At 53.6% G+C, this 44,554-nt stretch carries 37 protein-coding genes and 2 pseudogenes; 25 read left to right on the top strand and 14 right to left on the bottom strand.

Annotated features, from left to right (window positions below; all coding sequences use genetic code 11):
• Nucleotides 1-302 precede the first annotated feature (302 nt).
• The 4 genes and pseudogenes from KO497_RS19540 (at nt 303) to KO497_RS19285 (ending at nt 4,388) form a co-directional block, all read left to right on the top strand.
• A pseudogene (locus KO497_RS19540) lies at nt 303-1,420 on the top strand (DDE-type integrase/transposase/recombinase).
• Nucleotides 1,421-1,714: 294 nt separating this feature from the next.
• Entirely contained in the window at nt 1,715-2,662 is a 948-nt protein-coding gene (locus KO497_RS09930; protein ID WP_215943809.1) for a hypothetical protein, read from the top strand.
• Nucleotides 2,662-4,161, top strand: coding sequence for a hypothetical protein (locus tag KO497_RS09925; RefSeq protein ID WP_215943808.1), 1,500 nt, complete (start codon nt 2,662-2,664; stop codon nt 4,159-4,161). Before KO497_RS09930 ends, KO497_RS09925 begins: the two co-directional genes overlap by 1 nt.
• A gap of 104 nt (nt 4,162-4,265) precedes the next feature.
• The gene (locus KO497_RS19285; protein ID WP_289846668.1) at nt 4,266-4,388 is read left to right on the top strand and encodes a hypothetical protein; all 123 of its coding nucleotides are present in this window, start codon (nt 4,266-4,268) and stop codon (nt 4,386-4,388) included.
• A gap of 43 nt (nt 4,389-4,431) precedes the next feature.
• Here the strand turns inward: KO497_RS19285 and KO497_RS09920 are convergent, their stop codons facing one another.
• On the bottom strand, nt 4,432-5,337 hold the full coding sequence (locus tag KO497_RS09920) for a LysR family transcriptional regulator (protein WP_215943807.1): 906 nt from the start codon (nt 5,335-5,337) through the stop codon (nt 4,432-4,434).
• A gap of 120 nt (nt 5,338-5,457) precedes the next feature.
• On the opposite strand from KO497_RS09920, the gene KO497_RS09915 reads away from it, so the two are divergent.
• The 8 genes and pseudogenes from KO497_RS09915 to KO497_RS09880 all read left to right on the top strand — a co-directional run bounded on the left by KO497_RS09915 (nt 5,458) and on the right by KO497_RS09880 (nt 15,093).
• Nucleotides 5,458-6,942, top strand: coding sequence for a sulfatase-like hydrolase/transferase (locus KO497_RS09915; RefSeq protein ID WP_215943806.1), 1,485 nt, complete (start codon nt 5,458-5,460; stop codon nt 6,940-6,942).
• The gene (locus tag KO497_RS09910) at nt 6,936-7,799 is read left to right on the top strand and encodes an SUMF1/EgtB/PvdO family nonheme iron enzyme (RefSeq protein WP_215943805.1); all 864 of its coding nucleotides are present in this window, start codon (nt 6,936-6,938) and stop codon (nt 7,797-7,799) included. The genes KO497_RS09915 and KO497_RS09910 overlap by 7 nt, the downstream gene beginning before the upstream one ends.
• Nucleotides 7,793-8,752 carry an ABC transporter permease gene (locus KO497_RS09905; RefSeq protein ID WP_215943804.1) on the top strand — a complete coding sequence of 320 codons (960 nt, stop codon included), beginning with the start codon at nt 7,793-7,795 and terminating at the stop codon, nt 8,750-8,752. The genes KO497_RS09910 and KO497_RS09905 overlap by 7 nt, the downstream gene beginning before the upstream one ends.
• Complete coding sequence (locus KO497_RS09900; protein ID WP_215943803.1) at nt 8,752-9,591, top strand: ABC transporter permease; 840 nt, start codon at nt 8,752-8,754, stop codon at nt 9,589-9,591. The genes KO497_RS09905 and KO497_RS09900 overlap by 1 nt, the downstream gene beginning before the upstream one ends.
• Nucleotides 9,591-11,636: a dipeptide ABC transporter ATP-binding protein gene (locus KO497_RS09895; RefSeq protein ID WP_215943802.1), complete on the top strand. Its 2,046-nt coding sequence runs from the start codon at nt 9,591-9,593 to the stop codon at nt 11,634-11,636. Before KO497_RS09900 ends, KO497_RS09895 begins: the two co-directional genes overlap by 1 nt.
• Before the next feature lie 23 nt (nt 11,637-11,659).
• The gene (locus tag KO497_RS09890) at nt 11,660-13,156 is read left to right on the top strand and encodes an ABC transporter substrate-binding protein (RefSeq protein WP_215943801.1); all 1,497 of its coding nucleotides are present in this window, start codon (nt 11,660-11,662) and stop codon (nt 13,154-13,156) included.
• A gap of 204 nt (nt 13,157-13,360) precedes the next feature.
• Nucleotides 13,361-13,720: pseudogene (locus KO497_RS09885) on the top strand (transposase); the annotation flags it as partial.
• A 329-nt stretch (nt 13,721-14,049) separates the two neighbouring features.
• On the top strand, nt 14,050-15,093 hold the full coding sequence (locus tag KO497_RS09880; RefSeq protein ID WP_215943800.1) for a BspA family leucine-rich repeat surface protein: 1,044 nt from the start codon (nt 14,050-14,052) through the stop codon (nt 15,091-15,093).
• A gap of 529 nt (nt 15,094-15,622) precedes the next feature.
• On the opposite strand, the gene KO497_RS09875 is transcribed toward KO497_RS09880, so the two are convergent.
• The 4 genes from KO497_RS09875 to KO497_RS09860 are packed head-to-tail and all read right to left on the bottom strand — an operon-like array spanning nt 15,623 to nt 19,840.
• A complete protein-coding gene (locus KO497_RS09875; protein ID WP_215943799.1) occupies nt 15,623-16,273 on the bottom strand; it encodes an ATP-binding cassette domain-containing protein in 651 nt (216 codons plus the stop codon).
• Entirely contained in the window at nt 16,270-17,976 is a 1,707-nt protein-coding gene (locus tag KO497_RS09870) for an ABC transporter permease (RefSeq protein ID WP_215943798.1), read from the bottom strand. Before KO497_RS09870 ends, KO497_RS09875 begins: the two co-directional genes overlap by 4 nt.
• Nucleotides 17,973-19,157 carry an ABC transporter substrate-binding protein gene (locus KO497_RS09865; protein ID WP_215943797.1) on the bottom strand — a complete coding sequence of 395 codons (1,185 nt, stop codon included), beginning with the start codon at nt 19,155-19,157 and terminating at the stop codon, nt 17,973-17,975. The genes KO497_RS09870 and KO497_RS09865 overlap by 4 nt, the downstream gene beginning before the upstream one ends.
• Nucleotides 19,154-19,840, bottom strand: coding sequence for a CDP-alcohol phosphatidyltransferase family protein (locus KO497_RS09860; protein ID WP_215943796.1), 687 nt, complete (start codon nt 19,838-19,840; stop codon nt 19,154-19,156). Before KO497_RS09860 ends, KO497_RS09865 begins: the two co-directional genes overlap by 4 nt.
• Before the next feature lie 594 nt (nt 19,841-20,434).
• On the opposite strand from KO497_RS09860, the gene KO497_RS09855 reads away from it, so the two are divergent.
• A complete protein-coding gene (locus tag KO497_RS09855; protein WP_215943795.1) occupies nt 20,435-21,112 on the top strand; it encodes a hypothetical protein in 678 nt (225 codons plus the stop codon).
• A gap of 6 nt (nt 21,113-21,118) precedes the next feature.
• Here KO497_RS09855 and KO497_RS09850 read toward each other — a convergent pair whose 3' ends face one another.
• From KO497_RS09850 to KO497_RS09820, 7 genes are all read right to left on the bottom strand, one after another.
• Complete coding sequence (locus KO497_RS09850) at nt 21,119-21,433, bottom strand: 2Fe-2S iron-sulfur cluster-binding protein (protein WP_215943794.1); 315 nt, start codon at nt 21,431-21,433, stop codon at nt 21,119-21,121.
• A gap of 90 nt (nt 21,434-21,523) precedes the next feature.
• Nucleotides 21,524-22,924 carry an FAD-binding oxidoreductase gene (locus tag KO497_RS09845; RefSeq protein WP_215943793.1) on the bottom strand — a complete coding sequence of 467 codons (1,401 nt, stop codon included), beginning with the start codon at nt 22,922-22,924 and terminating at the stop codon, nt 21,524-21,526.
• The gene (locus tag KO497_RS09840; protein WP_354668105.1) at nt 22,921-24,222 is read right to left on the bottom strand and encodes a cytosine deaminase; all 1,302 of its coding nucleotides are present in this window, start codon (nt 24,220-24,222) and stop codon (nt 22,921-22,923) included. The genes KO497_RS09845 and KO497_RS09840 overlap by 4 nt, the downstream gene beginning before the upstream one ends.
• The gene (locus KO497_RS09835) at nt 24,219-25,034 is read right to left on the bottom strand and encodes a creatininase family protein (protein ID WP_215943792.1); all 816 of its coding nucleotides are present in this window, start codon (nt 25,032-25,034) and stop codon (nt 24,219-24,221) included. The genes KO497_RS09840 and KO497_RS09835 overlap by 4 nt, the downstream gene beginning before the upstream one ends.
• Nucleotides 25,031-25,426, bottom strand: coding sequence for a RidA family protein (locus tag KO497_RS09830; RefSeq protein ID WP_215943791.1), 396 nt, complete (start codon nt 25,424-25,426; stop codon nt 25,031-25,033). Before KO497_RS09830 ends, KO497_RS09835 begins: the two co-directional genes overlap by 4 nt.
• Nucleotides 25,427-25,517: 91 nt before the next feature.
• Complete coding sequence (locus tag KO497_RS09825; RefSeq protein WP_215943790.1) at nt 25,518-26,444, bottom strand: LysR family transcriptional regulator; 927 nt, start codon at nt 26,442-26,444, stop codon at nt 25,518-25,520.
• On the bottom strand, nt 26,434-27,378 hold the full coding sequence (locus KO497_RS09820) for a LysR family transcriptional regulator (RefSeq protein ID WP_215943789.1): 945 nt from the start codon (nt 27,376-27,378) through the stop codon (nt 26,434-26,436). Before KO497_RS09820 ends, KO497_RS09825 begins: the two co-directional genes overlap by 11 nt.
• Before the next feature lie 582 nt (nt 27,379-27,960).
• On the opposite strand from KO497_RS09820, the gene KO497_RS09815 reads away from it, so the two are divergent.
• Genes KO497_RS09815 through KO497_RS09785 form a run of 7 tightly spaced genes read left to right on the top strand, consistent with a single transcriptional unit; the run spans nt 27,961 to nt 34,884 of the window.
• Complete coding sequence (locus KO497_RS09815) at nt 27,961-28,956, top strand: ABC transporter substrate-binding protein (RefSeq protein WP_215943788.1); 996 nt, start codon at nt 27,961-27,963, stop codon at nt 28,954-28,956.
• 4 nt (nt 28,957-28,960) lie between these two features.
• Entirely contained in the window at nt 28,961-29,803 is an 843-nt protein-coding gene (locus tag KO497_RS09810; protein WP_215943787.1) for an ABC transporter ATP-binding protein, read from the top strand.
• Nucleotides 29,800-31,383: an ABC transporter permease gene (locus KO497_RS09805; protein WP_252729602.1), complete on the top strand. Its 1,584-nt coding sequence runs from the start codon at nt 29,800-29,802 to the stop codon at nt 31,381-31,383. The genes KO497_RS09810 and KO497_RS09805 overlap by 4 nt, the downstream gene beginning before the upstream one ends.
• On the top strand, nt 31,383-31,955 hold the full coding sequence (locus tag KO497_RS09800) for an aromatic-ring-hydroxylating dioxygenase subunit beta (protein ID WP_215943786.1): 573 nt from the start codon (nt 31,383-31,385) through the stop codon (nt 31,953-31,955). The genes KO497_RS09805 and KO497_RS09800 overlap by 1 nt, the downstream gene beginning before the upstream one ends.
• A gap of 36 nt (nt 31,956-31,991) precedes the next feature.
• Complete coding sequence (locus KO497_RS09795; RefSeq protein WP_215943785.1) at nt 31,992-33,431, top strand: aromatic ring-hydroxylating oxygenase subunit alpha; 1,440 nt, start codon at nt 31,992-31,994, stop codon at nt 33,429-33,431.
• An 11-nt stretch (nt 33,432-33,442) separates the two neighbouring features.
• Entirely contained in the window at nt 33,443-33,859 is a 417-nt protein-coding gene (locus KO497_RS09790) for an ester cyclase (protein ID WP_215943784.1), read from the top strand.
• 53 nt (nt 33,860-33,912) lie between these two features.
• Nucleotides 33,913-34,884, top strand: a complete 972-nt coding sequence (locus tag KO497_RS09785; RefSeq protein ID WP_215943783.1) for an isopenicillin N synthase family dioxygenase — start codon at nt 33,913-33,915, stop codon at nt 34,882-34,884.
• 582 nt (nt 34,885-35,466) lie between these two features.
• On the opposite strand, the gene KO497_RS09780 is transcribed toward KO497_RS09785, so the two are convergent.
• Nucleotides 35,467-36,489: a LacI family DNA-binding transcriptional regulator gene (locus KO497_RS09780; RefSeq protein WP_215943782.1), complete on the bottom strand. Its 1,023-nt coding sequence runs from the start codon at nt 36,487-36,489 to the stop codon at nt 35,467-35,469.
• Between the two features lie 93 nt (nt 36,490-36,582).
• A complete protein-coding gene (locus KO497_RS09775; RefSeq protein ID WP_215943781.1) occupies nt 36,583-37,773 on the bottom strand; it encodes a glycoside hydrolase family 88 protein in 1,191 nt (396 codons plus the stop codon).
• 211 nt (nt 37,774-37,984) lie between these two features.
• On the opposite strand from KO497_RS09775, the gene dctP reads away from it, so the two are divergent.
• The 5 genes from dctP to KO497_RS09750 all read left to right on the top strand — a co-directional run.
• Nucleotides 37,985-38,974 carry a TRAP transporter substrate-binding protein DctP gene (gene dctP / locus KO497_RS09770; protein ID WP_215943780.1) on the top strand — a complete coding sequence of 330 codons (990 nt, stop codon included), beginning with the start codon at nt 37,985-37,987 and terminating at the stop codon, nt 38,972-38,974.
• A gap of 56 nt (nt 38,975-39,030) precedes the next feature.
• Entirely contained in the window at nt 39,031-40,986 is a 1,956-nt protein-coding gene (locus tag KO497_RS09765; protein WP_215943779.1) for a TRAP transporter large permease, read from the top strand.
• A gap of 7 nt (nt 40,987-40,993) precedes the next feature.
• Nucleotides 40,994-42,763: a DUF2264 domain-containing protein gene (locus tag KO497_RS09760; protein WP_215943778.1), complete on the top strand. Its 1,770-nt coding sequence runs from the start codon at nt 40,994-40,996 to the stop codon at nt 42,761-42,763.
• Nucleotides 42,760-44,001 (top strand): AGE family epimerase/isomerase, encoded by a 1,242-nt coding sequence (locus tag KO497_RS09755; protein ID WP_215943777.1) that lies wholly within the window; start codon nt 42,760-42,762, stop codon nt 43,999-44,001. The genes KO497_RS09760 and KO497_RS09755 overlap by 4 nt, the downstream gene beginning before the upstream one ends.
• A 39-nt stretch (nt 44,002-44,040) precedes the next feature.
• Nucleotides 44,041-44,554: 5-deoxy-glucuronate isomerase (locus KO497_RS09750; protein ID WP_215943776.1), on the top strand; the 514-nt coding region annotated here is incomplete at its 3' end.

Below are 44,554 nucleotides of genomic sequence, written 5' to 3'. Positions count from 1 at the left end.
GCTGAATGTCGGAATGTTGTGGATAACTGTCGTGTCGAAAAACTTTATCAAAAATTTTGCTTCACTGTTGATGCATAAAAATAGCTATAAAAAATCAAATATTAAAAAGCTGGAAAAAATCCGGATTTTATCTGTCTGCTCTAAAACTTAAAAAACCAAAAAATCTCTCATCTGCCTGTTTGTAAAAAACCGAAAAAAATTATTTGTTCTTTTTAAGACGAAACCCAAAAACTAAAAAAACCTTCAAAAACCGAGAAACTGAAAAAACAAACAAACCTGAAGCGTTTTAAAACTGAGATGCGCTGACGGATTATCCGGCTTTATATGAAGGGGCGCTTGAGGCGCTTCGTGGAGACAAGACGGCGCAAGTGATTGTAGCCAAGCACAAGGTTCATCTATTACCGGCAACACGGGTGACGACGTGGAAACGACAGGCGATCGACGGGCTGGCCGGTGTATTTTCCGATAAAGTTCGGCGGGCCGAAGATAACGAGGCTGAGGTCAGAGAGCTTCATGCCAAGATCGGAAAGCTGGCGGTCGAAAACGATTTTTTGTCACAAGGGCTGAAGTATTACCGGCAGGGTATTGCGCAGCAATGTCCCGAGAGGCGATGAGCCCGACCGAACGCAAGGCGTTGATCAACGCTGACCGCACAGACCTGAGCTTGACGAAACAGTGCAAGTTGCTGAAGATCAGCCGGTCGTCGCTGTATTATACGCCGGTTGGTGTGAATGCTGAGACGCTGGAACTTATGAATGAGATTGATCAGGTCTTCACCAAATACCCGTTCTTCCCCTCTCGCACATGTAAACATGTGCTGCTGGGCAGCGGGTGCAGCGACATCACCTACATTCCAGTGCGCCGTGGGTTCTTGTATCTGGTCGCGATCATGGATTGGGTCACGCGCAAGGTGTTGGCATGGCGGCTCTCGAACAACGAGACCTTGTCCGCCATTGGTCCGAGGACAATGGTCGAGTGGACGCCAGCTTCTGTGTTGACGCCTTAAACGAGGCCATCGCAAAATACCCTTCTCGTGCATGCTTCGCATACCCTGCCAGGCAATGGGCAAGCCGAAGATTGTGAATACGGATCAAGGATCGCGGTTCACAGGTTCAGCCTGGATCACCACTTTGGCTGACGCGGATGTCAAAATATCGATGCCTCTCGTGACATTGGCTTTGCCAATGCACTGCCGGTAATAGATGGGCGGGGGCGATACAACATCTTCATCGAACGGCTGTGGCGTTCATTGAAGCAAGAGGCCGTCTACCTGCACGAATTACAGGATGGCTTCCAAGCCAAACGGGTGATTAAAGACTGGATCAGCTTCTACAACTCTGAGCGACCGCACACGGCTCTCGACAAGCGAACCCCAGACAACGCAATCTTTGGCACAGAACGATCCCAGAAGGCGGCATGAAACTGAACTGATTACATCTTAGCTGAGCCGCAAAACTGGCCAGAAATGTAGGACCACTTTAGGCGCCTAGGAAATGCGCGACTAATCAACATGTCCTTAATTATCCATAGGTCGGAACATCTGCGTCTTGATTTCGACGTCGAGCTCCCCTACCGTTTGCCTCAGTATTTTTGCCATCAGCATTTCAAAGGATAAGTGAATTCTTTGAAAGAGTATTGCGAGAGACTTAAGTGTCTATGAATTTTAATGGATAGAACTCTCATAAATTCACCTGCCAATGCGGACTTGTATCCGATGCAGATTCTCGAAATTCTCATTGGTCCTGAGGATGTTCTCAGGCCCGGTGTTGCCGTCGTTCTCCTGCAAGACAAGTCCGGCAATCGTCTGGGGATCGGGCCACCGACTACTGGGACGTTTTTCAGACAGCTGTTGAATGAAGGGGATGTTTTGCATGAACAGACGGGACTGTTCGACTATTTGGAAACGGTGCCCGAAGACGCCCCGCGCGCGCCAGATAACAAGATATTGGTCAGGTCGCCACCCGTTGCGGAGCTCTATCCGATGCGTGTCACAAGGTATTTGGTCGACGTTGGGGACGGGATTGGACCGGATGACAGCATCGTCTACCTCGAGGATGCGAACGGCAAACGTAGTGCCATCAGCGTGCCGACATCAGGCAAGGTTCTTGCTCTGTTGCTGAACCCCGGCGATATTTTGAAGAAGCCGGAGCTGTTGTTCCAATATGAGGAGGGGCATTTCCCCTCAGCGCCACGCTCCACGATCACGCCCGCCCCGAAAAGGACAACGCCGCCCAAGGCTGCGCGGGCGCGTCGAAAACAACCGGCTGTGCGCGCCGCCAAATCCAATGCGCAAGTGCAGGCAAAAGCCGCCAAAACAGCGGCAGCCGCGCCGGACGGGCTATGGCAACTGACCCCGACGAAACGGGTCAAACCCTATAAGGTCGTCTTGCTATTCATGTCCGGCATTATCTTGCCATTCGTGATCTCATTCGCCGTCTTAGCCAAAGATTTTCAAAGGGGTATCACCGAAGGGGTCGAGGGGCTTGCGGCAACTGTGGCGGGTCTTATCGGCGGCGCAGACGAGGCGCAGCGATATGGTGCCACATTAAGCGTCCGGCTTCAGGTCCTTCAGCAAGATCTTGCTGTTGTTGATAATGGCCGCACGCCAACGCCGACTGACCTCTCTCGTCAGGACTTTAATGATTGGATAGGGACCGACTGATGCGGAAGATTCAATACCTTGTTGGCTGCCTGTCACTTCTATTTCTGGCATATGGTGACATGGCGATGGCACAGCAAATCCTGCGCCACGACGAAGATGGCGCGCAGACGGCCTTCTACAGCGGCGGGGATGATAACGTACGACTGGTAAGCACGTGGTCTACAGAACTGCGCACTGGCATCCTGATGGGCGAGCCGGTGATTTCTACGCGTTTTAAGTACGAAATTGTCCCTGGCCTTAGCTTTGTGTCGGTTCCAGTGTTCAATACCGGCGTGTACAGCAAAAAACTGCTGTCGCAATTGCCCGTTGCGGGGCAGCTCAAACCTCGCCTCTACAATATGGAGATCGTCTACAGGCTGTCTTCGCCGCTTTTCTACCGTGACATCTATCTGCGCAGTGATATCGGCATTCCCGCGGTCGGCGATGGCAACACATGGTCTTTCAATGTGCCCGGTTCGCCGGATTGGAATAGGGTGTTTTCGTACACGGAAAACATGTCGGAATATCTATCTGAGCAGGACGCGAAGGAACGGTTAGCCAACCCGATGACGTTGGTAGATGCAAAGATCGTCAATCACGACGTTACCCAGTTCGATCTGCATGAATGGTACAAGAAGTACGACAAGTCTCCGCAGATCTATGGGCTGCTTGCCGCGAATAAGCATCTAGCCGAAGGTATCCGGCGTAGCACTGGCCATGAGTTCAAGGCCACAACCCAATCGACTGTCACTGTAATTGCGGGGGTCAACTGGATTGGGCCCGATGCCGATCGTGCGATAGACGTGCTGGAACGGGAATTTGAAAAGCTGAGCAATCTCCCACAGCGGTTCATCCCTCAGGACAACCCAGAGCCCTATCGCGTTGCGGTCCGCGACGCTCATCGAATGCGGGAGTTTGCCCAGAACGAAGCTGCTAATTTTAAATCACGCGGGATCGATCCTGCCAGTTTGCCCCAAGGATATGAACCAAATTTCCGCGGCCCTTATACGGCCAAATGGGACGGCAGCCGTTTCAAGGTATTTGCAGAAGGATCGGACATACCCGTAAACGAGTTCCGAGAAAAATACTCGGTATTTTACAAAGGTTTTGGGGTCATCAGTACTAAGTTGGTGATGTGCGAGGGTGGTTTTGCAGTGTTCGACGTGCTTGACCCTACCGGCCCGTCTTCGGATCTCATAGAAACAGACGTTGTCAGTCAATTTGCTTTGCCCTGCAAGCAAGGAGGGGCCAGGATAGAAAACGTCACCTACCGCGACAAAGTACGGAACGAATACAAGGGCATGCCGCTACTAATTTCAATCTACGATGGCGAGCAGGAACGGCTGAACCCGGCACCATATTCCGGTTGTTATAAGTTCATCGTTGAGGAAAATTGGCATGGTACGACATATTTGTCGGACGAGAATTTCGAACTCGGTGAAATCGTACGCAATGGATTTTACCCCATAGGTAACACGCAAGGCCATTTCTGTTCGGGCTGGGGGTTAACGGGCAAGTAATAAGGTGACCAATTTAGGAATCGATAAGAAGCTGTCGATCATGGTCTAGCCCCGTTTTAGTTCCGGTCTCTTTCGAGCAATGTTTGCTATGAAGGAGATTAAGAATGGCAACGAGATACACACTCGAGTTTCGGCGTGATGCGGTACGGATGGCACAAAAAGCTGCAATTTCGGGTGTCAGCGTGGTTCGCTTTATGTTGATGGCACAGATGTTGGAAACATCCTGATTTCGGAAACCCTAGCGGAGCGGTATGTCTGCGGGCAAACCCATTATTGCACGGGGTTCTTTTTGCAATCTGCGCGTAGCATTTCGATGAGATCTGTTACCACGGGACTTTCCCAAGCCGCCTTGCGCTTCACAATCCCCGCATGACGAATAGGCATCGGGCGATCAAGATCGACCGTGGCTATACGGTCTGGGGCTATCTCACCAAGCGAGGACCGGACTACAAAGGCAAGTGCATCTGACGTGCTAAGAAGTTTAAGAATAAAGCTAAGCGATGTAGAGCGAATACGCGGCGAGGGGGCGCGTAGGCTTTCGGCCAAGTAGATACCTTCCAGCCGCTCTAGTGCGTTAACAGCTTGATCAGGCATCGCCCAAGGAAAACGCAAAAGATCATTCAAGGGAACTTTTTTGCGCGCAACAAGCGGATGATCATGGCGGCAAGCCACGACATAGTCACAATGAATAAGTGGTTCCTGATCCAATTCGGCGGACAGTTTGACATCAGATGTTTCTGTAAGGATGAACGCAACCTCACCGCGATTTAGCATTGCAAGCAATTGCTGATCATACCCACCCCTGACACGAACCGAAACATTCGGGTAGTTGCGTGTCAGCTCGCCTACGATCGCAGGTAGGTTGCCCATCAACCATGTTGGCCCTGCGCCGATGACCACTTCTTCAACCGGGTTGTCCGCGAGATGGCGCATTTCATCGCGTGCATTTTCGAGTTGTACAAAGACGGCCTGAGCGTGACGCAGGTAGCCCTCGCCAAAACGGGTGAGGCGCATGGCACGCGGCAAGCGTTCGAATAATTCCACTTTCAACTCGTCTTCAAGCTGCCGAATTCCACGTGTCACAGCAGGCTGTGTAATATGAAGGGCTTCGGCAGCTTTGGTCGTCGAACCATGTTCGGCAACAGCGATGAAAAATTTGAGATGAGTCAGGTTCATCAAGAATTGGTATTACAAAAATGCATCGCAATGCCAGCAATTATTATTGGATTTCATTGATATGTTATGTGTAAAGTTGTCCTAACAGGCCAGATCGACTGGTCCGGGGGAACAATTCACATGATCAAACCGTCTGCACCTAACATCCTAATGCTGTGCACCGATCAGCAACGCTTTGATACGCTTGGTTGTTATGGCAATCTTCACGCTCATACTCCCAACTTGGACCGGCTTGCGGAACAAGGTGCGGTTTTTAAGAACTGCTATGTCCAGAATACGATCTGTAGCCCGTCGCGTGCCTCATTGTTCACTGGCATGTATGCTCGGAATCATGGTCTTTGGGCCAATGGCGTGGCGTTACCGGATCACCGCAAAATGTTCACGCGTGTGCTAGCGGATGCTGGGTATGATTGCGGAATGATTGGCAAACAGCACTTGTCTGCGTGCGAGGGATGGCAGACCGAAAAGCGTTTGGATGATGGGTTTCGTGTTTTTGAATGGGCGCATGATCCGATCCACCGCTCGCCGCAGAATGCTTACCTGCGTTGGTTGAAGAAGAATCATCCAGATGTTTATACCAGCGTGTTTCCCAGTGAAGGTGATCCTGACAATGCGGAAGCGGGCAATAAATCTCGTGGGGCCACCCCGATGAATGTTGTCCCCGTCGAGGCGCATTTCAGCCATTGGGTCGCCGAGCGCGCCATTGCCTTTGTCGAGGATGACGCCCGCGAGGAAGATCAGCCGTTCTTTTTGATCGCCAATTTCTTTGATCCGCATCATCCGTTCGGTGCCCCTGAGGAATTCCGCAAGCTTATTGATGCCGATGCGATCCCGTTGCCGGCACGCGCCGAGGGCGAATTGGCGACCAAGCCAGAAGTTCAAGGTCAATACTCGGCCAAATCCTATGGCGGTCATGCCCCAGGTTTTCAAGAATATGCAACCGAAGAAATTAAGGAGGTCCGCGCCGCCTATTACGCCATGATTGCCATGGTGGATTGGGAGGTCGGGCGCATTCTGGACGCCTTAGAGGCTAGCGGACAGGCAGACAATACTTTGGTGGTCTTTACGTCAGATCACGGTGAAATGTTGGGCGATCATGACATCATGCTCAAGGGTCCAATGATGTATGATGCCTGCACGCGCGTCCCATTGATCCTGCGCTGGCCGGGGCAAGTACCGGCAGGCGAGAATGTTGATAACATTGTGCAGTGGATCGATTTGACAGCAACCTATTTGGATGCCAGCAAGGCCAAAGGCACAACGTCGGCGCAGGGAGCATCCCTTATGGGGCTGTTTTCGGATGCGCCCGATTGGCGCGATTGGGCGCTTTGCGAATATCGCGACAGTGGACATCAGGCGACGCCCCCCGTGCATACGACCATGCTGCGCTACGAACAGTGGAAGTTGGTGATCTGGCATGGCCCACCCGCCACCGCCCGCGTGATGGACGGCGAGCTTTATGATCTAAATGCGGACCCTGACGAGTTGGTTAACCTATACCACATGCCAGAGCATCGCGATTTACGCGAACGCATGAAGGACCAGTTGTTGAACGTGCTGGATCATACCGAGGACCGGTCTCAACCGCGGGTGTCAAATTGGTAGTCGCGGCTGTAAATAACACCAGACCTGATGCGGTCCACCTGTCAGGCGGCACCTATTGGGCTGGTTCGGACCGGCATTATCCAGAAGAGGCACCGCGTCATCTGCGAAGCGTCGACGGGTTCCGGATCGCTGCACATCCGGTGACCAACGTCGATTTTACGGTCTTCATAGAGGACACCGGCTACGTCACCGACGCGGAGAAAAATGGGTCCGCCATTGTGTTTTCCGCTGCCGAAGATCTGGATAATTTTAGGTCAATCGCAGACTGCTGGGCCGCTGTCCCAAACGCGAATTGGCGCAAGCCCGATGGGCGCAATGCGATGACGATGGCCCACAACGCACATCCTGTGGTGCAGGTCACGCACACAGATGCTGCGGCCTATGCCAAGTGGGCGGGGGCGCGGCTCCCGACCGAGGCAGAATGGGAATACGCAGCCAGTTTCGACCAAGATGGGAAAAATTTTATATGGGGCGATGAGCTGTTGCCTCAGGGGCGCCGTGCCGCCAACATTTGGGCGCGCGGATTTCCTTTTGCGCGCGAAGCGGGACTTGCGCCATGGGGCACTTCTGCCGCAGGGCAGTATGCACCTAATCCCGCAGGGCTATTCGACATGATCGGCAACGTTTGGGAATGGACCGCAGACAAATATACCGGATCCCACCGTCGCTCTGACAGTTGCTGCGGCACAAGTGATGGCGCGGATATGCGCGTCATTAAGGGCGGATCGCACCTTTGTGCACCTGTCCATTGCCAGCGCTACCGTCCCGCCGCGCGCCATCCCCAGAACGGTGTCACACCGACCAACCACATTGGATTTCGCCTCGTCTGGACAGATCGGAGCGAACCCAAATGTTAAACTATATCGCTACACGGGTTATTCAGGCCTTGGTCGTTTTAGTCTTGGTTTCAATATTGGTCTTTCTGATCATGTATCTGGTGCCGGGAGATGCGGTGACCGTGCTTGCAGGTCCCGACCCAACCCCCGAAGTTGTTGACGCGTTGCGCCGTAAACTTGGTCTCGATCAGCCGTTACCCGTTCAATATGTCAAATGGGCACTGGCGGCGCTTCAGGGGGATTTGGGCGTTTCCTATATCATCGGTCGCCCCGTTTCGGAACTCATTGCCACCCGTTTGCCCGCTACGCTGGAACTGGCTTTTGCCGCAATCCTGATAGCGTCTTTTTTCGGCATTATGGTCGGCATTGTCGCCGCGCAACGTCAAGGCACATGGGTAGACGGGGCCATTACGGCGGCCAATTCGTTTGTTCTGTCGATCCCGAACTTCTGGTTCGGCATCCTTGGTATCATTACTTTTGCGGTTTGGCTCGGATGGTTGCCTTCAGGCGGACGCAAGTTGTTTAGCGAAGATCCGCTGAACGCCTTGCAGTATCTTATTATGCCTGCGGTTGCCCTGTCATTGGATTCAATTGCGATGATCGCCCGTTTGGTGCGCGCTAGCGTTCTGGATGAACTGTCGCGTGATTATGTCACCGTGGCACGCGCCAAAGGTGTGGGAAAAAACTGGCTGATGCGGAGGCATATCGCGCGCAATGCTGCGATCCCTGTACTGACGGTGTTGGGCCTTCGCTTTGGTCAAATGCTAGGTGGTGCTGTTCTGATCGAGGCAGTGTTCAACTGGCCCGGACTTGGGCGGTTGACTGTCGAGGCAATCAAGAACCGCGACGTCGTGCTGGTTCAAGGAACACTGATGTATTTCGTTGTCATCTATATGGCGGTCAACCTTTTGATCGACCTGTCCTATGGCTTGTTTGACCCCCGCGTACGCAGCTCTGCTGGAGGGAAAGTCTGATGGATATGCTGACCTATCTTTGGCGCCACCGTGGCGGTCGTGTCGGGTTGATCCTGCTGACGTTTGTTATTCTCTTTGCAGCTTTCGCGCCTTTGCTTACGCCTTACGGGCCGAACGAACAGATACGGGGTGCCACACTATCAGGCATGTCTTGGGCGCATCCATTTGGCACAGATCTTCTGGGGCGCGACATCTATACCAGAACGCTTTTTGGCGCGCGGGTATCGTTGTTCGCTGGCGCACTTTCGGTGGTTCTGGGGGCGTTTCTGGGCATCTTCATGGGGATCATGGCTGGCTATTTGGGCGGCTGGGCAGATGCCGTGATGATGCGCCTGTCAGATGCAATCAGTGCCTTTCCTGCGATCCTTCTGGGCGCGGCTGTTGTCGCTATACTTGGCCCTGGCTTCGTTCAGGTCGCCATCGCCATCGCCATCGCTCAGTCGCCGCTTTTTGCTCGACTAGCGCGCGCATTGGCAATGATTGAGGCACGTCAAGAATATGTGGAAGCTGCCGCGTCGATGGGGGCCAGTAGTGGCCGCATCATGCTGCGCCACATTCTCCCGAACGCCATGGGTCCGCTTGTGGTGCAAGCCAGCCTGTCGGTCGGCATTGCTATCCTGCTCGAAGCAGGTCTTTCGTTCCTTGGACTGGGTGTTCAACCTCCCACGCCCAGCTGGGGGCAAATGCTGGCCGACTCGTTGCGCTTTATCGACATCGTTCCTGCCTATGCCATTTTTCCAGGATTGGCGCTGACGCTTGTTGTTGTAGGCATCAACTTGATCGCAGATGCCATGCGCGACCGCCTTGACCCAAACCATGTTACAGGAGGTGGCAAGTGATGAAACCTATTCCAGATATCCTTGCGGTCGAAAATCTGAGCGTTTCCTTTCGCACCGAAGACGGTCTTCGTCATGTGGTTGACGGGGTCAGCATGTCGATCAAGTCCGGTGAAGCGGTTGCCGTTGTGGGCGAGTCGGGCTCTGGAAAATCTGTCACCATGCTCGCGGCGATGGGACTGTTGCCGCCGACTGCAATTATCAAAGCAGATGCCATCACACTCAACGGTGAAGACCTCGTTGGCGCCACAGACACACGGCTTGCGACATTGCGCGGCACTGAGATTTCGATGGTGTTTCAAAATCCAATGACCTCGCTCAATCCGACAATGCGCATTGGTGAACAAGTCTCGGAAACGATTGCTGTTCACGATGCCAGTGTGCGCCAAGACACGCTCAACGCAATTGCTTTGCGTTTACTTGGCGAAACCGGAATGCCAAACCCAGAGCTACGTGTCACGCAATTCCCGCATGAATTTTCGGGTGGCATGCGACAGCGCGCGGTGATCGCAATGGCGTTGGCGGGTGAGCCGGGCATCATCATCGCCGACGAGCCAACGACCGCGTTGGACGTGACGGTGCAGGCACAGATTGTTGGTGTGATCCGCGATTTGCAGGAAAACCATGCTGTCGCATCGGTGGTCATCACGCACGATCTTGGTCTGGTGGCTGAATTGTCCGAACGTGTGATTGTTATGTATGCAGGTCGGGTCGTCGAGGAAACACCGGTTGCTGATCTATTTGATGCGCCTGCACACCCCTACACGCGTGCGTTGCTGGAAAGCCGCCCTTCATCGACACGAGACAAGGCTCGACTAGCCTCCATTCCGGGCTTGCCACCGTCTTCGGCTGATGCCGTATCGGGATGTCCATTCCATCCGCGCTGTGAACACGCAATCGATATTTGCAAAACAGATCGCCCGACTCTGGCTCGCTTTAGCGATACGCGCGCCGTGGCTTGTCATCGGTATGAAGAGATACTCAAGATTGGAGCGGACACATCCGACGCCATTTCGTTAACACAAGACCGCAAAGCCGTTGGCGATGTCGTCCTTAAGATCGAAGATCTTACGAAGTCGTTTGGCAGTGTTCATGCTGTTAACGGGGTCAATTTGGAACTGCGGCGCGGCGAAACGCTGGGTTTGGCCGGAGAGTCGGGTTGCGGAAAATCGACACTCGCCCGTCTTGCGATGGGACTTTCGACGCCGACAACTGGCAAGATTGAGGTCGATGGTCGCCAATTGTCCGGTCTTAAGGGCCGCGCGTTACGTGATGCCAGACGCGACATTCAGATGGTGTTTCAGGACCCGACATCATCACTGGATCGGCGCATGACAATCGGTGCGATTATCGCCGAACCAATGCAAATCGCAGGGTGGGCCCCCAAACGCATTGCCGAAAAGACCGCAGAGTTGATCAAATCTGTTGGGCTCGCAGATCACTACCTAAACCGTCGACCGTCCGAGCTTTCGGGGGGGCAACGCCAACGGGTGGGAATTGCGCGTGCACTGGCACTTGATCCTCAGGTGGTTCTTTTGGATGAGCCAACTTCGGCGCTTGACGTGTCCGTGCAGGCGCAGGTGGTCAATCTGCTGGATGATCTGCGCAGCACCAGTGACGCTGGGTATATCTTTATCGCCCATGACCTTGGTGTTTTGCGCCATGTCTCGGATCGGATCGCCATCATGTATCTTGGCAAGTTGGTCGAGATCGGCCCCTGCGAAGAGGTTTTCGCCTTTCCGCGCCACCCCTACACGCGCGCGCTTTTGGCATCGATCCCTGCGGACCATCCAAAAGACCGAACAAAAGGGAAATTCGTTGTGTCCGGTGCTCCGCCAAACCCTGCGAATATCCCGTCAGGATGCAGCTTTCGCAAGCGCTGTCCATTGGCAGACGAACGTTGCAGCGCACAAGTGCCTGAACTGACGGATGTTTCTTCCAGCGGGCATCGCGTGTCCTGTCATTACAGAGATGACCTTGACCGCCTTGCCACCTTGGCAACAACGGGCGGCCAAAAACCACGACCAAAAATAACAAAGTCACCATAGACGCAACATTGGAGGAGAATACTATGAGGATCAAATCAAAACTAATATCAACGATAGCCGCGGCTGCCTTTCTCGCAGCGGCTGGAACCGCATCTGCGGACGGCGTGCTGCGCCTTGGACAAACGGCAACGCTGCCAAATCTAAATCCTTTTGTGTTGGCTCCAGCTTCCGAGCCGATGGTTAACAATCTGTATGATACGCTGACACGCTATGATGCAAATATGTCCCCTGAACCACGTCTCGCAGAAAGCTGGGAGTTTTCTGACGATGGTTTGACATTGACCATGAAGCTGCGCGACGGTGTTACATTCCACTCAGGCAAGGCCTTCACATCAGCAGATGTTAAAGCATCCATGGATTATGTTCTTGACCCCGCCAATGGTGCGCTTATCCGCGGTTTTGCAGAGCGCGTTATCAGCCTTGAAACACCGGATGATCATACTGTCGTTATGACTTTTGAAGAGCCTTTCCCTGGTGTGTTCGACTTGTTTGAACTGTTCTTTATCGTTGATGGAGATACTGCATCAGATTTCAGCCAAACCGCCAATGGCACTGGCCCGTTCAAGGTTGCCAGTCATGAACCTGGCACTCTCACGCGTCTTGATCGCAATGATGCTTACTGGAATGGTGCGCCAAGCCTAGATGCCGTTGAAATCGTTACGTCGCCCAACCAACAAGCTGAGCTTTTGGCGCTCAAGAGTGGCGAATTGGATCTGGTGACCGAGTTGGGCTGGATCGATGTGCTGCCCTTTAGCCGCGATGAGAATTTCACTACAGGTAGCGCGCCATCCGGTGTTGCGCATGATTTGTCTCTTAACCTCAAAGTTCCTGCATTGCAGAATCCGTTAGTGCGCGAGGCTATTGATCTGTCGCTCGATCGCGAACGTATTGCGCAGTTGTTCTTTGGGCCTGAGGGCACGACATGGTGTCTGCCCTACAACCCAAATTCGATCGCCTACGTTGCGGAATACGACAACTGCGAATACGATCTGGATAAAGCACGGGCTGCGTTGGAGGCTTCGGGCGAGACCTTGCCGATTGAACTCAAGATCCTGACGTCAACGGAAATCCGCACGGAATACACAACCATCGCAGAAATCCTGCAGGCGGATCTGGCGAAAGTCGGTATCAATCTTTCCATCGAGAACGTCGATGCTGTTGGCTATCGCTCAACATATGTTGACGAGCGGTCATACGAGATTGCTAGTCATGCATTTGGTCGCGCAGGCAAAGACCCATCGGCGCTTTTGGAAACAACAGTTGTATTCCGCCCAGACGGCAACATCACTGGTTATGAAAATCCAGCCTACGCCGCTTCCGTTAAAGCTGGTGGATCAACTCCCGTTCTCGAAGAGCGCAAAGCAGCCTACAAAGAAGTTGCGCGCATCTTCCGCGAAGACCGCTTCGTTCTACCAATCATTCCACGCGTCCGGCTGTTCGTCAGCCAAGATGAAGTCAATGACATCGGTTGGAGCGCCGACGGTTTCGCAATCTTCGAGAAAGCGACAATCTCAGAATAAGCTTGTGAGATCTGGGCCCGGATGTTCCGGGCCCAAACAACGTATCAGTTAAAATAGACCTACGCGGCATTGCAGGAAATAGACAATAGGGGCGAGTTCTGTTGAAAAACTCTTGTTGATTTGACGGCTCATGGCTGATTCAATTTCTCTCTGGCAGCGGGGGATTGAATGATGATGGGACCAAAACAGGAAGCGTAGGGCGCACTGTTCTACGAGTTCTCGCTGGAAGATCACGTGCCGCAAAATCACCTTTTGCGGTCAATTGATCGGTTCGTTGATCTAAGTGATATCCGCCAGTATCTGTCCGATTTTTATAGCCACACAGGCCGTCCATCCATTGATCCTGAGCTACTGATCCGGATGCTTTTGGTGGGCTGTTGCTGCGGCATCCGCTCAGAGCGTCGGCTGTGCGAAGAAGTCCATTTGAACCTCGCGTATCATTGGTTCTGCCGCCTAGATTTATCTGATCCGGTGCCAAATCATTCGACATTTTCCAAGAACCGGCATGGTCGTTTCCGTGAGAGCGCATTGCTGCGCCATCTGTTTGAGAAGACCGTTGCCCGGGGCACGTTTTCTTGCATCCCGTGTTAATTTTTTTGCGTTACCCTAGCGTGCGTTGCCCCGTCCGTCTTTGTAAAACTTAACAGACTTTGCGGCGCGATCTTGCAAAAGCTTAAAGCTTCTCCCCCGCCACCTTACATGTTTTAAAGATTTTTACGCCCAAAACCCGCGCCGCATGTGTGCCCGAAACAACAGCCCCGCTCGCAAGCTCGGGGGAAACCCATTGTTTCCAATCACATCCTTGACACTGCCTTGACGTGGCTCACTAAGCGCCCAATATGCGCCCAAGTTTATAGATATTTAAAGACTAAATTTTGGAGTTAGAGGTTCCCATGTTGGCCCCAAGCACAGATCTGTCATTTTGGTTTGAATACAGCAACAATATCACTGAGGATGTGATCCTATGGGACACCTCAAACGTGACCGATATGTCTGGCCTATTCTTTGAAACCGACAGCTTTGACCAAGACATCGGTGACTGGGACACCTCGAATGTAACCGATATGAGTTACATGTTCGAAAGCGCAAGCCGCTTTGACCAAGACATCAGCGAATGGGATACAACTAACGTCACCAACATGGGGTACATGTTCAGTAGCGCAGTGAGATTCAATCAAGATTTAGGCGGCTGGGACACATCCAACGTCACCGATATGCAGCAAATGTTCTCTGGCGCAGAGAGCTTTAACCAAGACATCGGCGGGTGGAACACATCGAACGTCACCATCATGAGAGGCGTGTTCTACGGCGCAGAGAGCTTTAACCAAGACATTGGCGGGTGGGATGTCTCTAATGCGCCCTACCTGTCCGCTATGTTCGACGGAGCCTCAAGCTTTGATCAAGACATCAGCGGTTGGGATACCTCCAACGCCACCCGCATGGGCCGTATGTTTCGCGACGCTGAAGACTTTAACCAAGACATCAGCGGCTGGGACACGTCAAACGTCACTGACATGGAGGGCATGTTCAAAGGGGCCTCCAGTTTTGACCAAGACCTTGGTGATTGGGACATCTCGAACGTCACCAAAATGGACAACATGTTGGACGGGTCTGGCCTGTCGACCGAGAACTTTGATGCCACGTTGAACGGTTGGTACCAGCAGGCGCTGGACGGCGGGGGTCTGCAAGACGGCGTCACTTTGGGTATGGCGGGGCTGACCTATTCTGATGCCTCACTGGAAGCGCGCGAGGCGCTTGCGAACGACCACGGCTGGACTTTTGACAGCAAAGCCGAACCCACGAATGACGACACGGATACGGACGACGGCATTATCGATGACCCTGAGACAGAAGACGATGATGACGGCTTTGATATTGCCGACGCTCTCATCTGGGCGCTCGTGCCAGCATTGGGCGTGGCGTTGTTGTTCTTGTAGTCCTTGTCAAAATTGGGCTCAGCAAAAGTGTCACCGCGAGAACGGCCCCAAAATCAAACGCAGTATGGACGTGACTGACTTTCGAGCCGCTCCACGTGCTCGATTATCCACCATCCCCACACCGTCTTGATAGCGGAATTTGTAAACCTGACCAAACAGCGCGCGTCACAGGCGTGCCATTCGGCTGGCGGGCAAGCAATGTCCACTTCGGGGAAGCTGCACTGCGGCGTAGAGACCAGTCGCCAAGGTCGGGGGTGTCGGCATGTCGACACCTATGCTGAGTGGAACGACTGGGCGCCTGAAGTGACGTGTTTCCCCTCGGTTGCGCCAGATCAGATCAGCCTTGATCACTGCATCACTAGGTTTTGAAGAGCGTTTCAACCATGGCATTGTTATAGCCGTTACCTTTGCCATTCGAATTCTTCGTCATAGCAAATATTGCTTGCAAGAGACCGGAACCAAACGGCGACAAGGCCATGCGCCGAGAGTTAACCCTTTGTGCCATACAGATGACCCCAACAGTTCCGGATCAATCGCGCTCAGGCTTTTTTAAAGCAAGGCAACGCCCTCCTGTAACATGAGCATCCGCTTCGTCATGTGTGACCATCAGCGCGGGTATGCCGCGTGCAGCAATGTGCGAGAATGTAAAATGCCGTATTTCATCACGTAGGCTTGAATCAAGTTTGGAAAATGGCTCATCGAGCAAAACCGCTTCGGGTTCGGCCAATAAGGTGCGCATAAGTGCTGCGCGCGCGCGTTGCCCCCCGGATAGCGCCGCTGAATCGTCATCGTAACGACCGGCTAGGCCCGCTTGCTTTAAGGCTGCCTCGACCGTGCTGCGCCGCATTGCGCGCCCTTTGATATGTGAAGGTAATCCGAATGCGAGGTTGTCTCCGACACTGAGATGCGGAAACAAGTGAGCGTCTTGAAACATCACGCCGACCTGACGGGTTTCTGCCGGTAACGTGCTTATTTCCCGCCCGTTGAGTTTAATCGAACCTGAACATCCGAAACCATGTGCCAGATGGCCGCCGATCGCATCTAAGAGCGTCGATTTTCCGACGCCAGACGGGCCCATCACAGTCACAACATCGCCCAGCGGCACGCTGAGCGTTTGGGGCGCGAAGAGCAGTTCCCCGTTTGGGGTTCGCAACGTAAGGGAGGTTAGATCAAGACTCATGTTTGTGTGGCTCCGGTCAGGTCGCGGCGGTTGCAGTGTCGGAAGGCGGGTATCAGAAATGCGGCCAAATAGGCCACAAATGGAAGCATTATTTGTAATGCGGCATAGACCCCAGTGACGCGCCGGTCAGAGCCAGACGACAGGGTGACGGCTTCGGTGGTGAGCGTTGCGATGCGGCCCGCGCCCATAAAGAGGGTTGGCAAATATTGAGCTACGGAAACCGCAACGCCTATGGCGGTCGCGGTGAGGATCGGACGCAACAATATGGGTAATTTAATCTTCACCAGCCGTTTAAATGGACCAGCACCAAGGGCGGCTGCGCTGTCCAAGGTGCGGCGGTTAAGGGCGCGCCAAGGATCTGACAGTGCAATCATCACATAGGGAAAGACAAAGAGCGCCTGTGCCCAGATAACGGCAGTCATATCGCCCGATATGCCTATTTTCAAAAATGCGATGTTAAGTCCGTAGAGAAACCCGATCTGTGGGATGACAAGTGGCAGATAGATCAAGGCTTCTGCCCATGCCGCACGCCCCCGTCGAGCGCGGTCTTCACCTTCGAGCCATGCAATCGCTAGCGCAACCGACAGCATCGTTGTCGTTATTGCTAGGAAAACTGTATTGCTTAAGGCGTGTTGCCATCCGCTTGCGCTGTTGAGCCATGATCGCAAGGACCAACTTTCCGGCAGAAATTGCGGAAAAGGCCAGCGCCATGCCAAAGACCAAATCAGGAGTGAAAGCATGGCCAACATCCCGATTGCCATCAAAATCACAGTGATAACGCTGGCCAAATGCAAACCCGGTTCCGTCGAAAGTCCACGTCCGCCGCGGCGCAACCACCAACGCCCAATGCGGCGCATAAGGCGTTCGCCCAACATAAACACTGCTATGCCGAGGGCTATGATCAAGACCTGCAAGATTGCGCCCGCCGAGGCTGGCACAATCTGACCCGGATCGGGGGCATTGAACCAGCGTGTGATGGCGACGGCCAGCGTAGGCGGATTGGACGGGCCTAAGATCATTGCAACGTCAACGACAGAGAGCGCATAGGCAAGAACCACCCAGACGGGAAGCCGTATCATTGGCCAAACCTGCGGCATTATGATTTTAATCCAGACAACGCCGCGCCCATAGCCAAGTGCGCGTCCGGCCGACACATGTTTGGCGACAGGAATTTGGGTCAGCGCCGAGAGGATCACCAGAAGCAAAAATGGAACTTCTTTGATCATCAAGCCAACGATCAGGGCCAGACCCCATGTATCGTTTACTGTCGCTAAATCAGGGGGACGATCCCATCCGACAAAGGGGGCAAGCCCTCTGGCGATCCAGCCAGACGGGGCAAGAACAAAGGCCAATCCAACGGCTAGGGCAGCATGGGGAATGGCAAGAAACGGTGTGAGCATGCGAGCTCCGGCCCCCGGTGTGACCCGCGAATGAACTGCCGCGCAAAAACCTGTGGCCAGCAAGAGCGAAAGTACAGTGGCGCTAACACCTGTCACGAGCGTTAGTTTTAAGCTGGTGCCAAAGCCCGGAAGCATTACCAATTCGCGCCATGGCGCAAGCGAAAGTGTATCCCGCCCCAAAGCGGGAAACAGGCCAAAGGCTGCGCGTCCTGTTTGCCAAAACCCAAGAAAAATCGGTAACATGAGACCAAAACCGACAATGCTCAGGACGGTTAAGCGTAGATAACGGCCGTCAGTGTTCATTTCGTATAGCGCCGTGCCCAGTCTTCTGTCAGTCGGGTCATCCAACTGGCATGAGGTTCCAAAAGTGTAGGCCCCAAACTTTCGAGTGTCGGAAGCGCATCGGAGGCTGGGAGTGCCGCAAATGTGGCTAGGGCAGGGGCATCCAGTTTGGATGGGTCCAGAACAGAGAACGACCCCAATACGTCAATATTTTGCATATGCGCTTGGGTCTCAGGTGCGATGAGGAAGTTTGCAACGACTTCGGCACCTGCCGCATGCGCCGCGTTGTAGGGGATCGCGACAAAGCTGATGTTGCCGATGCTGCCATCTTCGGGCACGAAAACACGGGCGGTCTCTGGCAAAAGTCCTTGGGCAATTGCCGCAGCGGTTGAGGCGGGATCAAGTGACATAGAAATATCCACCACGCCGTCGTTTAACATCTGTTGCTGGATCGACTCGTTTTCAGGGAATGTTTCGCCGTCTCGCCACATATTGGGGCGGAGTGCATCATACCAGTCCCAAAGCGGTGCTGTCGTCACGCCGTATGCGGCATTACTGACAGGGTTTTGTAACACCGACGCATCGGGCGCCAGTTCGATCAACGCCTGTTTCAGAAAAGTTGCCCCCATAAAATTCGATGGGACCGGATGAGTGAAACCGCCGGGGTGATCTGCGGCCCAGCTGACGAAATCAGCCATGGTGCGCGGCACGGCAGAAACGCGGGCACTGTCATAGGTAAAGACGAACTTGGCCAATCGCCACGGGCTTTCCATACCTTCAACGGGCACGGTAAAATCGATTGAGGCTGCCGACGTCGGGCTTAGGTCAAGATACTGCGCATTTGGCAAGTCTGCGACGAAGGGGCCATGCAGCAACCCTTGGTCCTTCATCGCAAGAAAATTCGGCCCGTTGATCCATATCATATCGATCGAGCCATCCTGATCGCGGCCCGCGGCCTTTTCAGAAATAACGCGCGTTACGGCTTCGGCTGTGTTCGACAGCTTCACCTGTTCGACTTTCACGCCATATTGCGCTTCTGTCTGTTCGCTCACCCAAGCGATAAACGCATTGGTGCGCTCGTCGCCCCCCCAAGCGTTCCAATACACGGTCTGGCCGCGCGCCTCATCAAGCGTTTGCTGCCAATCGGCCTGTGCAGGTGTGCCAAACGAAAATGCGAGCGCGGCAATGAGAAAATGTTTCATGAGACGTCCTGTATTGTAGTTGATTGAGACTGTGGCCGTGTATCGTTGCTATCCTGCGGCTTTTGTTTCTTCAGGGCCATTGGTGCGAAGGCGGTCCAGCCATGTGACCAGCGCAAGAGGGTGGTGAGCACACAGGCCGCAGAAAAAAGATAGGCGAGTAAAGGAAACAGCGCAGGCCAAAGCAGCATCAGAACAAAAAGAGCGATTGTCTCGAAGCCTTCCGTCAAGCCGCCAAGATAGTAGATGCCTTTGGTTGGGAAAGCCTCGGCTGTGTCACCGCGCTTGGCCGCGATGGCAGCATATGCCAAAAACGACGATCCCGTGCCAACAAAGGCGGCAATCAAAACGGCAGCAGGCAAAGCGTTCGCAGGGGTTGCAATGGCAAACCCCAACGGGAACACGGCGTAAAATACAAAGTCCAATGCAATATCAAGGAAGGCGCCTCGATCTGTTGGGCCAGAGATCCGCGCGACTGCCCCGTCAAGCCCATCCGCGAGACGGTTTACGATAAGAAAAATCAAACCCGCCCAATAGATGCCAAAGGCAATCGCCGGCACAGCTAAAAGGCCGATGGCAAATCCGGCAATGGTGATCTGATCTGCTCCTATGCCCCGCGTGACAAACCAAGTTGCTGGCCGATCAAGCAAGCGCTTTTGCAGCGGCTGAATTCTTGCATCAAACATTTTCGTTTTTCCAAATGGATGCGGGCTGCATCGCCACGGTTTCGATCAAAACCACGCACAGGTTCACCGTATCCAAGCCGGTCAAAAAACTGTGTTCGAGGTTTGCCATGTTATGATCCGTTTCATTGAGGCGCAAAGCCGTGTAGGTATTGGACTGTCTCGCATAAATACGGGTGTCAAAGATACCGCCGATGCGAGAGTTGACGAACTTGTCATCAAGGTTGTGCCATTTGCGCGTGCTTGTACATAGACGGGATGTTTCACCTATTCCGAGGAATTCAAGGTCGTTTCCTAACCCCCAAATGTCCATCCAGATCGGATTTCACAATCGGGAACCATAGCGACAGGTCAACATCACGCAGGGTAAATTGGATATCGCACGGACTGAAAAGCAGCTTTGTGAAAGCCTCAGTGCAGTTCACCTTCACGCGATGTCGCGCACAAATGTCTGGCACATATGCGATTTGAGGTCCAATCTGATGGGCAGGAGTTTTTAGATGCAAATACAACATCCCGCTATTTTTCCGAGGTCGTTATGCTCTGTATCAGCCGTGCTGAGAGCTCATACGCCGGATCGCAGCAAAGGAGCGCCCCTTGGGCAAGCTTGACCGCGAAACGAGGCGCGATGGGCATCCAGCGTTTCGAATAGTCCTGCGGATCGCCATTTTTGTCTTATTGATCTGGCTGACCCATCTCGCTGTTGGTTGGCTGATGGCGAAAATCGACGACTTGGAAAACGCCGCAGGAGTGCGCATTGGTGTGCTCGGCGCTCTCTTGCTGGTCTATGTTTTACTGATGGCCGTTCCCTTTGTGCCGGGGGCCGAAATCGGAATTTCCCTGATGATGCTCGAGGGCGGCGCGCTTGCACCGTTTGTCTATAGCGGAACGTTATTCGGTCTGTCATTGGCCTATTTTGTGGGGCGTCGGGTTGATTGCGCTGTGTTCAAGCAGATTGCAACGGAACTACGTTTGACCGGCATGAGCGCTCTCATCGATGAAATTACACCACTGAATGGAGAAGAACGGCAGGATTTTTTGCAGGCGCGGCTGCCGAAGTGGGTTCCAACGGCGGTGATCCGATATAAGTACGTTGTCTTAGGTCTGCTTTTGAACCTTCCGGGAAATGCGATCATCGGTGGCGGAGGGGGGCTGGCTTTGATTGCTGGTTTCAGCGGGCTTTATGCCACAAAACCTACGGCGCTGACTTTGGCGATCGCGGTCGCGCCCGTTCCTGCAATGGTCTATTTTCTGGATTTATACCCTTTTGGGTAAGGTCATTTATTGCTCAGCCTGTGGGACGTTCACTTCAAGGCCATCCAATTCGAACGTGAGCAAAACCTGACAAGCGAGACGTGAGGCGCTGCTAAAATCGGGAAGACAGTCCAATAGGTCTTCTTCAAAATCTTCAGCAGGTCCGACAGCGTCCTGCCATTTTTCGCAAATTTTGACATGGCATGTGCCGCAAATTGCGCCGCCGCCACATTCGGCGGCAATGCCGCTGATGTTATTGGCCAAAGCGACTTCCATCACCGATTGACCGGGGAGAGCCGTCACTGTTTTGCTATCGTCTTGGATTTGGAATGTAACTTTCATCTTATGCCTGCTTGTTGGTCAAGTTTGCGTCGCAAACTGGGGGAATGTTGAGTGCTCAAACATGATGCGTGCATCAATGGTCTCGATGGGTCAGCTCGTCGCTTTTTTGATGCCGGGATAGAGGTAAACTTTATCATCGCTGTAATCGAAATCGGGATCATCCCAAGCGACCATTTTTCCGGGGTTCAACAACCCCTTTGGATCGGTCTCTTTCTTGAACGCGAGCTGCAATTCATCGGTCTGTTTCATCCCGCCTTCTTCCAAAGTGTAGCGGTGCGGGTTGAACACAGGCACACCCGCCTCATCATGTTGGCGCATAATTTCATTCAGGCGCGCATCGGTGGAATAGCGCACCATAGACAGGCCAAAGCAGGTGACATTGCCGTCAAAACGCAAGAATTCAAGATGGTGAGGGACTTCATCACCAAACATTTCAAAGGTCTTGGCGACCAGATCTACTTGATTGGGGTAGGGGTAAAGCGACTGGATATAGGTCATGCCCGGTGCGACTTTCATCGCGCGCAACGTGGTGTGGTTCCAGCTAAGCTCAAAGACCGCTGGTATGCCTTTAAGGTCTTCAACCTCGTCACTGCGAAAAGCGATCTGTGCGGGATAATGCGCGGTGAAGGCCAGAAGGGGCATCATCGCATGTGGGGCCGCCATGAGCAGAACGACATGTTTGCCCTCAGTCATGAATTTTTGATGGCGTTTGAACGTTTGAAAGGGGATAGGTGCGGCGATGACAGAAATCAGTTTCGTCAAAATTCCATCTTGGCTGCCCAAATCATTGGCGTATTTTGTTGCTTCAATAAAATCGTCGAATTCCACGATCATATCGACCCAATCATAGGCGGTGGTCAGCGGCATCTCGACTTCTGTGATGATGCCATTGGTCCCGTAAGCATGGGCTACTTTTTGCAAATCATCGCCGTGTAAATTGATGATGCGGGGCTCTGCTTCCATCGTGATGATGCGCAGGCGGATGATATTGCCCGGATCGCGCAAACCGCCCCATTGGATCGATCCGATACCTGAGGACCCGCCTGCCACAAATCCGCCAATCGTGGCTGTATGCGCGGTCGAGGGATGCATGCGCAATTCTTGCATGGAATGGGCGCGGGTCGCTTTATCGATCTGGGACACAATGGCGCCAGCTTGGGCGACAACGCGGCCGGGCGCAATTTCGCGGATCTCTGTTAAGGCGGTCAGGTCCAGAACAACGCCGCCAGACAAGGGCATCGCTTGACCATAATTACCAGTGCCACCACCGCGCACGGTGATGGGCACATCATGAGCAAAACAGGCGCGGATGGTTTTCAGGATGTCCTCTTCCGTGTCAGGTATGACGACGAGGTCGGCGATCACATGGTCCAGTTCCGGTTTCAAAATCGGAGAGAAATAGAACGCATCGCGGCTTTTCAGACGTACTAAATTTGGGCTGTCGATGATGTTTAGTCCGGCGAGATCGGCCTTTAGGGATTCAATGTTCATTTTGAGGACTCCATGAGTGCGTCGAGGTCGCTGTAATCGGGAAGGGTGGTGTCTATCTGTTTGCCGCCGCGCAGGACGATCCGGTCGCTTTGCGGGCGCGACAAAAGTTCGGTCCAACTGCGCGCACGAAATTGGATCAAATCTGCGGGGGCACCTATTGCGATGGTCGGAGGGGCAATTCCCATCAGATTGGCAGGGGCTGTCGTCATAGTTGCTGGCCACTGACCGACAGGATGGTCCAGATGTAAAATCCGCGTTGCCATGCGGTACACTTCCATCATGTCGAGATCGCCGTATGCGTAAAACGGATCGCGGGTGTTGTCTGAGGCGATGGCAACATTAATGCCGCGTGATGTCATCTCGTGAACCAAAGTCACGCCACGCCAGCGCGGGGTGGTTCCGTCATGGCGGCGGTCTTGCAAGTAAAGGTTGCACATCGGCAAGGTCGTGATCGATAGGCCTGCCTTTGCAACAAGATCAAGAGTGCCCAAAGCTGTGTCATCAGGTTGGCGCGCGAGCGAGCAGCAATGGCCGACGTTGATACGACCCGAGAATTCGTGGCGCAAGGCAGCCTGTGCAATCAGATGCAAAGACACGGCATCGGGATCGCCTGTTTCGTCAGCATGAAAATCAAGATCAAGTCCTAGGTCTTTAGCTGTCACAAACACCTGATCAATCAAGTCCTTGATATCTGGCACCATATAGGTGACGGCGCCAAGCACACCGCCAGCGACCTGAACGCGTTTGGCAAGCGTGTTGAAAAACATTGTGTCACGAACTGCTTCGATCCCGACCAAACAGACCGCTTGTAACGTGATGCGCTCAGCCCAAGTGTCACGCAAGTCTTCAAAAACGGGCCATGAGATTGCCGCTTGGGGGGCTTGCGAGTCGATATGCGTACGCAGGGCGCTTGTGCCATGCGCATAGGCACAGCGTAGGGCAAAATCCATGCGCAATTTCAGATCATCTGCGGACCAGTTTGCCGCAGTGTCTTGCGCAACAGCCGATAGGGCTCCGCCGAAGCTACCATCAGGGTTTGGTTGACGGGACCAAATGTGACCCTTGTCCAAATGGGTGTGACAATCGACAAAGCTGGGGGTGAGAATACGCCCCGCCAGATCTGTTTTTGTGCCCTCAATGGTGTGGTCTGCTGCTGTTACATCACTGATTTTATTGCCCTGCAGGGTGACATTGACGCGGTGAAACCCGCCATCATCCGCCACACCCAAAGGCTGTGAAAGATGTGTTTCATGCACACGCGCATTGGTGAACGTCATGAGGTCATTGGAATGGGTCACAGGCAGGCCTCTTGCGGTGAAAAGATGTCATCAGGATCGGTTTGGATCATATCTTGCAAAAGTGCCGTAAACCCTTTGGCAGCCCAATTTGCACTTGCGGCACCTTTGTCCGCACTGGCAGCTGCAGCGTTTCCGATGGCGCCCGAGGGATGTAAATCTGAGGCGATCCAGCCAAACCCATGGGGGCCTGTGGCGTTTAAATAGGTGTTCGATTGGGCGATTTTTGCATTTTGGGACACAAAGTTTTCTGCTTGTTTCATATCAACCAGATCGGGGCGAAAGTGCAGCATTAAAGATGTCTCGATATCGCCACCGTGAATACCGTGTTTAAGTTCGTGATTGTCATAAAGATTTTCTGGATGCCCAAAGCGTAACCAACTGGTTTTGGCGACAAGGAGACCATGTTGAACACGCAAGGCACGCGCGATAATCCCCATGATGTCTTCATTCCCGCCATGTGAATTCATGATGATCAACTTGCGAATACCTGTACGTGCAACCGCGTGGCCAAGCGCTGTCCATGTGTCGATCAGGGCCTTTGCATCAAAACTTAACGTGCCACGTGCAAAGAGATGTTCGTCAGATTTTCCAACCCTTTGAATGGGAAGGACGCGTAGATCAACATGGGCGGGCAGGTCTTTTGCGACCGTATCGATCATGCCTTTGGTCAGCGCTGTATCGGTGCAAAGTGGCAAATGCGGTCCGTGTTGTTCCGTTGCGGCAATGGGCAACATCGCGATGGTGTTCTTTGGATCTATGGTGTCGAAATCTCGGGTGGAAAATTCTTCCCACCAAATGCGCCGTGCTGTCATTTTTGCACCTGTTGCGCTGCGACGATTTCGACTTCGACTGTGAATTCAGGGCGGGTAAATCCACCGACGATCATCAATGTGGACGCTGGTGGTTGTCCGGTAAAGAATGCATCGCGGGCTTCCATGTAGGGGGCCATATGGGCGCGATCTGTGACATAGGCGTTCACACGCACCACGTCGTTGAGTGACATGTCTGCTGCGGCTAGGATTTTTGCAGCGTTTTCAAAACAGAGTGCGGCCTGCGCTTTTGTATCTTCGGGGATATGCCCTGTCGCATCCATGCCAAGTTGGCCTGAACACCAGACCCAGCGCGCGGGATTGGTCACTTCTATCCCGTGAGAGTATCGCGCGAAAGGGGCGGGTAGGTCTGTTGGCGTTAGCGCTTTATGCATGCGTGATCTCCGGTTGCGGTTCGGTTCCAGTAAACACGCGCACCTGAGATTGCGAAAGACAGCCGACGTTATAGCGGGTATGGTCTTGAGCTTATGATGGCATGCGAAGTGTCTTGTGCGCGACTTGCCGCACGGTTTGGCGCAACCAATGGCCAAAGGGAGAGTGATGGGATTTTTCGTGCCAGAATAACCATGCACTCATCAAACCAAGCTCTGGTGGGGCCTCTAAAACAGTGACAGATAGCGTTGCTGCCATTTCTTCGGCAAAGGGGCGAGCTGTGGTTAAAACCAGATTGGATTGTGGGACAATCTGACGGGCAAGGGCAAATTCGGGCACGGTTGCGACCACGTTTCTAGATTTGCCAAGTTGAAGCAGCTGCCCGTCAATCGGTGTTCCCGCAACGACGGCCGCGGCACTTGGTGAAATGTGGTCAAGCGTCAGATATTCATCCAATGTCAGATGGTTTTGCCCCGCCTTTTCATGAGAATTGGCAACGACGCAGGCAATGTCTGACTCGACCAATGGGGCAAACCGTAGATTAGGGTAAGGATCCTGACGGCTTGAAATAACCAGATCAATATCTCCGTCATGAAGCTGCTGTTTGATTTGCTCTGGCGTGCCTGGCTGGATGATTTCGATGCGTGATTTGGGGGACGCCGTGTTTATGGCCTGAATCAACGATGGAATTAAAAGAGACCCAAGGCCGAAGTAAGCGACGATGCGAATTGTGCGATCTGATGTGGCAGGGTCGAATTCACCAGGGGGAGATAGCAAAAGATCGATATCGGTTAGAATGCGGTCGACGGCCATCGATATATCATTCGCGCGCTCTGTACGGACCATGGCGGCACCTGACCGCACCAACAACGGGTCGTTGAACGTATCGCGCAACTGGCGCAGCGTTGCGCTGATGGCGGGCTGGCTTAGGCCCAGTTTGACAGCCGCGCGTGAGACATTGCTTTCATGAAGCAAGACTTGCAGCACACGCAGGTGCCTAAGATCTAGTTTAGATGTCAAGGCCAATACTCCGCTTTGATCCTGTGTCGCTGCCTTGAGATTCAATATCACGCAGTGCGTTGCGGATCTCTATTTCAAGAATGTTAATGGCTGAATTGGTGGTTCCGCGTTCATGCCTTGCGAGGCTTATTTCAGCATGAAGCATAATGGCCGACAAAGGCGCGAACACCAATGTGCGCCGCCGCAGGTCTTCTATCACATCTATAAGGGGAAGAATGGCGATCGCCCCGTGATGGCGCGCCATTTCAATGAGATTGCTGACAGAGTTCGAAGAATGATGCGGCTTAAAGTCAAGGCCCGCCCGCGCCAACTGGTCAGCAATCGGGCGATGGAGGCGTTGCGAAGCATCGGGAAAAACGATCCCGTGATCTAGGTAATCCGCCAGACGTTTTGATGCGTGATGTGCGATGGGGTGGTCACTGGCAAAAACCGCCCCTACAGGGCTGGTAAAACGTGCGGTCACATTGATCGTCGGGTGATCAGGAAGGTATTGCGCGATGGCGATATCAGCTTCGCCTGAGACCATCTTTTGCGACACAACGTCGGCTGTCGCGATTGTGAGGTCGATTGATATGCTTGGGTGATTGTCTCGTATCTCTGCTAAGATCGGCAACAAAACTCCATTTGCCAGCCCTTCTGTGGCAAAAACATGCGCGACGCCACCATGATTGCCGCGCAATCGTTCAATATGGTCCTGTGTTTTGCTGTGTTCTTTTAGCGTTTCGCGAATATGTTCGATCAAGACCTCTCCTACGGCTGTCAGTCGTAGCGTCTTGGGGAGCCGTTCGAAAATCGGCGTGCCCATTTCTTCTTCGAGTGCAAGAATTTGCCGATTGATCGAGGATGCAGAAATGTTGAGGCGCTCGGCTGCCCGCCGAATAGAGCCCGTCCGCGCGACCATGTCGAGGTATCGCAATAATCGTGAATGAAGCATTGGAACCTTTGCTGGCGTTAGGGCACATGTATTTATCGGTAGTCTGGCAGAAGTTTACTGGTAGATAAATAGCAACGCTAAATTGCTCGTCCTTTGTGCATAGTGATTGGGGTTACTATAGAAGACGGCATATATTGAGTATGTATTGAACCATATGTCCGAAACGCCACGGATCGAACTGCCTCATATACCGCTTAACTAATGTGCGATTTTGCGAATTTTTGCACAAAATTCACCGATTTAGCAAGTTTTGCCGCGTCTTTAAGATTTTTTTCCTGATTGGCGATGGGGCGCAACCGTGCGGCCAGACTGAGGGCGTCGCGTAAATGTGCGTCGGCGACCCTGTTGTTTAAATATTGTGCAGTGCTCTCTTTTTGCGTTCACGCTGTCCGTAAAATGGTGCTGTCGTTTTGTTTTCTCGCCTCATATCAATTTTACACCGATCGCAAAGATGGCGGTGGGTGGGCAGAGGTTCTGAGGTTGAAACGCCAACTGTGCCGCTCCGTCGATATCGATTGTGACATAAACTCGCCGGCACGACAGATCCGAACTGCTCGCCGGCCAACAGGAAGGAAAGTTCAAATGAAATTCCCACCTATTACACGCCGTGCGACCTTGGGCCTTTTGGCAGGTGGTGCCGCGTCATTGGTTGCGCCTGCGCGTTTTGCATCGGCACAAACAAGCTCAGCCGTTAATTTCCAATTGTCATGGCTGCCGTCTGTTCAGTTCGGTGGTTCTTATCTTGCAGAAGAAAACGGCGTTTGGGCGGAAAAAGGGTTGGATGTCAGCCTGTTGTCAGGCGGACCGAATGCGCCGGTCGAACCTTCTGTTATGGCGGGTACATCTTTGTTAGGGATCACTGCGGCAGATTACGCTTCGGCTGCTGTGGCAGAAGGCGCGACCTTTAAAATCATTGCCGTTGCCATGCAAAAAAATCCTTTCGCCATCGCGTCCCTGCCTGGAAACCCGGTCAATTCGCCTGCTGATCTGGTTGGTAAGAAAATTGGTATGGCTGTTGCGAACACGCCAATTTTGGCGGCACTATGTGCGCTGAACGATGTCGATATTAATGAAATTGAGATCGTGCCAACGCAATACGACCCTGCGCCGTTGGTGAATGGACAAGTCGATTGCTTGCTGTGCTGGCTGACAGATTTGCCGATTGCGATGACAATGGCTGGCGTTGACAATGTTACAATGCTTTTGGCGGATCACGGTTATGCGGTGCACAGCCAAACATACATTGTCACCGAAGATGCGTTGGAAAATCAACGTGAAGAAATCGTGGCGCTTATGGCGGGCGAGATCGCCGGTTGGAATGCCTATTTTGCGGATACAGATAAAGCAGCCGATCTTGTCGTGGCGAAATTCCCTGATCTGGGGCTCGATCTGGAAACGCAAAAAGTTCAGGCCGCAAAGCAGGTCGATTTGATGGTGTCACCGTTGACCGAAGAATTCGGTTTCGGTTGGTTCACCGACGAAACGGTTGCCGACAATATCGCCACTTTGGGGCTGCTCGGGCGCGAGGTCTCAGCCGATCTTTGGGATCGTTCCATTCTCGAAGAAATCTACGAGTAAGCTGATGACCGACAAGCGCATTGATCAAACGCCCGTATCTGAGATAGGGCCGCCCAAAGTTGAAGCATGGGCTGTGAATAAAGTCTTTGGATATGGTGACTCGTCTGTTCAGGCCGTAAGTGACGTAGAACTTACACTTGAACCGGGGACGACCACTGCGCTTGTCGGGCCTTCGGGCTGTGGAAAATCAACATTGTTGCGGATGGTTGCAGGGTTGGAAACCCCCACATCTGGCGCCATCCGTATCGGTGGCGAAGAGCCGCATGTTGTTGCACGCAAGGGGCGTTTGTCTGTTGCGTTTCAAGATCCGTCATTGTTGCCGTGGCGCACGGCGGCGTCCAACGTCGCGCTGGCCCGTCGTTTGGCGGGGCTGCCCAAAGACCCTGAAAAAGTGCAGCATCTTTTATCGCTCGTCGGGCTTGACGGATTTGAAAACAAACGCCCCGCCGAATTGTCGGGCGGGATGCGTCAACGCTGTGCCATCGCGCGCTGTTTGGCGACGGATGCTCGCCTTTTGTTGCTGGATGAACCCTTTGGCGCTGTTGATGAAATGACCCGTCGCCGATTGAATCTTGAATTACCACGCGTTTGGGAAGGGCAGGGCACGACGACTCTGCTTGTGACCCATTCCGTGACAGAGGCGGTTTTACTGTCGGACCGCGTGATCGTGATGAGCCACCGGCCCGCACGTGTGAGTGCGGATATCGCGATTGATATAGAGCGCCCGCGACGGGCCTCGCATCTGACAAGTCCAAAGTTTCTTGCTCTTGTGACGCAGATCAATACTGCGTTGGGGATCATTGATGAACCCGAAGATGACGCCTCACGTCTGGAGGCGCGGGCATGATACGGCAACAGGTTTTGTTGACCGAGCAAATGCGGACCTATGCAGGATTTGCCGGTCTGTTGATCGCTTGGGAACTCTTGGCGCGCTTTGCTTTTGGCCAACTCTATATTCTTTCGCCGCCGACGGCGATTGTGATGCGTATCATCGAAGACCTGCCACTCTATAGTCGCGCTTTGAGCGCAACTGTATCCGAAGCCTTGCTCGGGTTTATTCTTGGCAATCTTGCGGCGATTGTTTTGGCCGTTCTGGTCGTGACCCTTCCCCCCATCGAACGCTTGGCGCAAGCGATTGCTTTGGTCGTATTCTGTTTGCCACTTGTTGCGACAGGACCGATTTTGCGTGTGATTTATGGCCCCGGATGGGGGCCTCAGATCACATTGGCGGCTTTGTCAGTGTATTACACCACATTTGTGCCACTGGTGGTGGGGCTGCGTGCGGTGCCGCCGAGTTGGTTGGATTTGATTGCAAGTTATGGTCGTGGTCGTCTGACCGCGATGACCGTGGTACGCGCGCGTGCCAGTCTTCCCTATCTGATCGCCAGTTTAAAAATTGCGGCACCTGCGGCGTTTTTGGGCGCAATTGTCGGTGAATTTACCGGTGCAGATCGCGGTATTGGTGTTTTGAGCATCCAAGCCATGCGCAGTCTTGATGTGGATGGCACTTGGGCTTTGGCCACGATTGCCTCTGCGGTGGCGATCATCGGATATGCTGTGGTCGGTTGGGCGGGGCAGCTGTTGTCAATTGGTGCGCCGCCATCGCTTTTGGTCTCGCCCGCGTCCAAAGCGCCAAAGGTGCTGTGGAAAAAACTGTTCATGGCTGTCGCCGCGCCGACCTTGTCTTGCGTTGTAATCTTGCTGTTGTGGAAGATTTCCATGGATGGTCTTGATCTATCGCGCTTTTTTGCCAAACGGCCCGGTGATGTTTGGGCCTATCTGGTCGCGGGTTCACAGGCTGCTGCACATCGCAGCGAATTGTTCGCAGCTTTGCGTGAAACGATGGGCACCACCGTTTTGGGATATTTTGCAGGTCTTGGCCTTGGTGCCGTTTTGGCCGCAATTTTCTGCATGTTGCCGGCGGTAGAGAAAATCGCGTCCCCTGTGGCGATTGCTTTGCGATCCATTCCGATTGTGGCGACTGCGCCATTGTTGGTGCTGGCTTTGGGGCGCGGGCAGTTGGGGATGCTGGGGATCGTGGCGATCATGATCTTTTTCCCCACGCTTGTGTCCTGTCTGCATGGGTTGCGTCAGACACCTGGCCAGGTGATTGACTACTTTGACAGTTTCCGTGCGCCACCTTTGACGCAGCTGTTTTTGGCGCGGGTGCCTGCGATGTTGCCGTCTTTGTTCGCGGCCGCACGCATGGCTGTGCCTATGGCGGTTTTGGCGGCGACTGTTGCGGAATGGCTCGCCACAGGAACGGGCATTGGCAATCTTATGGCCCTGACCAATTCGACAAGCAATTACAATATGTTGTGGAGCTGCGTGACCATTCTTACACTCGTTTCCGTTGCAGGTTACGCGCTGGTCGCAATGCTTGAACGGCGCGTTCTTTCCCACTTTGCTCCTGAACAGGTGATATAATGACTGACCAACCTTTCGGCCTTTCCAAGACGCTTGCCCTTTACGAGAGTCTTGTCGCGGATGTGGCTTTTCTTGACACGGCGCCTGTCGTGTTTGATGGCGCATTGGCGGCTGAGGTCACGGCGACTTTGATTGGCGAGGCGCGCCTGCTGGATCGCCGCCAATTTGATACTTGGTATGATCTATGGGCCGAGGATGCGGCGTTTTGGGTGCCGTTGCACCAAGGCCACCATCCTGCCCGTGATCAAGGTCTTATCATGGATGACCATCGCCGTCTGCGCGAGCGGGTGTGGCGGATGCATGACACATCGGCTTGGGCGCTGGTGCCCTATGCTCAAATCGTGCGCATGGTTGGCGGGGTCGAGGCATGGCCCTTGCCTGACAGCGATACAGATGTGATCGCCACCAGCGCGATCAGCATCACGCACGAACGTACCGGCAAAGTGACTGTTTTGGCAGGACGGCAAATTCACCGTCTGCGCCGTACTGATGATGGGTGGCAGATTGTGCGCAAAATCATGCTTTGCCCCGCCATTTCCGCAGGAATGCCCCATCTGGGCTGGATCCTTTGATGACTGAGAAACGGGAGACACACTATGGGTGAGAATATGAATAAAAATGACCCTGAAACCAATCTTGAACGCGATATTTCCGACAGCTTGCGCCCTGACGCAGTGGTCGCACGTGGCCCTGATTTAACTGACGAGGTCGAGCACCTTATCCGTAAAGATGTGGTGCATCGCCGCGTATACACAGATCCCGATCTGTTCAACATCGAAATGGATCGTATTTTTGGCGCGACGTGGTGCTTTATCGGCCATGAATCCGAAGTGCCCGAGCCGGGTGATTTCGTGCGCAAACGATTGGGCAAGCGCCAGATCATTTTGGTCCGCACGCGCAAAGGCGAAATCCGTGGCTTGCTGAATCGTTGCAGTCACCGTGGCACCACATTGGTGGGCGAAGAAGAAGGCTGCGCCAAGCGCTTTACCTGTCCCTATCATGGCTGGGCATTCGACCTTGATGGCCATCTGCAAAGCCTGCCTGTGGCGGATAGTTACAGCAAACTATATGAGCGGCCTTTTGATTTAGGGCAGATCAAAGTTGTCTCGCATCGCGGGTTTGTCTTTGGCACCTTGGCGGCCGAACCTATGCCGCTTGATGAATGGCTTGGGCCAGCAAAACTATGGCTGGATGAACATATCGACCGCCACCCAAGTGGCAGCATCCGTGTGCTTAAAGCACCAATCAAACAGAGCTATAAAGCCAACTGGAAAATGGCTTGGGACAATGCAGCCGACGGTATTCATGCCACGTTCGCGCACCGGTCCTATAACCTGCTGGGTAAAGAGGCCGAAACCGATACGATCTTGTCGCGCAATCCAGCCGTGTCGCCGATGGTGGGCTATACTCTTGGTCACGGGCATTGTGTTGTTGATCAGCGCCCCGGCATTCCTGATGGTCCATGGTCCACCATGCGACCACTGCCAACGCGCGAGGATCTTGAGGCCTCTTTGAAAGAGCGTGGCGGGGATATTCCGCGTGAAACATGGGATCTGATGACCGGTAATATGGTCAATTTAAACATCTTCCCGAACTTGATTTTTGTGGGCAACCAGATCGTTGTGCCTGAACCGATTTCTGCCGGTGAAACCTTGATGAATTACTATCTCGTGATGGCGGATGATACGCCTGAGGAAGTGAATCTGATGCGTATGCGTGTGGATGAAGATTTCATGTCTTTCGGTATTCCCGACGATTTCGAAATGTTCGAGCGGGTGCAAGAAGGCCTGCAAACCATCGAAGAAGAATGGGTTGATGTCAGTCGCGGCGATGATGCAGGCGATGTGGTCGATGAGTATGGTTTGGCCACAGGGGATCTCGCGTCAGAAGCGCCTATTCGTCATTATATGCAGGAATGGAAACGCATCATGGCAAAGCCCATTCCGACAACGATCCGCCGCGCGCGGATCGAAGACAGTAAATTCATGAAAGCACAGAAACTCAAAGCGGAATCGGCTGCTGCGGCAGTTGCAGAAGACGTAAAATAAGGACGACGAATATGACAACTGACAGCAACAAAGCCCTTGTGCGCGCTTATCATACTGAGCTTTGGGAAAAAGGCGATAAGACCTCTATCGATCGTTACTGGAGCCCTGAGGCCAAGGTTGAGATCACCGATTTTGACAGCAGTGCGATCGATGCGATTCACGACGATGTGGCCCGTTATTGGGGCGCGTTCAATGATGTTAAAACCGAAATTCTGGCGCTGATCGCAGAAGATGACAAAGTGGTGTTGCATTGGCAAACGTCTGGTTATCACTTCGGACCTTATGGCGATGTTGCCGCAACCAATAAGCGTATCACTATGGCGGGTATGGATATTCTGCGCATCGAAAACGACCTTATCGTGGAATGCACATCCATGTGGGACGGCATGAGCGTTTACGACCAATTGGGCGTGCTCACCATTGGCTAACGCTCATAAGGGTTACGACACCTAGACAATTTTTCTTTAGAATGGAGACCGATATGGCCGAGTTCACACTTCCTATCGTCGATATAGCGCCTTTTCTTGAAGGGACGCCCGAAGGCAAAGCAAAGGTTGCGCGCGCCTTTGCAGAGGCTTTTGAAAGCGTCGGCTTTGCTGTCATTAAGGGGCATGGCGTGCCAGAGGATCTAACAGGTGGGCTTTACGCGGCTGCAACCGCGTTTTTCGAAACGCCGTTCGATGCGAAAATGGCCTATTCCCCGCCTGAGGCCGCCAAAAGCCGTGGCTATTTACCGATGGGAATGGAAAGCGTTGCCAAAACCCTGAAAGGGGAAACGCCGCCAGATTTGTGTGAGGCATTGGTGTTTGGCGCGCCACATCATGAGGGCGAAGAGGGGCATAAGGCCAATTATTACCCCGACACGCCCAAGGAATTCGCGGGGCTGGTGACAGAGTACACAACGGCCATTCTGAAGTTGAACGACGCTTTGATGCGGATGTCGGCTTTGGCGCTTGATTTGCCTGAAGATTACTTTGCGCCGATGTATGCCGATCCATCATTGACCTTGCGGTTTGTGAATTATCCTGACCAAGACGTTGATCCGCTGCCCGGTCAGCTGCGCTATGGCGAACACCATGACTATGGTGCGATCACCATTTTGCGCCAAGATGCGGCGCCTGGCGGGCTTGAGGTCATGGGGCTTGATGGCGAATGGCATGAGGCCAAGGTCATTCCAGATACTTTTGTCATCAATGTTGGCGATCTGTTGTCGCGTTGGACGAACGATCGCTGGCGCTCCACCTTGCACCGCGTGTCCAACCCTCGGCGGGACTTGACGGGGTCTACGCGGCGTCTGTCGATGGTCGCCTTTACGGGGCCTGCAGGTGATACAAACGTATCAGCTTTGCCAAGCTGTGTGTCCGACGATGTGCCTGCAAAATACGATTCTGTGTCAGCAGGCGATTACATCATGTCGAAAATCCGTGCCTCTCATGAGTTGGAAAAAACTTAGGGCTAACATTGGTTCTAGAAAAACGAAGAACAACGCTCCGCGCTTCTTACAGGTGTGGGGCGTTTTTGTAGGTAACGCGGATGTGGCTGGATTGCCCGACGCGAGACATCCGAAACTGACAGTCATGATTCGTTTGACGTGGGGCTGTAGCGTCGCAAAGTTGGATATTCATCCATAACGCAGCCCTTCGTTCAACGGCCAAGGGGCTTTTGTGATCTAACGACGAATGCCACCGTCATGGATTGTAGAACCCGTTGATATATTGGAATATCGCTCCCTCTCCTTGCGCATCAGCCGGACTTATTTGCCAAGGCATGCATTCTCCTTTTCGACTTCCTCGTGGGGCCTGACGTCAACTCGTTATGCTGGTGCTGTCGACCCCATTTTTTCAGCGTCGAAAAAAGACCGGAACTCAAACGGGGCAAGACCGAACCCGCCGCGGCTATGGTAGCAGCGAGTGCGGCTATGAGCGGCGTAATGTCACCTGTGGGCCTGTCCGTAATGTGGAAAGAGGTCGATAATGGCCTGCATCGCTTGTTGGGTGGCACCTATTTGCAGTGTCAGAATGTCCGATTCAGGCGGTTATTCTTCGCGACGGGTCGCCGTTGAGCGGCGGATAAGCAGGTCGCCGCCTGTTGTAACGCGTTGCACTGCGGCAGATGTCTGCGTCATGCGCTCCACTAAAAGTGCTACGCCTATACTTCCCAGTGAGGCGCGATTGGTCTGTACTGAGGTGAGTGCGGGCGTTGCATAGCGACCAAGTGGCAGACCATCAAAACCGATGATTGAAATGTCATCGGGAACAGATAGGCCCATACTTTGAACGGCTTGCATGGCCCCCAAAGCAACCATGTCATTCATGCAGAACAACGCGGTCGGCAAATCACCTTGCTTTAATCTCTCAAGCACAATGTCACGCGCAGCTAAAGAAATATGCTCTGGTGACCCAAGATCAATAATGTGCTGCTGGGGGTCAAAGTGGATGCCGACTTCTTCAAGGGCATTGCGAAACCCGTCAATTCTGCGCCGAATTGTTTCACGATAGGGGTGGGTGACGTGCAGGATGTGCCGATGCCCAAGTGTTAAAAGATGTCGTGTCGCGACCCAAGCGCCGAAGTGATAATCTGGTGAAACGCTGGTCAGGCGCATGGTGCGGTCCATGCCGTTGACGATCACGGCGGGCAGGGCGCGCGCGATGACGGCATCAACGTTGTCTGGATGATCTATCCCCAAGAGCAAAAGAGGGCCGTTAACATGTCCAGTTCGAATGGCCTGTGCAATGTCATCTGTACTGCGATGAACCTCGAGACCGATTTCGATGCCTGCGGACCCGCTGGTCGATGTGATGGCTTCCAGAATTTCACCATAAAAGGCATCGTTTTCGACGTATTTTTCAAGGGTTAGCAGGGTCGCCGTGCCGACGCTTGTTTCGCGTCCCGCACGGCCATTATACCCAAGATCGTCGATCGTTTTCAGGATGTGCATCCGCGTCGTTTCGCCCACACCTTCGCGGTTGTTCAGAACCTTTGATACCGCAGCAACCGAGACGCCTGCAGCCTGTGCGATGTCTTTCAGGGTGGGACCAGATTTGCGGGGCGTATTCACGGCGATAAAGTTCCTTGTGCGCAGCTGTTGAGCAAGTCCTGTTTTGGTATCAGGTGCGCACATTGGGATGCAAACGAAACTTTCGTCGGCATGTTACCAAAAGAATGCTGTGTGACCTTGTGCCCGCATGAGCGCTTCCATGAAGTAGTAATCTCCATAGGGAAGCATTGCGTCTTCGCGACCAGCGGGCACATGCCCTGCGCCATGCGCGAGAAAACCCTGCGCATCTGCAACGGCTGTGATGTCGCAAGTTTCGAGCAACCCATCCAGCAAGCGATACCCGAATGCCGTCCATCGCGCAGCGTCTTGGGCTGGTAAAAGTTGCGCAAGCATAAGCACGCCCGCCGCTGTGACTGCCGCAGCCGAACTGTCTACAGGGTGTGATCCGTCTGCAGGCAGGGCAAAGTCCCAAACGGGGACGGCGCTATCGCCCAGAAGATCTTCGAATTTGGTTGCAAGCCTGATTGCCGCATCGAGTGATGTAGGGTTGCCTGTCACACGGTAATTATTGGCAAAACCGTGAATGAGCCACGCTTGCCCGCGGGCCCAACAAGACGCATCTGCGTAGCCTTGGTGGGTTTCCCCGCGCAAGGGTTCCCCTGTGGCGGGGTCAAAGATAAAGGTGTGAAATGTCGTGTCGTCATCGCGGACAAGATGGCGCAAGGAGGTTGCCTCGTGCAGGTCTGCAACCTCACGGAAATCAGTTACACCTGTTTCGCGGTGCGCCCAATGCAGCAGCGCAAGGTTTTGAATTGTATCGGCAATCATACGGCCGTTGGCGAATTTCGCTTGCTCACGATCGTGTGGACCGACGGGATTCCATGCTTGAATATATTGGCCGTCATCGTGGAAACGGGCAACAAGAGCGCGGGCGGCTTCGATGCCCATGGCGCGCGCCGTTTCGTTGCCAGTCAATTGCCATTCCGCCACGGAAGATAGGGAAAACACGAACCCTAGATCATGATCGCGGGCTTTGCGATCATCAAGCATTTGACGAAACCCGCCACGTCGTGCCTGTGCGGCGGCGGAAAACGTTGTGTCACCTGTCAGTTGATAGGCGAGCCATAATTCCCCTGAGAGAAACCCCATGACCCAGTCTGGCCCGTCACACCACGCCCAGCTGTTGTCGTTGCGTCCGATTTTGGGATTGCGCAGACCTGCCACAGGCAAGACGTCGCGCAAACGTTGAACGCAGCGCGAAAGGGCGGCGTGATATTCTGGTTTCCCGTCCGGTCGCCCTTCGGCGTTATCTGAAAAGTAGGATGTCTTTTGCGTGGCTGTCATGTGTTTTCCTCCTTGCTCAGAATATTCGCAGGTCGAATGTTTCGTCAAGTACGAAAGTTTCTTGACGAATGCTTTAACGGCGTTTAGGTAGGTTTGCACTGATAGGGCGCAAGGGCTTGGAGAGTTTTGCGATTTTGATCAGAGGACATGGGAGGTTGCCGCCGGGGACTTGGAAAGTTTCGTGAGTGGCGCCGTTTTTGGAGGAAATATCATGAATACTTTTTCACGTTTATTAACGGTCAGCGCCGTTGCTGTGTCGCTGATGTCGTCCAGTGCGATGGCTGAGACCTACCGACTGGCAACGAACGTTTCCGAGGTTAGCACCGCAGGTCAGTTGTTGGCAGAATTTGCCGCTGCCGTTTCAGAGCGTACCGAAGGCCGTGTGGATTTCCGCATGTTCAACGATGGTGTGCTGGGCGAGCAAGCGCAGTATTTCCAGCAAGTCCAGCGCGGCGTTATCGATGCGGGCCTCGTGAACTCAGGTACGCTTGAAAATGTTGCCCCTGCGGTTGGCGTTATGAATTTGCCGTATGTTTTCCGTTCATCTGAAGAATACGCACAAGTGATGACAGCACCAGAAGTGCAAAGCGCATTGTTTGACGCGACAGCGGAGCACAATGTTGTGCCGCTTGGTTTTATTTCTTCTGGGTTCCGCTCAATTTACACCACAACGCCGGTTGAAAGCTTTGAAGACATCCAAGGCATGAAACTGCGCGCTATCGCCAGCCCAACCTACATGGAAATGCTGTCTTTGTTCGGCGCTGTTCCTACGCCTTTGCCGTTTGGTGAACTCTACGCAGGTCTCCAGCAGGGAATCGTTGATGGGGCTGAGGGCGGTCTTGCCGGTCTTTACGTGGCGCAATTTGGCGAAGTTGCGAAATACGCGCTTTTGACAAACCAGACACGCCTGACTGACTTTGTGGTTACTTCCAAGCGTTTTAACGACAGTGTTGATCCTGCCGATCTTGAAATCGTGCGCGAAGAATTCGAAGCCATCAGCTTGAAATCAATTGAATTCTCAGACGCTAGCGAAGCTGCAGACCTGCAAAAAGCCGTTGATGAAATGGGCGTTCAAGTGATCGAGGTCGACACGGCACCCTTTATTGCAGCGGTTCATCCGATGTATGAAGATGCCCGTGCAGATGACGCAAAACGTGGTTTGATCGAAGCGATCTTTGCCATCGAAAACCGCGACTTCTAAACACCTTACCCCGCCAATGAACTGTTGGCGGGGTTGTTTCCTTGGGAGGGGCCGACATGGCGGACGAGACATTTACAGCATCGGCGGCTTTACGCACGCCAACCGTTATCAAATGGGGTCGGCTCATAGAGCGTACGATCGGCTTGTTTCTCGCCATACTGTTGGCACTGATGGTCGTCGCCATAACGTGGCAAGTGGTGTCGCGCTACATCCTGTCCACCCCAAGCGTTTATTCAGAAGAATTCCTACGATTTTCCCTGATTTGGCTCGGCATGATCGCGGCGGGATATTGTTTTTTGAACGCGCGGCATATGAGCCTGCCTTTGCTGGTTGATATTCTGCCACCGCGCCCCCAGCGTGTTTTGAAACTTATCAACGCTGAGCTGTCTTTGATATTTGGTGCCATTCTGGTGTGGGGCGGGGCGATCAGCTTTATGGCCAATAGCCGTATGCGTACCCCGATGACCCAAATCCCGATGGGCTGGTTGCAATCGGTTTTGATACTCTGCGGCATCATGATCATCTGCGCTGAAATTATACGGATTCTGCGATTGATGGATCTGCTGCCTGTAGACCCGCAAGCCCCAACACCCCGTACTGGCGCGACAATCTTTAACCTTTTGGTGGCCAGCGGCATCGTGTTCTTGCTCGGCGCAGGTGTTGTGACCCTGTGGCAATCCGATTGGATGGCGGGCAACGTCCGCAATGCTCTGGAATTGACGTCCACGATTGTGCTGTTCACAACATTTGCGGTGTTTCTTGTCATTGGTAGCCCTATTGCCATTGGTTTGGCCTTTGCGGGGGTTTTGACCCTTGGTCTGCAAATCGATTTAGAGATCATGATGCCCACCGTGGGGGAGACAATGTTCAACGGGTTGGACAGCTTCGGCTTTCTAGCACTGCCGTTTTTCATTCTTGCGGGTAATATTATGAACGCAACTGGCCTTGCGCGGCGGTTGATTGACTTTGCGATGCTGATTGGTGGCCGCATTCCAGGCAGCCTGTGGCAAACCAATGTCTTGGCCAATATGTTGTTTGGTACGTTGTCAGGGTCTGGCATCGCATCGGCCACAGCGATTGGAGGCATCATCAACCCCGTTGCCCGCGAAAAGGGCTATAACATGGCGATGACCACGGCTGTGAATGCCGCGTCTGCGCCATCAGGTATGTTGATCCCGCCATCCGGTGCGTTGATCGTTTACTCTCTCATCACAGGCGGCAGTGCGTCGATTATTGCGCTGTTCATGGCAGGGTATTTGCCCGGCTTGATTATGGGCCTGTCCGTGATGCTTGTTGCCTATTGGTACGCCAAAAAGAATGGCTACGAGGCTGAAAGCACGCGCCCTACGCGGTCAGAAGCCTTTGGATTGTTCTTGCGCGCAGCGCCGAGCCTGCTGCTTGTTGTGATCGTGATTGCCGGTATTCTTGGTGGCGCATTTACCGCCATCGAAGGGTCGGGCATCGCTGTGGTCTACAGTCTGCTTTTGGCGTTGATTTATAAAGGGTTGACCCCACGCGGTCTGCTCGAAATCTTGCGTGATACATCGGTGGTGACGGGCTCTATTTTGTTCCTCATTGCGGCGTCAACCATGATGAGCTGGTCAATGACCTATGCGTCCATTCCCGAAACCGTCCGTGTTTTGATGACCTCTGTCAGTGACAACAAGATCGTGATTTTGTTGATGATCAACGTCATCTTGCTAATCGTCGGCGTGTTCATGGATATGTCACCTGCGATGTTGATTTTCACACCAATCTTTTACCCGATTGTCACCGCACTAGGCGTCGATCCTGTGCATTTCGGTGTGATCCTGATTTACAACCTTGCGCTTGGCCTTGTAACCCCGCCTGTTGGCACGGTGTTGTTTGTGTCGTGTTCGATCAGCGGTGAACCCATCGCCAAAGTCATAGGGCCGCTTTTGCCAATCTTTGCTTTGCAAACGGCCGGCCTGTTGCTGATTACATTTGTGCCAGCGATCAGCCTTGCCATCCCGCGGCTCTTTGGATTGTAAGGCTGAAATGACGTCAGATCCTGCACTTGCACCCTATCTGCGGTTCAACCCGCTGCATGGCCAGCCGCTTAATGCGCGCGCTGATCTGATAGCGGTGATGGAGCGACTGTTGGCGCCTTTGGATGCCTATCGCTCAACGGGGTGTGCCCGTGTGCAATTGTCGCCTACAGGTGCTATTTTCGATCATGGCGCGGCCGAACTGGAAGGGTTCGCGCGCCCCCTTTGGGCAATAGCCGCCGCCAGTGCTGGTGGTGACACCACGACAGATTGGCAGCCCTATAGGACAGGTTTGGACAACGGCACCAATCCTGACCACCCCGAATATTGGGGCGATCTGGGCGAGGTTGATCAACGTCTTGTTGAATTGGCCGCTGTCGGTTTTGCGCTGTTTGCTGCGAAGGCCGATCTGTGGGATCCACTCACTCCTGAGGCCAAAATCCGTGTGCGCGCTTATCTCATGGGCGCAACCAAACGACAGTTTTCTCCCAACAATTGGCTGTTTTTTCGTCTGCTGATTGATGCGGGCTTGCGTGCAACTGGCGATGGGCCTGCTGTTGACAGTGGCGACGATAATCGCGCGGCATTGAACCAAATGTACCTTGGTGAGGGTTGGTATCGGGACGGGGATGGCAACCGTGTGGATCACTACGTCGGCTTTGCCTTTCATGTGTATGGATTATTGTTGCATAAATTTGCGCCCTCTACAGATAAAGGCGATCACTTGGCCCGCGCACGTGCCTTTGCCCCGCAATTTGCACAGTGGTTTGATGATACTGGGCGTGGCTTGCCTTTTGGTCGCTCCATGACCTACCGCTTTGCTATGACAGCATTTTTTGGCGCTTACGCCTTGGCTGATCCTGACCCTGTGCTGCCTTGGGGCGTGCTTAAGGGAATCGTGCTGCGTAATTTGCGTTGGTGGGCCAATCGACCGATTGCAGATCGTGATGGTGTTTTGTCGGTGGGGTTTGGCTATGCCAACCCGCATATGGCCGAAGACTACAATTCACCCGGATCACCTTATTGGGCGATGAAGGCGTTTTTGGTTTTGGCTATGCCTGAGGATCATCCCTTTTGGTTGGCCAAAGAACTGCCCTTGCCCAAGTTTGACGCGCCGCAGGTCCAGAAAGGCCCGCGATTCGTCCTGCGCAATTGCGGTGATGAGGTGACTGTTCTGTCGGGGGGACAGGATGCGCCGATGTTCCGTCACGGGGCCGAGAAGTATTCGAAATTCAGCTATTCCACAGCGGCCCCCCCTTGTGTCGAGGCCCGTGATGCGCAGTTTGACACGGCAGCACTGGATGGGTCCATGGCGGTTGATGTTGCTGGGCGGCCTTGGAAAATACGCCAGAACAGCCAAACGCTTCGAGTTGATGCCAATGGTCTGCGGGTGCGGTGGCGCCCCTTTGATGATGTGGTGATCGATAGTTGGTTGCGGTTCACTGCTGCGGGGCATGTTCGACTGCACCGTATACGCAGCGCGGTTGATCTGCGCTTTATCGAAGGTGGTTTCGCCTCTGCGCGGAGCTGTTCTTTGCCGCATCGTGTCGCAAAGTGGGATGACAGCCATCGTGCGATCTGTCCCGATGGGGGCGAAATTTACGATCTGAACGGCGCACGTCAGTCTCGGGTTCATATACCCGCTGCAAATCTCTCTCTTTTGACGCCCAAAGTCGCGGTGCCACAACTTTTGGGGCTATCGCCTATTGGGGTATGCTGGTTTGCTTGCTACGTCTCGCTCGGGCAGCAAGATCAATCAACAGGTGTGACCAAACAATGACCAAGACAACACAAACACAACAGGCCATCGGGAACCATGCGTTCAGCGGCCAGTGGATAAACGACCCAATTCATCAAGAGTTCCTGCGCGATGATGTGCAGCGCCAACTCGATTTTTTCCGCCCCATGCTGCGCGGTGATGGTGGATTTGATGTGCCGGATCTTGCAGGGGCCCCCTTGCTTGGCGGACCGCAAGAGCTGCACACGACAACGCGGATGGTGCATTCTTTTGCGCTGGCCAAACAGTTTGGCTATGCGGATTGCGATGATGTGATTGATGCAGGGATGGCCTTTTTATGGAACACCCATCGAGACACCAAAAACGGCGGGTATTTCGCTGCCGTAAACCATGACGGTACAGTGGCCGATGACACGAAACTGGCCTATGGCCACGGGTTTGTATTGCTGGCCGCCTCGACAGCAAAAGACGCGGGGCATAGTGATGCTGATCGGTTGCTTGCCGATGTGACTGATGTCTTGCAAAGCAAGTTTTGGGAAGAAGCCCATGGTCGTTTCGCCGATGAATTTCGCGCGGATTGGACGCCGTTTTCCACCTATCGGGGCCTGAACGCCAATATGCACAACGTCGAGGCGCATCTTGCGGCGTTTGAAGCCACAGGCGAGACCGCCTATTTGGATCGCGCAGGACGGATTTTGGGGTTCTTCTTTGATGAGCTTGCTCCGGCGCACGGATGGCGCTTGCCAGAACATTTCACTCAAGACTGGCAGGTGGACACCACTTACGCTGGCAATCCAATGTTCCGCCCTGCGGGGACCACTCCGGGGCATAGTGTCGAACTTGGCCGGTTGTTGTTGCAATATTGGGATTTGACGGGGCGCGCAGACGGTAGCATCCCCGCAAAGGCCAGCCGTGTGATCCATCAAGCGCTGAGCGATGCGATCCGCCCAGATGGCGGTCTTGTTTACACACTCAAAGACGGTAAGGTTTCTGTGGCCGACAGATATTGGTGGCCTGTGACAGAAGCCATCGGCGCGCTTGCAGCGCTGCAAAAATACGCTCCGAATGCGGAAAATGAAACGCATTACCGCGCGCTTTGGGCGTTTGCCGACCGTTATCTGATTGATTATGAACGGGGCGGTTGGTTCCCTGAGTTGGGGGATGATGGCCGCCCTGTGTCGCGTCAGTTCCTTGGCAAGCCAGACATCTATCATTCGATCCAAGCGGGCCTTTTCCCGCCTGTGCCCGCCCTTTCACGCATATCCACATTCCAACGGTAAGCCGCTCAACGGCTGCTCATGTTTAAAGAGGAACTTAAAATGACCCTTAACGTCGAAACCCGCCACGCCATTCATCCCGATCACGCCAAAGGCATGGACACGCAAGCCTTGCGCGATAATTTTTTGGCCGAAGGGATGTTTGCCGATGGCGAAATTCGTTTGGTTTACACCCATTACGACCGCTTTACGGTTGGCGGCGCTGTGCCAAACGGCGGGTCTTTGACGTTGGATAAGGTTGATGAGACCCGCACAGCGACCTTTTTAGAGCGCCGCGAAATGGGCATCGTCAATATCGGCGAGGCTGGCACGGTGGAGGCGAACGGCGAAACATATGCGATGAACAAAGGCGATGTTTTGTATTTGGGCATGGGCACGGGGCCTGTGACGTTTTCAGGGCAGGGGCGGTTCTACATCACCTCTTGCCCCGCGCATCAGACTTACACGTCGCGTCTTGTCACCGTTGAAGAGGCGAAAAAGGTCGAAATGGGCGAGGCGGCAACGTCGAACAAACGCACCATCATGATGTTCATTCACCCGCTGGTGATGGAAAGCT

This window comes from Pacificibacter marinus (assembly GCF_018860665.1).
Lineage (GTDB): Bacteria > Pseudomonadota > Alphaproteobacteria > Rhodobacterales > Rhodobacteraceae > Celeribacter > Celeribacter marinus_A.
This window is presented reverse-complemented; position numbering and strand designations above follow the sequence as displayed.

What these genes read in the sequence shown, in the direction of transcription:
- KO497_RS09875 (WP_215943799.1), bottom strand. Translation starts at nt 16,273, where the DNA reads ATGAGTCTTGATCTAACCTCCCTTACGTTGCGAACCCCAAACGGGGAA.
- KO497_RS09895 (WP_215943802.1), top strand. Translation starts at nt 9,591, where the DNA reads ATGAAACCTATTCCAGATATCCTTGCGGTCGAAAATCTGAGCGTTTCC.
- KO497_RS09815 (WP_215943788.1), top strand. Translation starts at nt 27,961, where the DNA reads ATGAAATTCCCACCTATTACACGCCGTGCGACCTTGGGCCTTTTGGCA.
- KO497_RS09835 (WP_215943792.1), bottom strand. Translation starts at nt 25,034, where the DNA reads ATGACAGCACGGCGCATTTGGTGGGAAGAATTTTCCACCCGAGATTTC.
- KO497_RS09800 (WP_215943786.1), top strand. Translation starts at nt 31,383, where the DNA reads ATGACTGACCAACCTTTCGGCCTTTCCAAGACGCTTGCCCTTTACGAG.
- KO497_RS09830 (WP_215943791.1), bottom strand. Translation starts at nt 25,426, where the DNA reads ATGCATAAAGCGCTAACGCCAACAGACCTACCCGCCCCTTTCGCGCGA.
- KO497_RS09765 (WP_215943779.1), top strand. Translation starts at nt 39,031, where the DNA reads ATGGCGGACGAGACATTTACAGCATCGGCGGCTTTACGCACGCCAACC.
- KO497_RS09755 (WP_215943777.1), top strand. Translation starts at nt 42,760, where the DNA reads ATGACCAAGACAACACAAACACAACAGGCCATCGGGAACCATGCGTTC.
- KO497_RS09865 (WP_215943797.1), bottom strand. Translation starts at nt 19,157, where the DNA reads ATGAAACATTTTCTCATTGCCGCGCTCGCATTTTCGTTTGGCACACCT.
- KO497_RS09785 (WP_215943783.1), top strand. Translation starts at nt 33,913, where the DNA reads ATGGCCGAGTTCACACTTCCTATCGTCGATATAGCGCCTTTTCTTGAA.
- KO497_RS09805 (WP_252729602.1), top strand. Translation starts at nt 29,800, where the DNA reads ATGATACGGCAACAGGTTTTGTTGACCGAGCAAATGCGGACCTATGCA.
- KO497_RS09795 (WP_215943785.1), top strand. Translation starts at nt 31,992, where the DNA reads ATGAATAAAAATGACCCTGAAACCAATCTTGAACGCGATATTTCCGAC.
- KO497_RS09905 (WP_215943804.1), top strand. Translation starts at nt 7,793, where the DNA reads ATGTTAAACTATATCGCTACACGGGTTATTCAGGCCTTGGTCGTTTTA.
- KO497_RS19285 (WP_289846668.1), top strand. Translation starts at nt 4,266, where the DNA reads ATGGCAACGAGATACACACTCGAGTTTCGGCGTGATGCGGTACGGATG.
- KO497_RS09820 (WP_215943789.1), bottom strand. Translation starts at nt 27,378, where the DNA reads ATGCTTCATTCACGATTATTGCGATACCTCGACATGGTCGCGCGGACG.
- KO497_RS09790 (WP_215943784.1), top strand. Translation starts at nt 33,443, where the DNA reads ATGACAACTGACAGCAACAAAGCCCTTGTGCGCGCTTATCATACTGAG.
- KO497_RS09880 (WP_215943800.1), top strand. Translation starts at nt 14,050, where the DNA reads ATGTTGGCCCCAAGCACAGATCTGTCATTTTGGTTTGAATACAGCAAC.
- KO497_RS09845 (WP_215943793.1), bottom strand. Translation starts at nt 22,924, where the DNA reads ATGAACATTGAATCCCTAAAGGCCGATCTCGCCGGACTAAACATCATC.
- KO497_RS09890 (WP_215943801.1), top strand. Translation starts at nt 11,660, where the DNA reads ATGAGGATCAAATCAAAACTAATATCAACGATAGCCGCGGCTGCCTTT.
- KO497_RS09850 (WP_215943794.1), bottom strand. Translation starts at nt 21,433, where the DNA reads ATGAAAGTTACATTCCAAATCCAAGACGATAGCAAAACAGTGACGGCT.
- KO497_RS09860 (WP_215943796.1), bottom strand. Translation starts at nt 19,840, where the DNA reads ATGTTTGATGCAAGAATTCAGCCGCTGCAAAAGCGCTTGCTTGATCGG.
- dctP (WP_215943780.1), top strand. Translation starts at nt 37,985, where the DNA reads ATGAATACTTTTTCACGTTTATTAACGGTCAGCGCCGTTGCTGTGTCG.
- KO497_RS09775 (WP_215943781.1), bottom strand. Translation starts at nt 37,773, where the DNA reads ATGACAGCCACGCAAAAGACATCCTACTTTTCAGATAACGCCGAAGGG.
- KO497_RS09920 (WP_215943807.1), bottom strand. Translation starts at nt 5,337, where the DNA reads ATGAACCTGACTCATCTCAAATTTTTCATCGCTGTTGCCGAACATGGT.
- KO497_RS09925 (WP_215943808.1), top strand. Translation starts at nt 2,662, where the DNA reads ATGCGGAAGATTCAATACCTTGTTGGCTGCCTGTCACTTCTATTTCTG.
- KO497_RS09900 (WP_215943803.1), top strand. Translation starts at nt 8,752, where the DNA reads ATGGATATGCTGACCTATCTTTGGCGCCACCGTGGCGGTCGTGTCGGG.
- KO497_RS09760 (WP_215943778.1), top strand. Translation starts at nt 40,994, where the DNA reads ATGACGTCAGATCCTGCACTTGCACCCTATCTGCGGTTCAACCCGCTG.
- KO497_RS09930 (WP_215943809.1), top strand. Translation starts at nt 1,715, where the DNA reads ATGCAGATTCTCGAAATTCTCATTGGTCCTGAGGATGTTCTCAGGCCC.
- KO497_RS09870 (WP_215943798.1), bottom strand. Translation starts at nt 17,976, where the DNA reads ATGAACACTGACGGCCGTTATCTACGCTTAACCGTCCTGAGCATTGTC.
- KO497_RS09810 (WP_215943787.1), top strand. Translation starts at nt 28,961, where the DNA reads ATGACCGACAAGCGCATTGATCAAACGCCCGTATCTGAGATAGGGCCG.
- KO497_RS09915 (WP_215943806.1), top strand. Translation starts at nt 5,458, where the DNA reads ATGATCAAACCGTCTGCACCTAACATCCTAATGCTGTGCACCGATCAG.